At 72.0% G+C, this 57,671-nt stretch carries 41 protein-coding genes and 1 tRNA gene (1 of these 42 only partly in view); 21 read left to right on the forward strand and 21 right to left on the reverse strand.

Going from position 1 to position 57,671, the window contains the following annotated elements; genetic code table 11:
* Nucleotides 1–104 precede the first annotated feature (104 nt).
* Nucleotides 105–1,244 carry an acyl-CoA dehydrogenase family protein gene (locus tag ACIQMX_RS37270; RefSeq protein ID WP_402484882.1) on the reverse strand — a complete coding sequence of 380 codons (1,140 nt, stop codon included), beginning with the start codon at nucleotides 1,242–1,244 and terminating at the stop codon, nucleotides 105–107.
* A gap of 90 nt (nucleotides 1,245–1,334) precedes the next feature.
* On the opposite strand from ACIQMX_RS37270, the gene ACIQMX_RS37275 reads away from it, so the two are divergent.
* Nucleotides 1,335–1,961: a TetR/AcrR family transcriptional regulator gene (locus ACIQMX_RS37275; protein ID WP_363076576.1), complete on the forward strand. Its 627-nt coding sequence runs from the start codon at nucleotides 1,335–1,337 to the stop codon at nucleotides 1,959–1,961.
* A 35-nt stretch (nucleotides 1,962–1,996) separates the two neighbouring features.
* Here ACIQMX_RS37275 and ACIQMX_RS37280 read toward each other — a convergent pair whose 3' ends face one another.
* From ACIQMX_RS37280 to ACIQMX_RS37300, 5 genes are all read right to left on the reverse strand, one after another.
* Nucleotides 1,997–3,502, reverse strand: coding sequence for an aldehyde dehydrogenase family protein (locus ACIQMX_RS37280; protein ID WP_402484885.1), 1,506 nt, complete (start codon nucleotides 3,500–3,502; stop codon nucleotides 1,997–1,999).
* A gap of 235 nt (nucleotides 3,503–3,737) precedes the next feature.
* Entirely contained in the window at nucleotides 3,738–7,097 is a 3,360-nt protein-coding gene (locus tag ACIQMX_RS37285) for a S8 family serine peptidase (protein ID WP_363076580.1), read from the reverse strand.
* Nucleotides 7,094–7,240, reverse strand: a complete 147-nt coding sequence (locus ACIQMX_RS37290) for a hypothetical protein (protein ID WP_363076582.1) — start codon at nucleotides 7,238–7,240, stop codon at nucleotides 7,094–7,096. Before ACIQMX_RS37290 ends, ACIQMX_RS37285 begins: the two co-directional genes overlap by 4 nt.
* A 92-nt stretch (nucleotides 7,241–7,332) precedes the next feature.
* A complete protein-coding gene (locus ACIQMX_RS37295) occupies nucleotides 7,333–10,320 on the reverse strand; it encodes an ATP-binding protein (protein WP_402484889.1) in 2,988 nt (995 codons plus the stop codon).
* Between the two features lie 242 nt (nucleotides 10,321–10,562).
* On the reverse strand, nucleotides 10,563–11,501 hold the full coding sequence (locus tag ACIQMX_RS37300; RefSeq protein WP_402484892.1) for an LLM class F420-dependent oxidoreductase: 939 nt from the start codon (nucleotides 11,499–11,501) through the stop codon (nucleotides 10,563–10,565).
* 194 nt (nucleotides 11,502–11,695) lie between these two features.
* On the opposite strand from ACIQMX_RS37300, the gene ACIQMX_RS37305 reads away from it, so the two are divergent.
* Complete coding sequence (locus tag ACIQMX_RS37305) at nucleotides 11,696–13,141, forward strand: glyceraldehyde-3-phosphate dehydrogenase (protein WP_363076588.1); 1,446 nt, start codon at nucleotides 11,696–11,698, stop codon at nucleotides 13,139–13,141.
* A 71-nt stretch (nucleotides 13,142–13,212) separates the two neighbouring features.
* Here the strand turns inward: ACIQMX_RS37305 and fusA are convergent, their stop codons facing one another.
* The gene (gene fusA / locus ACIQMX_RS37310) at nucleotides 13,213–15,291 is read right to left on the reverse strand and encodes an elongation factor G (RefSeq protein WP_402484895.1); all 2,079 of its coding nucleotides are present in this window, start codon (nucleotides 15,289–15,291) and stop codon (nucleotides 13,213–13,215) included.
* A gap of 462 nt (nucleotides 15,292–15,753) precedes the next feature.
* Between fusA and ACIQMX_RS37315 the strand changes: the two genes are divergently transcribed.
* Nucleotides 15,754–17,466 carry a hypothetical protein gene (locus tag ACIQMX_RS37315; protein ID WP_402484898.1) on the forward strand — a complete coding sequence of 571 codons (1,713 nt, stop codon included), beginning with the start codon at nucleotides 15,754–15,756 and terminating at the stop codon, nucleotides 17,464–17,466.
* 393 nt (nucleotides 17,467–17,859) lie between these two features.
* On the opposite strand, the gene ACIQMX_RS37320 is transcribed toward ACIQMX_RS37315, so the two are convergent.
* Entirely contained in the window at nucleotides 17,860–18,750 is an 891-nt protein-coding gene (locus tag ACIQMX_RS37320; RefSeq protein WP_402484901.1) for a DUF2510 domain-containing protein, read from the reverse strand.
* Nucleotides 18,751–19,241: 491 nt separating this feature from the next.
* Here ACIQMX_RS37320 and ACIQMX_RS37325 point away from each other — a divergent pair, with 491 nt between their 5' ends.
* The 9 genes from ACIQMX_RS37325 (at nucleotide 19,242) to ACIQMX_RS37365 (ending at nucleotide 27,161) form a co-directional block, all read left to right on the forward strand.
* On the forward strand, nucleotides 19,242–20,603 hold the full coding sequence (locus ACIQMX_RS37325; protein WP_402484903.1) for an ATP-binding protein: 1,362 nt from the start codon (nucleotides 19,242–19,244) through the stop codon (nucleotides 20,601–20,603).
* Entirely contained in the window at nucleotides 20,600–21,004 is a 405-nt protein-coding gene (locus ACIQMX_RS37330) for a roadblock/LC7 domain-containing protein (RefSeq protein WP_363076600.1), read from the forward strand. The genes ACIQMX_RS37325 and ACIQMX_RS37330 overlap by 4 nt, the downstream gene beginning before the upstream one ends.
* Nucleotides 21,001–21,384, forward strand: a complete 384-nt coding sequence (locus tag ACIQMX_RS37335) for a DUF742 domain-containing protein (RefSeq protein WP_363076602.1) — start codon at nucleotides 21,001–21,003, stop codon at nucleotides 21,382–21,384. The genes ACIQMX_RS37330 and ACIQMX_RS37335 overlap by 4 nt, the downstream gene beginning before the upstream one ends.
* Nucleotides 21,365–21,958 carry a GTP-binding protein gene (locus ACIQMX_RS37340; RefSeq protein WP_402484907.1) on the forward strand — a complete coding sequence of 198 codons (594 nt, stop codon included), beginning with the start codon at nucleotides 21,365–21,367 and terminating at the stop codon, nucleotides 21,956–21,958. The genes ACIQMX_RS37335 and ACIQMX_RS37340 overlap by 20 nt, the downstream gene beginning before the upstream one ends.
* Nucleotides 21,955–23,415 (forward strand): cytochrome P450, encoded by a 1,461-nt coding sequence (locus ACIQMX_RS37345; RefSeq protein ID WP_402484910.1) that lies wholly within the window; start codon nucleotides 21,955–21,957, stop codon nucleotides 23,413–23,415. Before ACIQMX_RS37340 ends, ACIQMX_RS37345 begins: the two co-directional genes overlap by 4 nt.
* Complete coding sequence (locus tag ACIQMX_RS37350) at nucleotides 23,412–24,521, forward strand: cytochrome P450 (RefSeq protein WP_363076695.1); 1,110 nt, start codon at nucleotides 23,412–23,414, stop codon at nucleotides 24,519–24,521. The genes ACIQMX_RS37345 and ACIQMX_RS37350 overlap by 4 nt, the downstream gene beginning before the upstream one ends.
* A 250-nt stretch (nucleotides 24,522–24,771) precedes the next feature.
* On the forward strand, nucleotides 24,772–25,146 hold the full coding sequence (locus ACIQMX_RS37355) for a DUF4440 domain-containing protein (RefSeq protein WP_402484913.1): 375 nt from the start codon (nucleotides 24,772–24,774) through the stop codon (nucleotides 25,144–25,146).
* Between the two features lie 58 nt (nucleotides 25,147–25,204).
* Nucleotides 25,205–26,248 (forward strand): S66 peptidase family protein, encoded by a 1,044-nt coding sequence (locus tag ACIQMX_RS37360; RefSeq protein WP_402484916.1) that lies wholly within the window; start codon nucleotides 25,205–25,207, stop codon nucleotides 26,246–26,248.
* A 154-nt stretch (nucleotides 26,249–26,402) separates the two neighbouring features.
* Nucleotides 26,403–27,161, forward strand: a complete 759-nt coding sequence (locus ACIQMX_RS37365; protein WP_363076612.1) for a GntR family transcriptional regulator — start codon at nucleotides 26,403–26,405, stop codon at nucleotides 27,159–27,161.
* 9 nt (nucleotides 27,162–27,170) lie between these two features.
* Here the strand turns inward: ACIQMX_RS37365 and ACIQMX_RS37370 are convergent, their stop codons facing one another.
* A complete protein-coding gene (locus ACIQMX_RS37370; protein WP_402484919.1) occupies nucleotides 27,171–28,847 on the reverse strand; it encodes an L-lactate permease in 1,677 nt (558 codons plus the stop codon).
* 284 nt (nucleotides 28,848–29,131) lie between these two features.
* Between ACIQMX_RS37370 and ACIQMX_RS37375 the strand changes: the two genes are divergently transcribed.
* The 3 genes from ACIQMX_RS37375 to ACIQMX_RS37385 are packed head-to-tail and all read left to right on the forward strand — an operon-like array spanning nucleotide 29,132 to nucleotide 32,066.
* Nucleotides 29,132–29,899 (forward strand): (Fe-S)-binding protein, encoded by a 768-nt coding sequence (locus ACIQMX_RS37375; RefSeq protein ID WP_363076616.1) that lies wholly within the window; start codon nucleotides 29,132–29,134, stop codon nucleotides 29,897–29,899.
* Nucleotides 29,896–31,437: a lactate utilization protein B gene (locus ACIQMX_RS37380; protein ID WP_402484922.1), complete on the forward strand. Its 1,542-nt coding sequence runs from the start codon at nucleotides 29,896–29,898 to the stop codon at nucleotides 31,435–31,437. Before ACIQMX_RS37375 ends, ACIQMX_RS37380 begins: the two co-directional genes overlap by 4 nt.
* Nucleotides 31,434–32,066 carry a lactate utilization protein C gene (locus ACIQMX_RS37385; RefSeq protein ID WP_402484925.1) on the forward strand — a complete coding sequence of 211 codons (633 nt, stop codon included), beginning with the start codon at nucleotides 31,434–31,436 and terminating at the stop codon, nucleotides 32,064–32,066. Before ACIQMX_RS37380 ends, ACIQMX_RS37385 begins: the two co-directional genes overlap by 4 nt.
* Before the next feature lie 67 nt (nucleotides 32,067–32,133).
* Here the strand turns inward: ACIQMX_RS37385 and ACIQMX_RS37390 are convergent, their stop codons facing one another.
* From ACIQMX_RS37390 to ACIQMX_RS37415, 6 genes are all read right to left on the reverse strand, one after another.
* Nucleotides 32,134–34,035, reverse strand: coding sequence for a DUF2264 domain-containing protein (locus ACIQMX_RS37390; protein ID WP_402484927.1), 1,902 nt, complete (start codon nucleotides 34,033–34,035; stop codon nucleotides 32,134–32,136).
* Nucleotides 34,032–35,069: a hydroxyacid dehydrogenase gene (locus ACIQMX_RS37395; protein WP_402484929.1), complete on the reverse strand. Its 1,038-nt coding sequence runs from the start codon at nucleotides 35,067–35,069 to the stop codon at nucleotides 34,032–34,034. Before ACIQMX_RS37395 ends, ACIQMX_RS37390 begins: the two co-directional genes overlap by 4 nt.
* A 36-nt stretch (nucleotides 35,070–35,105) precedes the next feature.
* The gene (locus ACIQMX_RS37400) at nucleotides 35,106–35,981 is read right to left on the reverse strand and encodes a carbohydrate ABC transporter permease (protein ID WP_363076626.1); all 876 of its coding nucleotides are present in this window, start codon (nucleotides 35,979–35,981) and stop codon (nucleotides 35,106–35,108) included.
* Complete coding sequence (locus ACIQMX_RS37405; RefSeq protein WP_402484932.1) at nucleotides 35,978–36,970, reverse strand: carbohydrate ABC transporter permease; 993 nt, start codon at nucleotides 36,968–36,970, stop codon at nucleotides 35,978–35,980. Before ACIQMX_RS37405 ends, ACIQMX_RS37400 begins: the two co-directional genes overlap by 4 nt.
* 46 nt (nucleotides 36,971–37,016) lie before the next feature.
* On the reverse strand, nucleotides 37,017–38,378 hold the full coding sequence (locus tag ACIQMX_RS37410) for a sugar ABC transporter substrate-binding protein (protein ID WP_363076630.1): 1,362 nt from the start codon (nucleotides 38,376–38,378) through the stop codon (nucleotides 37,017–37,019).
* 102 nt (nucleotides 38,379–38,480) lie between these two features.
* Nucleotides 38,481–39,644 carry a substrate-binding domain-containing protein gene (locus ACIQMX_RS37415; RefSeq protein WP_402484934.1) on the reverse strand — a complete coding sequence of 388 codons (1,164 nt, stop codon included), beginning with the start codon at nucleotides 39,642–39,644 and terminating at the stop codon, nucleotides 38,481–38,483.
* A gap of 126 nt (nucleotides 39,645–39,770) precedes the next feature.
* Here ACIQMX_RS37415 and ACIQMX_RS37420 point away from each other — a divergent pair, with 126 nt between their 5' ends.
* Nucleotides 39,771–40,541: a sulfite exporter TauE/SafE family protein gene (locus ACIQMX_RS37420; protein ID WP_363076634.1), complete on the forward strand. Its 771-nt coding sequence runs from the start codon at nucleotides 39,771–39,773 to the stop codon at nucleotides 40,539–40,541.
* Nucleotides 40,542–40,601: 60 nt separating this feature from the next.
* Here ACIQMX_RS37420 and ACIQMX_RS37425 read toward each other — a convergent pair whose 3' ends face one another.
* Nucleotides 40,602–42,131 (reverse strand): amino acid permease, encoded by a 1,530-nt coding sequence (locus ACIQMX_RS37425; RefSeq protein WP_363076636.1) that lies wholly within the window; start codon nucleotides 42,129–42,131, stop codon nucleotides 40,602–40,604.
* Between the two features lie 67 nt (nucleotides 42,132–42,198).
* Nucleotides 42,199–43,206 carry a hypothetical protein gene (locus tag ACIQMX_RS37430; protein ID WP_402484937.1) on the reverse strand — a complete coding sequence of 336 codons (1,008 nt, stop codon included), beginning with the start codon at nucleotides 43,204–43,206 and terminating at the stop codon, nucleotides 42,199–42,201.
* Between the two features lie 318 nt (nucleotides 43,207–43,524).
* Between ACIQMX_RS37430 and ACIQMX_RS37435 the strand changes: the two genes are divergently transcribed.
* From ACIQMX_RS37435 to ACIQMX_RS37445, 3 genes are all read left to right on the forward strand, one after another.
* Complete coding sequence (locus ACIQMX_RS37435; protein WP_402484940.1) at nucleotides 43,525–44,958, forward strand: FGGY family carbohydrate kinase; 1,434 nt, start codon at nucleotides 43,525–43,527, stop codon at nucleotides 44,956–44,958.
* Between the two features lie 90 nt (nucleotides 44,959–45,048).
* A complete protein-coding gene (locus tag ACIQMX_RS37440) occupies nucleotides 45,049–46,470 on the forward strand; it encodes an NAD(P)/FAD-dependent oxidoreductase (protein WP_402484943.1) in 1,422 nt (473 codons plus the stop codon).
* Entirely contained in the window at nucleotides 46,467–47,708 is a 1,242-nt protein-coding gene (locus ACIQMX_RS37445; protein ID WP_402484945.1) for an FAD-dependent oxidoreductase, read from the forward strand. Before ACIQMX_RS37440 ends, ACIQMX_RS37445 begins: the two co-directional genes overlap by 4 nt.
* A gap of 28 nt (nucleotides 47,709–47,736) precedes the next feature.
* Here ACIQMX_RS37445 and ACIQMX_RS37450 read toward each other — a convergent pair whose 3' ends face one another.
* Nucleotides 47,737–48,126: a hypothetical protein gene (locus tag ACIQMX_RS37450; RefSeq protein ID WP_402484948.1), complete on the reverse strand. Its 390-nt coding sequence runs from the start codon at nucleotides 48,124–48,126 to the stop codon at nucleotides 47,737–47,739.
* A gap of 58 nt (nucleotides 48,127–48,184) precedes the next feature.
* Entirely contained in the window at nucleotides 48,185–48,709 is a 525-nt protein-coding gene (locus ACIQMX_RS37455; protein ID WP_363076648.1) for a DUF309 domain-containing protein, read from the reverse strand.
* A gap of 110 nt (nucleotides 48,710–48,819) precedes the next feature.
* Here ACIQMX_RS37455 and ACIQMX_RS37460 point away from each other — a divergent pair, with 110 nt between their 5' ends.
* Complete coding sequence (locus ACIQMX_RS37460) at nucleotides 48,820–51,453, forward strand: ATP-binding protein (protein ID WP_402484950.1); 2,634 nt, start codon at nucleotides 48,820–48,822, stop codon at nucleotides 51,451–51,453.
* A gap of 49 nt (nucleotides 51,454–51,502) precedes the next feature.
* Nucleotides 51,503–51,576 (forward strand) — tRNA-Pro (locus ACIQMX_RS37465).
* 96 nt (nucleotides 51,577–51,672) lie between these two features.
* Here ACIQMX_RS37465 and ACIQMX_RS37470 read toward each other — a convergent pair.
* Nucleotides 51,673–56,754, reverse strand: coding sequence for an SAV_2336 N-terminal domain-related protein (locus ACIQMX_RS37470; protein ID WP_402484953.1), 5,082 nt, complete (start codon nucleotides 56,752–56,754; stop codon nucleotides 51,673–51,675).
* Nucleotides 56,747–57,671: the 3' portion of a MoxR family ATPase gene (locus ACIQMX_RS37475; protein WP_363076697.1), read on the reverse strand. 32 nt of this gene lie beyond the right edge of the window; 925 of the gene's 957 nt are visible here — the last part of the coding sequence; its start codon lies beyond the right edge, outside the window; the stop codon is at nucleotides 56,747–56,749. Before ACIQMX_RS37475 ends, ACIQMX_RS37470 begins: the two co-directional genes overlap by 8 nt.

Here is a 57,671-nt window from a genome sequence, read left to right on the forward strand (position 1 = left end):
GGGGCGGTGGAGCGTGGGGGGGGGGGGGAGGACGCCGACACTTGCGCCTCGGTCGCGCCCCCCCCCGGGGGGGGGGGCCCCCCCCGCCCCGCGTCCGTGCCGCCTCAGAGGCCGAAGCTCTTGCCGATGACGTCCCGCTGGATCTCACTGGTCCCGCCGTAGACCGTGGAGACCACCGCCGCCCTCAGATGGCGCTCCATGTCGAACTCCTTGGTGTAGCCGTAGCCGCCCATCATCTGCATGCCCTCCAGAGCGGCCCGCTTGGCGAGCTCCGTCGCCTTCAGTTTGGCCATCGACGCCTCGCGCGGGAACAGCTTGTCCGGCTGCGCGTCGCAGTCCAGGGCCACCTCGCGCACCAGCAGCCGGGTGCACTCGATCTCGGTGGCGAGGTCCGCGATCCGGTGGCGCAGCGCCTGGAAGGACCCGACGGGCCGGCCGAACTGCTCACGCTCGCGTACGTAGGAGACCGTGTCGTCGAAGGCGCGGCGCGCCAGGCCCAGCATGTTCGCGGCCAGGAAGAGCCGCTCGTGGTTCAGCCCGGCCATCAACTGCCGCCAGCCGTTGTCCACCCGGCCGACCACCGCGTCCGCGGGCAGCCGCACGTCGGTGAGGAAGACGTCGTTGACCTCCCGCCCGCCCATGGTGTCGATGCGCCGTATCTCCACGCCCGCTGTGTCCGCGGGCAGATGGAACATGGTGAGGCCGCCGTGCTTCTCCTCGCCGGTGCGGGCCACCAGCAGGATGTGCTTCGCGCAGTGCGCGTTGGAGATCCAGGTCTTCTGACCGTCGATCACCCACGAATCGTCCGCCTCCCGGCGGGCCTGGCAGCGCAGCGCTCCGACATCCGAACCGGCCCCCGGCTCCGACATCGCGATGGCCAGCACCTCGCCGGCCACGACGCCGGTCAGTACCTCCCGCCGCTGCCGCTCCGTGCCGAACTTCTCGTACGCCTTCGCGGCGATCACGGTGGTGACGAAACCCCCGGCCGGGACCATCCCGTAGGAGGTCTCCTCCAGGAAGAGACAGGAGTCGGCCAGCCCGCCGCCGGAACCCCCGTACTCCTCGGGCAGGCACACCCCGAGCCAGCCCAGGCCGGCGAGCCTGCCGTACAGCCCCGGGTGGTGGGCCTCTCGGCCTCCCGAGGTCAGCGCGTCGCGCTGCTCCCGGGTGCCGCACTCCCGTTTGGCGAAATCTCGGACGGCCGCGACGAAATCGGCCTGCTCTTCGGTGAGGCGACTGCCCATCAGGTCCTCCGGAGTCCGTTTCAATGTTACGGAGATATGCTATGCGTTTCATCATCTCTCCGGGAGGGGTTCGCCGGTATCGTGGGCGCCATGAGAACCGACACCAACGACCCGGGGCTCGACCGGGCCCTCGCGCGGCCGGAGACGGAGGACCGTACGGCGCTGCGGATCCTCGACGCCGCACTGGAGCAGTTCACCCTCCTGGGTCTGCGCCGCTCCTCCGTGGACGATGTCGCCAAACGGGCCGGAGTCTCCCGTGTCACCGTCTTCCGGCGCTTCCAGACCAAGGACAAGCTGGTCGAGGCCACCCTGCTGCGCGAGCTCAGCCGCTTCTTCCAGCGGCTGGACACCGCGGTGGCGGCGCTGCCGACCATGGAGGAGCGCGTCGTCGAGGGCTTCGTGGTCGCCCTGCGGCACACGCGGGCCCATCCGCTCTTCGGCGGCCTGCTGCGTCTCGAACCCGAGGTCGTGCTGCCCTATCTGACCGTGCAGGGCGGCTTCTCGCTCTCCGCCACCGTGACGTACCTGACGGGCCATCTGCGCCGTGCCCAGCAGGCCGAGGGCCGTCCCGACCAGGACCCTCAGCCCGTCGCCGAGCTCATGGTGCGGGTGGCGGTCTCCTTCCTGCTCAACCCCGCAAGCTGCATCGAGATGGACGACGAGGACCAGGCCCGGGCCTTCGCCCGCCGCTACCTGGCGCCGCTGCTGAACGCCTGAACGCCTGACCGGCGGTTCGGGCGGGGCGCGGTCGTTCAGCGGCGCCTGTGCAGCGCCCGGGCCAGCCGCACCGCGCGCTCCCGGGTGGCGGCCGGAACCCCGAAGGAGGTCAGCGCGATCGGCGGGGTGAACCGCTGCACCGTGGTCGACTGTACGGAGGTGAAGGAACGCAGCCCCTCCTCGCCGTGGATCCGTCCGAAGCCGGAGTCCTGCGAACCGCCGAACGGCAGCGCCGGGACCGCCGCGAAACCCAGCACCGAGTTCACCGACACCGCCCCCGCGCGCAGCCGCGCCGCGATGGCCGCACCGGCACGCCCCTTGCGGCAGAACACCGCGGCGCCCAGCGCGTATCGCGACGCGTTCGCCAAGGCCACCGCCTCGTCCACGTCGGCCACCGCGTTGATCGCCACCACCGGCCCGAAGGTCTCCTCCGTCATCGCCGCCGCGTCCTCCGGAACCCCGGTCAGCACGACCGGCGCGACATACGGGGCGCGCACCGACTCGGGCCCGCCCAGCAGGGCTCGCGCGCCTCCTGCGACCGCGCCGGCCACATGCCGCTCGACGATGCCGACCTGGCCCGGCAGCGTCATGGGGCCGTACGCGGCGCCCGCCTCGGGCCCCGTGCGCAGCGCTCCGGCCCGTTCGACCACCCGCTCGCACAGCTGCGCATGGATCTCGCGCACCGCGTAGACCCGCTCGACCCCCGCACAGGTCTGCCCCGCGTTGCTCAGCGCGCCCCATACGATCGCGTCCGCGGCCGCGTCCAGGTCCGCGTCCGCGGTGACGATCACCGCGTCCTTGCCGCCGCATTCGGCGAGGAACGGCGTCAGCGTCTCGGCGCAGACGCCCATCACCTTGCGGGCCGTCCCCGGCGATCCGGTGAACGCCAGCTTGTCGACCCCGGACCGGGCCAGGGTGTCGCCCGTGGACGCCGCGCCGGTGACGGTGGTGAGCAGCCCCGCGTACGCGGGCACGGCCGCGTCGAAGAGCCCGGCCAGCAGGACCCCGGTGCCCGGGGTCAGTTCGGACGGCTTGAAGACCACGGCGTTGCCCGCGGCCAGGGCGTACCCGATGGAGCCCATCGGGGTGTACAGGGGGTAGTTCCAGGGGCCGATCACGCCGATCACGCCCAGCGGCCGGTGCACCAGCGAGGCCCGCTGGTGGACGGTGAACAGTCCGGTGCCCGCCTTCCTCCGGCGCAGTACGCGCCCGGCGTTGCGGGCGGCCCAGCTCAGGTGTTCCAGGGTCAGGACGACCTCCAGCGCGGCGTCACCGGCCGGCTTGCCCGTCTCCTCGGCGATGGTGCGGGCCACCGTGTCCAGTTCCGTGGCGATGGCCTTCTTCCAGCGCAGCAGGTGGTCACGGCGCCGGGACGCGGGCAGCGCCGCCCACCCGGACTGGGCGGCGCGGGCCCGGGCGATGGCCCGGGAGACCTCTTCCGGTCCGTGCACCGGGTGTTCGGCGACCGGGTCTCCGGTGGCCGGGGAACGCGTGGTGAACGTCGCGGTGGTTGGTGCGGCGGCCGGGGTGGTGTCGGTCATCGGGTCTCCTGAGGGGAACGCGAGGGGCGGCGGGCCTCTGCGGCCCTGTCAGGTACGGGACGTGGTGGTGCCGACTGTTCCGGATCTCATGGGGAACATCCCTGTGAGTCGAAGATACTGAAACTATTGAACTGTTTCATCGGGCGTCAATACTCCGGACGTCACGCAGACGCGGAACGGCCACGCGCGAGCCCGGAAAACCGGACTCGCGCGTGGTACGTCCTGCGAGGAGCGGTCAGCCGGCGGCCGGGGTCTCCGGCCCCGTGAAGTCGACCTTCGCTTCGGTGGAGCAGTGCCGGGTGCCGGTGTCGCACAGCCGGTAGGTGAAGGCCGGGCGGCCCCGGACGACGATCCGGTCGGTGTACCGGCCGGTGTTGGGCACGGTCGCGACCACCTTGCCGTCACGGACCACGTCGACCTTGTCCGTGGTCGCGCCGTTCCAGGTCAGCGCGGCGGAACGGAGGCCCAGCCAGCGGCTGCCCGTGGCCTTCATCTCGTACCGCGCACCGGTCCGGACCTTGACCACCTGTCCCGGGCCGGTCATCGTGCCGAAGTAGGAGTAGTCGCCGCGAGGGTCGATGACCCCCGAGATGAGGGCGTCCTCGCCCGCGTTCAGGGTGGTGTAGCCATCACCCTCGAACTTCTCCAGGTCAACGGTGACGACGCGCCCCGGAAGGGACAGGGTGCCGAAGGACGCGTACCTGCCCGCCGGGTCCATCACGGCGGAGAAGAAGGCCCCGCCGCCCGAAGGCCTGATCGTTCCGGCGTGCTCGAAGGAGGCGAGGTCCACCCGGGCCACCTGCCCGCTGCCGCTTCCCTCACCGGTGCCGAAGTAGGCGTACGCGCCGCCCGGATCGATCACTGCCGTCCGCAGGTAGGCCTGCCCCTCCGGCAGCGCGATCGAGCCGGTCTCCTTCATGGTGGCGAGGTCGATCCTCACCACGCGTCCCTGCGGATAGGTCAGCGTGCCGAAGTAGGCGAACGTTCCCTCGGGGTCGATCACCCCGCTGCTGACGTAGTCCTCGCCCGCGCCGAAGGTGACCGCGTCGACGCGTGTGAAGGTCTCCAGGTCGACCTTCACCACCCGGCCCGGGTTGGTGCCGGTACCGAAGTAGGCGTACCTGCCCGCCGGGTCGATCACCGCCGAGCGCAGGTTGCCCTCGCTCTCGCCGAGCACGAGGATCTTGTCCATGGTGAACGTCGCGAGATCGATCCGTACCACCCGGCCCGGAGTGGCCGCGATGGCGAAGTAGGCGTACTTGCCCGCCGGGTCCATCACTGCCGCCTGGAGCAGTTTCTGACCGACGCCCACCGAAACCGTGCCGACTCGCTTGAAGGTCTTCAGATCGACCTTGGCGATGTGGCCGGGCAGCGGATCCATCGCGTTGGACGTTCCGAAGTAGCCGTACCGCCCTTCGGGGTCGGCGACCGCGACGTCCATGTTGCGCTCCGTACCGTTCATCCGCAGCGTGTCGGTCCGCGCGGGGATCACGGCGCCGGTACCGCTCACGGCCACCTTGCGGCGCTCGTACGTCGCGGTGTCGCGGAGGGAGATCGTGCCCTGCTGGTCCCCGGTGGCGGTGGGCCGGAAGGAGATCTCGACGGTGCAGTGCTCCTTGCGGGCCAGTGTGAACGGGGCGAAGCCGCAGGTGCCGGCCTCGTGGACGAACGCGCCGTCGTGGTCGGTGACCGACCACACGGTGACGGAACGGCTGCCGTTGCTGGTCAGCGTGACGGTCACCGGCCCGCCGGTCGTGCCGATCGGCACCGTGCCGAACGACGCCCGGTCCACCGCCAGGTCGAGGACCCTGCCCTTGCGGGCGGCGAGAGCCAGGCCGGCCGTCGCCGTGTTTCCCTCGGTGACCTCGACGGCCGTCGTCTTCGTCTCGTACGCGGGCGCCGAGGCCGACAGGGTGTAGCCGCCCACCGACGCCGGCATGGTGTAGCGCCCGTCGGCGCCGGTCGTGCGCGCCAGGCCCACCGGGTGGCCCTCGCCGTCCCGGAGGCCGACGGTGACGTCCGCGAGGGGTTCACCGTTCTCCGCGTCCGTCACCACGCCCGTGACGGTCCCGGTCGCGCCCCGCGGGGCCTTCGTCACGGCGGCGTAGGCGTCCAGGCGGCCCTGCCCGTACACGTTGTTGTTGCCCGCCGTGCCGCCGCAGGAGACGTCGTCGACATCGACCGCCGTCTCGTCGAGCAGCCGGCGGGTCTCGTCGATGTTGCGCGCGATCGACGGAGCGGCGGACCACAGGAGCGCGATGGCGCCGGCCACGTGCGGGGCGGCCATCGAGGTGCCGCTCCCCACGGCGTACTTGCCGCCGGGGTACGTGGAGCGGACCGCGACACCGGGCGCCGACACGTTCGGCTTGATCAGGTCGTCGCCGAACGACGACGGGCCGCGGCTGGAGAACGAGGCGACGTTCCCGTCCGGGTCGAAGGCGCCCACACCGTAACTCTCCGGCAGATTGCCCGGGTTGCCGTCCGTGGCACAGGACGGGCCTTCGTTGCCGTTGGAGAAGACCGGGAAGATGCCGGCCGCCACCCACGCCTTGACCGTGTCCTTGAACCAGGGGTCGGCCTCGGCGTCCGCGCTGCCCCACGAGTTGTTGACGACATGCGGGCGCAGTTCGGGGCGGGGGTTCTTGCCGTTCACATCGGTCGGGGCCAGCATGAACTGCCCGGCAGCGAGCAGCGATCGCTGTGAACAGCTGCTGACCTCGCACCCCTTGGCGGAGATCCACTGGGCCTTCGGGGCGACGCCGACGTGGTTGCCGGGGCCGCCGTCGCCGACCATCGTGCCGATCGTGTGGGTGCCGTGCCCGATGTTGTCGCAGGGTATGCGGTCGATGATGCCGCAGACCCGGGCCGGGTCGAACCAGTTGTAGTTGTGGGTGAAGGTTCCGTCTCCGTTGTTGCCGCGGTACTGCTTCACCAGCGCCGGGTGGTCGAACTGGGCGCCCGAGTCGATGCTGCCGACCACGATCCCCTGCCCGGCGGCGCCGTACTCGCTCCACACCTTCGGAGCGCCGATCCGGTCCACGCCCCACTCCACGTCCTCCACGGCGGGCTCGGCGGAGGCGGTGGTGAGTTTCGGCAGTGCGTAAGTGCGGTCGGCGGTGACCCGCTCGACCCCCGGCAGCTTCTCGATCTCGGCGAGAAGGGCCGAGTCGCCGGTCACCTGGACGGTGTTGGCGAGCCAGTACGGCGTGTAGCTGTACGCCTTCGTGCGCGCCGACCGGTTCGCCTCGGCCTTGTGGAGTACGTCGATCAGGCCGGACTGACTGGTGGCCGCGGTCTTCACCAGGCGGCTGCGTACCTCCCGCCCCTGACGGGCCCGGTCCTTGATCTTCGCGGCGCCGGCCAGGTCGGCCTTGTCCTTGAAGTAGACCCAGAACGTCGATGTGCCCTTGTCGGTCAGGTCCTGCGTGACCTTGCGCTCGACGGAAGGGCCGGGGTCCTGGGCGGGAGCGGCCGGAGCGGCCGTGGCGATGGCCGGGAGGCCGGCAGCCGCGAGCCCGGCGGCCAGGAGGAGTGCCCAGGCGCGCGGCACAGCGGTGCGCCGGGCACTCGTTCTCGTGCGTGACGTGGACTTCACAGCGGTTCGAACCCTTCCTCGTACGACTCGTGGTCGCGGTCCTGGCCCTCGTGCTGATCAGCTGAGGGCGACAACGGGATCTCCACCGAAGGCGGTTGGGCCTCGGGGCCGGTGTCGGGGTCGACGGGGTGCGGACTGTTCATGAACGCTCAGCCTCATGGCGCCACGCGCGGCGTGCGAGTGTGCAGATGACCCAATCAATGGGTGCGAGGGGCGGCTGCCGCGCGTACGTCGCTCAGTGGGTCGTTCCGTCGGAAGCGCTGTCGCTCCCCGTGGCGAGGAGCCCGGCCTCCATCGCGGTCGTGGCCGCGGCCGTCCGCGTCGTGACGCGCAGCTTCCTCATGGCCGACTCCAGATGGCGGCCCACGGTCCGGGGCGACAGGAACAGCTCCTCGGCGGCCTCACGGTTCGTCAGGCCCCGTGCCACCAGGGCCAGTACCTCGCGCTCCCGCGGTGAGAGCGCGTCGCCGTAACCGCGCCGGCCGCGCCGCCAGGTGCGGACGACGTCCTCGCCCTGTCCGCGCAGGACACGGGCGATCCGGTCGCCGTCACGGGCCGCGCCCAGCGCCGTCAGCCTCGTCCGGACCTCGCGCAGAACGCCGATCCCGTCACCGCGCCGCCCCTCCGCGAGAAGGCACCGGCCGACGCCTTCGAGGGCGAGCAGTTCGTCGTACGGGCGTGGGATGCCGGCCCAGACCGAGGCCGCCGCACGGTAGAGCTCCGCCGCCCCGGCAAGGTCCTCGCCGTGCTCGGCCAGCACCGCCCCGCAGAGGTGGACCGCCCCGGCGGCCACGGGCGCGAGAGACGGCTCGACGGCCCGGGTGAACACGGCGACGAGCGCCTCGGCGTCCGCGCGGCGGCCCGAGCGCGCCAACGCCTCGGCGTGCACCGGCGCGAGGTCGGCGAACCACAGCCACACCCCTTTGGCGGCAACGGCCTCCGCGGCCGGCCCGGTGACGTCGAGCGCCCGCTGCGCGTCGCCGTCCTGGAGCGCCCGCCGGCCGAGGAACGCCCACGGCAGCAGGGCGACCGGTTCGGCGATGCCGAGGACGTTCAGCTGCCGGGCCACCGTCCGCAGTTCCGTCTCCTCGTCCGGACCCGGTTCGCTCGCCCCGCGGACGAGGCCGGCGAGGAGCCGGGCCACCAGCGCGTCGTGCACCTCGGTCGTCTCCGCGTCCGCCAGCCGGCGCATCGCCGGGGCGAGCCCGTCCCAGGCGCCGGTGTGCCAGTCGAGCGTGGCCTCGATGAGCCGCGACCCCTCGGCGACCCGGTGATGCTCGGCGTCGGGGATCAGCGCGGCTGCCGCGCGCAGCAGGTCCCGGGTCTCCTCGTACCGGCCCCAGGGCAGCGCGGCGGCCGCCACGTTGAGCAGGCCCGTGGCGAGCACGCTCATGTCGCGCGGCCCCGTACGTCCCGGGCGGTGCAGCGCACGCGTCGAGGCCCACGCCGACGGGTCTCCCAGCAGCAGGAGCGTCGCGGCCCGGGCCGTGCCGACCGCGATGCGCAGGTGCGTCGAGTCGGCACGGGCCGCGTGCTCCTCGGCGCGACGCAGCCACCCGAGGTGACGGACCGCCGGCCAGTCGGGCACGACCGGCATGGCGAGGCTGCACATGGTGATCCCGGCGAGGTCCGGACGATGGCCGAGATCGGGGACGGTGGCCTCGAACTCGGCGAACGCGGCCCTTCGCCGCCCCGCGCGCCACAGCACCCGACCCAGCAGCAGGCGCAGTTCGCCCCCGTCGGCCCGGCCCACCCGCGGGTCGGCGATGACCCGGTGGATCGCCTCGACCGCCGTGTCGACGATGTCCCCGAGCGCGGCACCGCCGTAGAACACCGCCTCGCCGAGCTTCGTGGCGAGCCGTCTGCGTCGCTCGGCGGCTCCGTGCACGGCATCGGTGCCGGGATCGGAATCGGAATCGGGATCGGGATCGGAGCCAACGTCGGTGTCGAGGAGCTGGAGCAGCAGCGTCACCGCGTTGCGGTCGTCGCCGGACTCCAGGGCGAGGTCCGCGCCCGCTTCCGCGTACCGGCACCAGGCTCCCAGGTCACCGGCCTCACGGCTGTGGTGCGCGAGGCGTTCGAGCGCGTCCGGGGCCCGCCGAGCCCAGACGTCCGTCGCGCGGGCGTGCAGCAGGCGGCGCCGGGAGACGGGCATCGACTCGCCGACCGCCTGGGCGTCGAGACCGTGCCGGAAGACGAACCGCCCGGCCCCGCTCTCCTGAAGCAGACCGGCCGAGAGCGCCACCGCGAGCCCCTCGCCGGCCTCGGCACGCGATATACCGGAGACCTCGGCGAGCAGCGCCGTGTCGGCCGGTACGCCGAGCACGGCGGCGGCCTCCAGCAGACGGCGGCCCACGTCAGGGATCCTGGTGAGCCGTTCGAGCACCGAGTCGCGCACGGTGGCCGGCACTTCGAGGTCGCCGAGGACCCGGCGGATCCAGCGGCCCCCGCGGCGGACCACGTCGCGCCGGTCCGCCAGCAGCCGGACGCATTCCTCGACCGCGAGCGGGACCCCGTCCGTACGCTCCCGCAGGAACGTGGCGAAGTCCGCCGAGACCTGCTCACCGTCGAACATCGATCCGACGAGCTGACCGGTCTCCCGTACGGAGAGCGGGCCGAGAGCGATCCGCACCAGGCGCATGCCCACCGGGGAGCGCGAGGTGAGCCGCAGCAGGGGTGGCGCCTCGGCGACCTCGGCCGGCCGGTAGGTGACGACGAGCGACCGGTTGTTCCCGCCGGACGCCACCAGGGTGAGGAGCAGCTCCAGGGTGGTGGTGTCCGCCCAGTGGGCGTCCTCGAGGACCAGTACGTCCACGGCGAGCCGGTCGAGCAGTTCGCCGAGTGCGCGGAACAGCCGGTGCCGCGTCGCCCCCGCCGCCTCCAGCGGATCGAGCGGTGGCGGGAGCAGCTGCGCCCACTCGGGGAACAGCGGCCTCAGGGCGCCGGCCATCGGACTGAGCCCGTCCGGAACCCGGTCCGGGCTGAGCCTGCGGATGCCGTCGACGACCGGCCCCAGCGGGAACGGTTCGGACAGCGCCGGCGCGGTGCACCAGAGCACGGTCCGGCCGGCGGCCGCCCCAAGGACCTGGCGCACCAGACGGCTCTTCCCGATGCCCGGTTCGCCCTCCACGACGACGAGCGCCGAGCCGTCACCGACCGCACCGCCGAGGGCGGCCACCTCCGCCTCGCGGCCGACGAATCGCGGACCGACACCGACCGTCACGCGGCTTCCCCCTCACTGCCTCGCCCCGAGCCCGACGACCTCAGCGGTGATCATGACAGAGGTTCCGGACGGCGGAACAGTGCGTCGGACGGCCGCGTCCCGGGCGTACGGAGCGGGACGGGCGAATCGGACACCGGCCGCTGGGCGGCTGCCGGGCAAGAGCGCCTCGGTGTCCTGCGCTGTCTCGCGCACGGTTGAGGCCGGTCGGTGTCCTGCGCTGTCTCGCGCACGGTTGAGGCCGGTCAGTGTCCTGCGCCGTCTCCCGCCAGCTCCCCGAGGAGTTCCCATGTGCGGCGCCGGTCCGCCTCCCCGGCCAGATCAGTCCCCGCGAAGACCACCTCGGTCGCCCCGGCGTCCCGGTAGCGCCGGACCTCGGCGGCCACCGTCTTCTCGTCGCCGATCACAGCCACGTCACCGGCCCGTTTGGCGCCCGAGAGCGCAACGGCCCGGGCGTACGAAGGGAACTGTTCATAGAACGCCAGCTGCTCGGTGGCGGTCCTGCGCGCGGCGTCGGGGGAGCCGGTGACGACGCCGTGCACCAGGGCCACGATCCGGGGCGCGGGGCGCCCCGCGGCCTCGGCGGCGGCGGTGACCGCCGGAACGATGTGCTCGGCCAGGGCCCGGGGCCCCGCGAGGTACGGCAGGATGCCGTCGGCGAGCGCGCCGCTGACCCGGAGCGCCTGCGGGCCCATCGCGGCCACGAGCAGGGGGACGCCGCCCTCCGCCCCGGGCACGCGCGCCGGAAGCGGGGTGTGGGCGGTGATCAGCTCGCCGTGGAAGTCGGCGCTGCCGGTCTCGGTGAGCTGTCGCAGCGCGGTGAGGAACTCGCGCAGCCGGGCGATGGGGCGCTCGTAGGGGATGCCGAAGGCCGACTCGGTCAGCGGCTTCGTACCGAGTGCGAGCCCGAGGTGGTAGCGGCCGTGCGTGGCGGCCTGCGCGGTCTGGGCCTGGCTGGACACGAGCAGCGGGTGGCGTCCGAAGACGGGAATCGCGGAGGTGCCGACCTGCAGATCCGGCACCTCGCGGCCGACGATCGCCGCGAGCTGCGGGGAATCGGCACCGAAGGTCTGGCCGAACCAGGCGGAGCGCAGCCCCGCGGCGGCGGCCTCCCGGGCGAGGCGCACGGTGGCGTCGATCTGGTTGTCGGGTCCGGTCGCGCTGAGCGCTACTCCCACAGTCATGTCAGGGAGAACCAGGGGTAGTTGGCCGCGCATTCCGGTTCCTGTGCGACGACTTCGTGTCTGCTGTGTGAACGCGTTCGAGTACGCGCCGGTTGCCGGGTGGCGCTGCTCCTCGGTGCCGGGCGGCACCGTTTGGAAGATCAAAAGAGCGACGGGTTACCATATGAGCGCCGCCTAGCTCGAAAGATAATCCTGTGACTGTCAATGACGACTCGTTCACCAATTGGATGCACCGCGAGGAGATCGCGGAGTCGATGATCCCGATCATCGGGAAGCTGCACCGCGAGAGGGACGTCACCGTCCTTCTGCACAGCCGCTCCCTGGTGAACAAGTCGGTGGTGAGCATTCTCAAGACCCACCGCTTCGCCCGGCAGATCGACGGCGAGGAGCTCTCGGTCACCGAGACCCTGCCGTTCCTCCAGGCGCTCACCACCCTCGATCTCGGCCCTTCCCAGATCGACATCGGCATGCTCGCCGCCACGTACAAGACCGATGACCGCGGCCTTTCCGAGGCGGAGTTCACCGCCGGTGCCGTCGCGGGTGCCATCGGTGCCAACAAGATCGAGCGCCGCGAGTCCCGCGACGTCGTGCTGTACGGCTTCGGCCGCATCGGCCGCCTGCTGGCCCGGCTGCTCATCGAGAAGGCCGGTTCCGGCAACGGTCTGCGGCTGCGTGCCATCGTCGTCCGCAAGGGAGCGGGCCAGGACATCGTGAAGCGCGCCTCGCTGCTGCGCCGTGACTCCATCCACGGTCAGTTCCAGGGCACGATCACCGTCGACGAGGCGAACAACAAGATCATCGCCAATGGCAACGAGATCCAGGTGATCTACTCCGACGACCCGACGTCGGTGGACTACACGGCGTACGGCATCAACGACGCCATCCTGATCGACAACACCGGCAAGTGGCGCGACCGCGAGGGTCTCTCGAACCACCTGCGCCCGGGCATCGACAAGGTCGTCCTGACCGCGCCGGGCAAGGGTGACGTCCTCAACGTCGTGCACGGCGTGAACCACGACATGATCAAGCCCGATGAGCAGATCATCTCGTGTGCCTCCTGCACGACCAACGCGATCGTCCCGCCGCTCAAGGCGATGGCGGACGAGTACGGCGTCCTGCGCGGACACGTGGAGACCATCCACTCGTTCACCAACGACCAGAACCTGTTGGACAATTACCACAACTCCGACCGCCGGGGCCGCTCCGCGCCGCTCAACATGGTGATCACCGAGACCGGCGCCGCTTCCGCCGTCGCCAAGGCGCTCCCCGACCTCGAAGCGACGATCACGGGCAGCTCCATCCGCGTGCCGGTGCCGGACGTCTCCATCGCCATCCTCAGCCTGAAGCTCGGCCGTGAGACCACCCGCGAGGAGGTCCTCGACCACCTCCGCGACGTGTCGCTGACCTCGCCGCTCAAGCGGCAGATCGACTTCACGACCGCCCCCGACGCGGTGTCGAGCGACTTCATCGGCTCACGCCACGCCTCCATCGTCGACGCCGGCCCCACCCAGGTCGACGGCGACAACGCGATCCTCTACCTCTGGTACGACAACGAGTTCGGCTACTCCTGCCAGGTCATCCGGGTCGTGCAGTACGTCTCCGGGGTGGAGTACCCGACGTACCCCGAACCGGTCCACTGATCCCGGTGCTTCCCTGACGCCACGAGGGCCGGTCCCACCCGCAACGGCGGGTGGGACCGGCCCCGTGCGCGTCAGCCGGACACCGCGGCCGGCGCCGGGGCGTAGCCGGTGGCCCGGGTGGTGAACGTGCCCCGGCCCTGCGTACGGCTGCGCAGCCGCGTCGCGTAGCCGAACAGCTCGGCCAGCGGCACCGTCGCCGTGATCACCACCGCACCGGCCCGGGCCGTGGAGCCGGACACCCGGCCGCGCCGCGCCGCCAGATCGCCGAGCACCCCGCCGACGGCCTCGTCGGGCACCGTCGCCGTGAGCTCGACCACCGGCTCCAGCAGCACCATCGCACTGGAGCGCAGCGCCTCGCGCAGCGCGAACCGTCCGGCGGTACGGAACGCCATCTCCGAGGAATCCTTCGGGTGGGTGGCGCCGTCCGTCAGCGTCACCCGTACCCCGGTCACCGGATGCCCGCCGACGGGCCCCTCCAGCAGGGCGTCCCGGCAGCCGGCCTCGACCGCCCGCACGTACTCCTGCGGAACCCGTCCACCGACGACCGCCGAACGGAACGCGAACTCCACCGCGCCCGGGTCACCGCCGGCCTCCTCCCACGGCTCGACGTCGATGACCACATGGGCGAACTGCCCGGCCCCGCCGTCCTGTTTGACGTGCCGGTACACCAGGCCGGACACGCCGCGGGCGACGGTCTCCCGGTAGGCGACCTGCGGCCGGCCGACCCGGAGCTCCAGCCCGTGGGCTCGGCGGATCTTCTCCGCAGCCACTTCCAGATGCAGTTCGCCCATGCCCGAGAGCACCGTCTGGCCCGTCTCGGAGTCCGTCCGGACCGCGAGCGACGGATCTTCCTCGACCAGCCGTACGAGCGCCGCCATCAGCCGTTCCGTGTCCGTGCTCCGACGCGCCTCCACGGCCACCGACACGACCGGATCGGCCACCGTCGGTGGTTCCAGGACCAGCGGCGCGTCCGGTGCGCACAGGGTGGCACCGGCCCGTGCGGCCTTGGGGCCGATGACCGCGACGATGTCCCCGGCCACCGCCGTGTCGACGTCGACATGGCGGTCCGCCCGGACCCGCAGGATCCGGCCGATGCGCTCTGTGCGCCGCGCACCGACGTCCAGCACCGCCTCCCCCTTCCGGATCGTTCCCGAGTACACCCGCAGATAGGTCAGCCGGCCCGTCGCGGTCGCGTTGACCTTGAACGCGAGCGCGGCGAACGGAGCCGCCGGATCGGCGGCCCGCTCCTGCACCGCCTCGCCGAGCGTGCCCCGTACGGGCGGCACGTCCAGCGGAGAGGGCAGATACGCCACGACGGCGTCCAGCAGCGGTTCGACACCGCGGTTGCGGTAGGCCGAACCGCACAGCACCACGACACCCTCGCCGGTACGGGTCAGCTCACGCAGCGCACCGGTCAGCGTCCGCCGGGAGAGCTCCGACCGTGCGCAGAACTCCTCCAGCGCGCCCGGGTGGAGCTCCGCCACCGTCTCGTCGAGGAGCCGCCGACGGCGCTGTGCCTCGTCCCGGAGACCATCGGGCACCTCCCCTTCCTCGTACGAACCGCTGCCGTCCGCCCAGACGAGCGCCCGCATGCGGAGCAGATCCACCACGCCGGTGAACCCGTCCTCGTGCCCGATCGGCAACTGGACCACGAGCGGAGTCACGTGCAGCCGCTCCCGGATCGAGGTGACCGCCGTGTCGAGGTCGGCGCCGGCCCGGTCGAGCTTGTTGACGAACGCGATGCGCGGCACGCCGTGCCGGTCGGCCTGGCGCCACACGGACTCGCTCTGCGGCTCCACCCCCGCGACCGCGTCGAACACGGCGATCGCACCATCCAGCACCCGCAGCGAACGCTCGACCTCGTCGGCGAAGTCGACGTGCCCCGGGGTGTCGATCAGGTTGATCCGGTGGCCCGCCCAGGTGCAGCTCGCGGCGGCGGCGAAGATGGTGATGCCGCGGTCGCGTTCCTGGGAGTCGAAGTCGGTGATGGTCGTGCCGTCGTGAACCTCACCGCGTTTGTGGGTGGTTCCCGTCGCGTAGAGGATCCGCTCGGTGACGGTGGTCTTGCCGGCGTCTACGTGGGCGAGGATGCCCAGATTGCGAACGTCGTCGAGCGCGCTGGTGTGTTGACGGTGCAGTTCGGTACGCACGGTCCGTGGCCTTTCGGGTGATCCGGAAGAAGACGGCGCGATGCCCGGACGAAGCGGCCCGCACAGGGTGCCGCTGAACCCCTCCCGTCCACGGCGCGATGCGCGGAGACGGTCAGTCAGGAAGCAGGCAGAGTGCGGGTGTTCGTCACGGTGTCCGGGGCCGGCCGCGCAGCCGGCGCCGGACGGAGACAGACACCAGGATCACCTCGTACCGCGACAGGGGAACGACGGCAGCGGTGCGGTAGCGCACGGCAGGTCTCCCCTCGATGGTCACGGCGCGCCGCGGCGGAGCGCCGGGGCGATGGTGTGGTGAGTCTAGGGAACGGGGCGCGGGTGGGGGTACCGGTTTTCGGGCTGTGGCGACGCCGTGACCGAGGGAGGACGGGTCCGTGGCGTCTCGCGTGCAACCATCCGGCATCGCCTGCCGTCACCCCTGACACGCCGAGTGCGAGGGGGAGTGTCATGAGAGCTGTCCGGGTGCTTCTGCCGGTACTCCGGCCGATGGCAGGGCGGGACGGGCACCGGCGAGGCGGGATGCTGCTCGCGGCCGCGCTGCTCCGGTGCTCCTCGCCCCACTGGGCGCCCCGCCGGCCGCAGCCGCTGGAGCGACGGCTGGCCTGGGGCGCGGAGGCCGTTGCCCTGTCCCGGGCCGCCGTGTTCCGTATGCGGTCCGGCGCTCCCGGCCTGCTCGCCCGCTCACTGGCTCTGCACGCCCAACTGCTGCTCCAGGCAGGCAGATACGAGGAAGCGCTTGCCGCGGCCGAGGATTCTCTGACGGCCCCGGACGCCCACGTTCCCTCGCAGCGGACCGCGTTCGGCCACCTCATGAAGGCCCACGCGCTGGCCCGGCTGGACCGGGCCGACGAGGCGCTCGTGGCCGCCCGCCACAGCGTGGCCGACTACCGGTCGGCGGTGCCCCGGCGGGCCGGCCGGCCCCTGGGCAGCGCGGCCGCCGCTCTGCGCGCGCAGGCATGGGTCCTGGGCCGGACCGGGCGTACGGCAGAATCCGTCACGGTCTACTTCGAGTGTGCCGGACTGCTGCGGGGACTGTCCGTGTGGCGGCAGGCGCGGCTGGTCGTGCTCCAGGCCCGGGTGCTGGCCGAACTGATCGGCGGGCTGCGCGAACTCGGCCGTTTCGGGGAGGCGGCAGCCGTGGGCGACGACTTCAGGGAGCGCGTCCCTCCCTTCGTCCCGTGGCTCAACCCGGAAGCCCGGCTGCTGCGTGCCGCGTCGCTCATCGACCTGGCCTGGTGCCTCGGCGCGGGCGGCGACCTTCCGGGTGCCCGCGCCGCGGCCGAGGAGTCCGTGGCCTGTTGCCGGGCATTGCGCGTCAGTGACCCGGCAGTGGGCGATTCGGTGCTCGTGCTTGCCCTGGACGCTCTGGCCCACCACCTCGACCGACTGGACGCCCACGCCGAGGAGAGGGTGGTGCGCGAGGAACTTGTCGCAGCCTATGAGCAGTTGGCCGTGACGGATCCGGGCGAGCACGGGCCCGGACTCGCCGCCGCCCTCGACTCGCTCGCACGGTGCCACACCCGCGACGGCGAGGGCGCCGAGTCCGTTGCCGTCACCGAACGGGGTGTCGAGCTCTACCGCCGAGCCGTCGCGCGTGATCCCCGTCTGTACGAGGGCGAGCTGGCCCGGACGCTGTGCAACCTCAGTGTCCGGCGGCGCGTGGCGGACGATGCGACCGGCGCGACGGCCGCAGCGCACGAGGGGCTGGCGATCACCCGTCGCCTTGCCGAGTCCGGCGGGGACGAGGTCCGCCCGCTGGTCGCCGACCGGCTGCGGATCCTCGGCCGGGCCCGCTACCGGGCGGCGGACGGCGAAGGGGCCGCGGCCTGTTTCGAGGAGGCCGAGACGGTCCTGCGGGAACTCATGGAGTCGGGAGACCCGGGAACGCACGAGGCCGGGCTTGCCGCCGCTCAGTCCGCGCTCGCCAAGGCGCTGGGTGCGGCGGCGGACGGCCACCTGGACGCCGGCCGTACCGACGATGCGGTGGCTGCCCTGCGCCGGCTCAGGGAACTCACCGGGCGCACCGCGCTGACCGATGTGCACGCGGGATGCGTCAGCGCCTTCGCGCGGTCGCGCGACCGGGATGCCGAAGGGACGGGCGAGGCCTGGCGGCGGACGACCGGGGAGCCGTGGCCGTCCTTCGTCTACCGGCTGGGCTGAGCGAGACCGCGGACCGCGCCCGCCGCCCGTGCGCACCGCGCCGGGCCCGGGGAGTCAGCGTCCTGCACCGGCGCAGCGCGCTCCGGCCGCAGCCGCGCCACTCGGCGGGGGAGGCACCCGGGCCGTGCCCGGTGCGGGTGATCAGCGCGTTCACGGGGCCCATCGGGTCCATCGCCATGGTGCGGGCCAGCAGGACGCCGATCACCAGCGGGGCGAAGGTGACGGCCAGTGCGGTGCCGGTGCTGGTCACCTGCTGGATGCGGGGGCGCGGTGCGTCGGGAGCCATGACCCCATTCCAGCAACGGCCGGGCGGTGCGGGATCGGGTGACGTACTCAGGGCGCACGGCCCGGGTACTCACCCGGGCCGTGCGGAAGCGGCCGGCGAAGCGTGCTCTACGCGTTGGTGCCCGGGCCGGAACCCGTGCCCGAGGCGGCCTTGATGCCCTTGGTGATGGTGTCCAGCACGGAGAGACCGGGTGCCTTGGGGTTGATGTCGAAGCCGGAGCGCACGACGATCAGCAGGTCCGGGGAGTGGGGGGAGGGGAACGCCAGGGATTCGACGTAGCCGTCGTCGCCGTCCTTGGTGACTACCTTCCAGCGCACCCGGTAGCCCTGCTGGCCGGCCACCGTGACCGCCTCGGACTTCAGCTGCTCGTGCGAGGTGATGCCGCCGTAGATCTTCTCGCCGTAGGATTCCTCGGCGTTGGCCGCGATGTCCTTCTCGGCCGTGGCCTTCGCGGTCTTGGTGGTCAGCTTCAGAGCGGCGGCCGGTACGGAGAACACGCCGCCGCGCACGCACTTCTCCCCGGTGTCGCCGGGGCATGCGTACGAACCGGTGGTCACGCCGGCCCCCATGCCCGACTCGCCCGTCCAGCCGTCGGGGACCGGGATGCTGATGCCGCTGGCCATGTCCGTCGCGTAGCCGTCCTCGGCCTGCGGCTGCTGCTGACCGGGCGTCTCGCCGCCGCCGTTGCCGCCGCTGCCGCCCGGCGCGCCGGGCTGACGGCTGGGGGCCGGGGACGGGGAGGCGGACGGGGCCGCCGCGGAGTTGGAGGTGTCGCCGGAATCGTCCGACAACAGGTACACGCCTCCGCCGATGGCGGCGAGGACCACCACGGCCGCCGTGACACCGGCGCCGATGCGTATCCTCCGGCTGCGGAGGGAGGCCGGCGGCACCCGGAGCTGATCGGTCCACTGGGTGCCGTCCCACCAGCGTTCCTGGATGGGGCCAAATCCTGTGTACCCGGGGTCTGGATGCCAGCCGGGCGGGCTCGTCTGCGTCACGTCGGCCACCGTAGTCGGACTGCGTGAGAATCCTATGAACCGGACGGGGTCATGCCGTCCGACATGTGGGGCATGGGCGGGCTTGGGACGCTTCCCGTGATCGATATCTTCAGCATTTTGCTCGTTCATATTGCTATCAATGCCTGATCATGAGCATGCTTGTGAGTAGTCACCACGCGTGTGCGCATCTTGCTCAGCGTGGCCGGTGACCCCGAAGCGCCGATCCGCCCGCCCCGCGTGCTGCCCAGGAAGATGTCGCGATGTCCCGCCCCGAGGTGTTCCGACCGTCCCTGCCGGGGACTCGGTGAACCACCCGACGGGAATCCTCTCCCGGCCGCGAGGCGCCGCTCTTCGCTCCAGCGAACTCCCGCACCCGTACGCCGTTTCGGCGTTCCGCCGGGTGGGTGGCCGGTGCTGCCGCCGATGTGCGGCCGAACGCGTCCTCGTGGACGCCCTGTTACCCCGTCCCTCTGCTCCCGTTCGAGGAACCGATGACCCCATATCTGCCGGACGTGGCCGCCTGGCTGCTGTTCGCGGCCCTCTTAGCGGTCGGGGCCCTGGCGCTCCGTTACCGCGCCGCCGCCGCCCGTCGCGCCGCACGAGTCGCCTCCCTCGAACAAGCCCTGCGCGCACAGGACGAGGAGGCCCGGCACCTGCTTGAGCGCCGGCTCCCGGCCCTCCAGGACGTGCTCTCCCAGGGCAGGCCCGGCGACATCCCCGGACCGCTGCACCCGGAACTGACCGGGACACCTTTCGTACAGGCCCAGGACGGCGTGCTCGACCTCTTCAGGCAGGTCGCGGAGGAAGCCGAACAGGCCTCCCAGGGACTGCTGCTGGCCGTGGCCCGCAAGCTCCAGGGGCTGGCGAACAACCAGCAGATGAAGATCACCGAGATGAACCAGCGCCATGACGCGCCGGAGTTCCTCCAGGATCTGATGGACATCGACCACACCAACGCCCAGATCCTGCGCCGGGCCGTCGGCATGGCCGTCATCTGCAAGGCGTGGCCGGGACGCCAGCACAACGACACCCCGCTGTACGACGTCGTACGCGGCGCCGTCGGCCGGATCCTCGACTACAGACGGGTACAGATCGTCCGCATCGAGGACTCCCGGGCCGTTTCGGGCCGGGCGGTGGAAGCCCTCGTGGTGACCCTCGCCGAACTCCTGGAGAACGCCACGCGTTCGTCCAGCCCGAGCACCCCCGTCCAGGTGCACGTCCAGCTCACGCACGGCGGTGTCGCCGTCGTCATCGAGGACGCGGGAGTGGGCCTGAACGCCGCCGAACGCGAGAAGGCGTCCAGACTGCTGCACGACGAGGCGCTCGGCGTCGCCGGCCTCGGCAGCCCGCCGAGGTTCGGACTCGCCGCCTGCGGCGCGCTCGCCCGGCGCTACGGCTTCAAGGTCTCGGTGGACTCCGCCTCCGCCTTCGGCGGCATGCGGGCCGTCGTCAACATCCCCAGCGCGCTGCTCACCGACGCGACCAGAGCCCCGAGGACGCCCGTCGTGACCACTGCTCCGGCCGGGATCGCATCGGTGAGCACACCCGAGGCGCCGACGGCTGCCGCCGAGCCCTCCGGGATCACCATCGACCCGGCCACGCCCGCGGTCGCCGCCCCGGCCGCAGCCGAGGACGGCCCGGCCAGGCCGACCACCGTCGGCGGACTGCCCAAGCGGGTACGGCAGAAGGCCGCCGCGCAGCCCGACGCGCCGACGACGCCGGCCGGCCCCACGGCGCCCGTCGCCGCACGCCGCACCCCGCGCGAGGCCGCCGCCCCGCTCGACGCATTCCTGCGCGGCAGCCAGGCCGCCGCCCACCACCGACCGACCACCGAGGGGACCCCCGAGGCATGACCCAGAACCGCGACGCCTGGATGCTCAACCAGGTGATCGACCAGCCCGAGGTCTACGACGCGATCCTGGTCGCGGCGGACGGTCTGGTGATGGCCTTCTCGCCAGGGCTCGACCGCGACCAGGCCGACCGCATCGCGGCAGCCCTGTCCGGGGTGCAGGCCACCAGCAGCGCCACCGCGATGTTCTGCCGGGCCCCCGCCGATTCCTGGCGCCAGAGCCTGGTGGAGTTCGAAGGCGGCTTCGTGATCACCATCCACGCCGGCGACTCGACCTACCTGTCCGTCGCCACTTCGGGCGCCGCCGACGTCGGCCAGGTCGCGTACCGCATGCACGAGGTGGTCGACCAGCTCGGCCGGGAGATGGGCAGCGCACCCCGCCAGGACGCCGGCAGTCCGAGGTGACCCCGCGGCGCAGGCGCGACCTGGTGCGCTCGTTCGTCCTCACCGGCGGACGGGCGCGGCCCACCCGCAACACCCACGTCCTGGACGTGATCACGATGGTGACCAGCGTGCCGGACCGGTCCGTGGCCGGACTGCTGCCCGAGCAGCTGGCCGTGGTCGAACTGTGCCGCGGCGGCTATCTGTCGGTCATCGAGGTCGCGGGCCACCTCGGCCAGCCCCTCACCATCACCCGCGTCCTGCTCGGCGACCTGCTCGACACCGGACACATCGTCACCCGGGTCCCCGCGCCCACCGTGCCCGCCGCGGACTCCGCGGCGGGGGAACGGGCCGCCACCGCACACATCTTGGAGAAGTTGCTGCATGGCCTCCAGGCTCTTTGACGGGATCTACGTCCGCGACACGGTGCAGCTGACCGCCAAACTCATGGTGGTCGGACCGTTCGGCGTGGGCAAGACCACCTTGATCGGCGCCGTCAGCGAGATCGAGCCGCTGCGCACCGAGGAGGTCATGACCCAGGCCGGCGCGGCGGTCGACGACATCAGCGGCGTACCCGGCAAGACCACCACCACGGTCGCCATGGACTTCGGCCGCGTCACGCTCGCCGACGACCTGGCCCTGTACCTCTTCGGCACCCCGGGCCAGCAGCGGTTCGCCCCGATCTGGCGGGATCTGGCCCGCGGGGCGTACGGCGCCCTCGTCATCGGTGACTCCCGCAGCCTCGACCAGTCCTTCGAGGCGCTCGCCATGGTCGAGAGCTACGGGCTGCCGTACATCGTCGCCCTCAACCGCTTCCCCGACACCCCGCGGTACCCGGAGGCCGAGCTGCGCGAAGCCCTGGACCTCGACCCCGGTACACCGCTGATCATGTGCGACGCCCGGGACCGCGAGTCCGCGAAGAACGCGCTGATCGAGCTCGTCAGGTATCTGTTCGCCCGCCACCAGGAGATGTCGTGACCTCGCTGCCCACCGATACCGGTACCGGCTCCGCCCCGCCGCCGGGCTGCCCCGCCCATCGGCCCACCGGGGAGGCGACGGCGTCGGGTCTTCCCGCCCTGTACGGGGCGGAGTTCGCCGCCGACCCGCACGCCACCTACGACCGGCTGCGGGCCGACGGGGTCGCCCACCGGGTCGAGCTCGCCCCCGGCGTCGAGGCCGTCCTGGTGACCGGCTACGACGCGGCCCTGGAGGTGCTGCGCAGCCCGTACTTCAGCAAGGACGCCCGGCGCTGGACCGCGCTGACCGAGGGCAGGGTCCCGGCCGACAACCAGGTCGTCCCCATGATGGGCTGGCGGCCCAGCCTCTGGTTCGCCGACGGCGAGCGTCACCTGCGGCTCCGTGCCTCGGTCGACGACGCGCTCGGCCGCGTCAACCCGCACCAGTTGCGTACGTACGTCCAGCGCAGCGCCGCCCAGCTCATCGACCGGTTCGCCGGCGACGGCGAGGCCGATCTGGTCGCCCAGTACGCCGACCCGATCCCGGCCCTCGTCTTCGCCCAGCTCTTCGGCTGCCCGGACGGACTCACCGCGCGGATGGCCTCGGCCTGCAGCCGGATGATGGACGCGGAACCGGCCGTCGCCCATGCCGGTGGCGGAGAACTCGCCGCTTGTCTCGGTGAATTGATCGGGATGAAGCGGCAGCAGCCGGGCGCCGACCTGACCACCTGGCTGCTGAACCACTCATCCGCGCTGTCCGACGAGGAGATGATCCACCAGCTCGTCGTGCTGATCGGCGCCGGTACGGTGCCGCAGACCGCCTGGATCTCCACCGGCACGATGATGCTGCTCGCCGACGAGCGCTTCGCCAGCGACCTGACCGGCGGCAGCCTCACCGTGGCCGACGCGCTGAACGAAGTGCTGTGGCTGCACTCGCCGTTGTCGAACTTCTCGTTCGTCTACGCGGTCCACGACCACACGCTCCGCGACCAGCGCACCGGCGCCGAGACCCACATCCCGGCGGGCGTCCCCGTTCTGATCAGCCACGCGGCGGCGAACACCGACCCGACGCTGGACGTGGACTCCGGGCAGCGCGCGGCGAACACCTCGCACCTGGCCTTCGGGGCGGGCCCGCACGCCTGCCCGGCCCGGGACACCGCCGGCGTCATCGCCGAGGTCGCCATCGAGATGCTGCTCGACCGCCTCCCCGACATGGCGCTCGCCGTCGACGCGGCCGAACTCGCCTGGCGCCCGGGCCCGTTCCACCGCGCGCTCACCGCCCTCCCGGTGACGTTCGCCCCCGCCCGTACGTCGTCCACCGAACCGTCCGACGCCTCCGTAGGAGAATCATGGAAACCAGCCGATGCCCCGTCCTCGACTCGTCCGGCGCCGATCTCCACGCCGAGGCCGCCCGGCTCCGCGCCGAAGGCTCCGCGACGCTGGTGGAGCTTCCTGGTGAGGTCACGGCCTGGTCGGTGACCCGGCACGACGTCATCCGGGAACTCGCAGCCGACCGCCGTGTCTCCCGCGACCCCCGGCAGCACTGGCCCGCCCTCGCCTCCGTGCCGCAGGACTGGTCGCTGAACGTCTGGGTCCGGGTGGTGAGCGCCTTCACCTCCTACGGCGCCGACCACCGCCGGCTGCGCAACCTGATCTCCACGGCGTTCACCCCGCGCCGCACCGAGGCGCTGCGCCCGCTGGTCCAGGCGCTCGTCGACCGGCTGATCGCCGAGCTGAAGGAGACCGCGCCCGGCGAGAGCGTCGACCTGCGCGCCCGGTTCGCCTACGTCATCCCCACCGAGGTCATCTGCGACCTGTTCGGGGTTCCCGCGGACATGCGGTCCTGGATGAGGCGGGTCATCGACGCGGCGCTGAACACGGGGGCGAGCCCGGAGCAGGCTGCGGCCGACTACGGGGACCTGTTCGGATGCATGGCCGCCCTGATCGCGGCGAAACGCGCCGAGCCCGGTGAGGACATGACCAGCGACCTCATCGCGGCCCGTGACGGCGAGGCCAAGCTGGACGAGGAACAGCTCGTGTCCACGCTGATCCTCATGATCGGGGCCGGGTCGGAGACCGCGGTGAACCTCATCTCCCACGCCGCCATCGCCCTGGTCGCCCACCCGGAGCAGCTGGCGCTGGTGCGGGCGGGCGAGATCGGCTGGGACGCCGTGATCGAGGAGACCCTCCGCCGCGACGCGCCCATCATGCACATGCCCCTGCGCTACGCGGTCGAGGACATCGACCTCGGTGACGTCGTGATCAAGAAGGGCGACGCGATCCTCCTCGCCTTCGGCGCCGCGGGCCGCGACCCCGCCGTCCACGGCGACAGCGCCTGCGAGTTCGACGCGACCCGGGAGTCCACGGACCACCTGGCCTTCGGACACGGCGTCCACTTCTGCCTGGGCGCGCCGCTGGGCCGGATGGAGGCCGACATCGCGCTCCGGGCGCTGTTCGGCGCCTTCCCGGACCTCGCCCTCGCCGTGCCCGAGAGCGAACTCGTGCCGCAGGCCTCCTTCATAGCCAACGGCTACCAGCAGCTGCCGGTGATCCTGCGGCCGGCCGCGGTCGCCTCCGCCGTCTGACCCGCCCGGGCCCGGCGCGGGCGGTGCCCCAGGGGCGTGCCTCCGCGGGCGGTGCCCGGGGAGGGGCGTGCCTTGTCCACCGTGCCGGAGGGGGCGACCGGCGCCGGCCGCGCCCCCTCCCGTACGGTTCGCGCCGGCGGGAGCGGGGCGCGGCGCTTCTCCGGGCCCGACCGGGCCCCGTGAAGAGGCGATGGGCGATCGGCTCCCCGTCGTCCGTGCACGGCCCACGGTCTTCGCCTAGGGTCCACGCATGAACGGAAGCGCTGAGGAAGACCAGTCCGTACGGGCCGCCGTCGCGGGCGAACTGCGGCTGCTCGATCCGGGGGTACGCGCCTCGCCCGACGAGGTGACCGCGCTCCTCGACCCGGAGTTCACCGAGTTCGGCGCCTCCGGGCGGCGCTACGACAGGACGTCGATCCTGGCCGTGACGTCCGCCGCAGACGAGAACGTCCCCGAGCCGACAGCCGTCACCGGGATGTCCGGTGTGCTCCTGGCGCCGGGCCTGGTCCACCTCACGTACACATCCGAGAGCAACGACCGTCGCGTCAGGCGCAGTTCGCTGTGGCGCCGGTCGGATTCCGGCTGGCGCATGTACTTCCACCAGGGCACGCCCGCCGGTCCGTGACAGCCTGACGGCGAAATATCCGGCGGAAACCCCGGGGGCGGCTCATTAGGCTCTGCGGATGACGGATTCCCGCTATCCCTCCAAGCCCCGGCCCGGCGACCGCGTCGCCGTGGTGTCTCCCTCGGCCGGTCTCCCCGGCATCCTCCCGCTGCCGTACGAACTGGGCCTGCGCAGGCTCCGCGACGACTTCGGGCTTGAGCCCGTGGAGTACCCGGCCACCCGGAAGATGGGCTCCACTCCGCAGGAGCGCGCCGCCGACCTCCACGCGGCGTTCGCCGACCCGGCCGTCAAGGCGGTCATCGCCAGCATCGGCGGGGACGACCAGATCACCGTGCTTCCGCATCTGGACCGTGAACTGCTGCGCGCCCATCCCAAGCCGTTCTTCGGCTACAGCGACAACACCAACCTGCTGGTGTTCCTCGACCGACTCGGCATCGTCGGCTACCACGGCGGATCCGTGATGGTCGAGCTCGGACGCCCGGGTGCGCTGAACCCCCTGACCGCGGCGTCGCTGCGGGCGGCCCTGTTCACCCACGACGACCACGAGCTGACCGCCGCGAAGGAGACCGGCAGCGTCAACGGCCGGTGGGAGGACCCACGGACCTTCGACCGCGAACCCGGCATGCTGCCCGCCGACGCCTGGATCTGGCACCACGCCGACCGGGTGGTCGAGGGGGCGGGCTGGGGCGGCAACCTGGAGATCCTGTCCTGGCTGCTCATGGCCGACCGGGAGATCCGTCCGGCGGCCGAGTACGAGGGCCGGGTGCTGTTCCTGGAAACCTCCGAGGAGATGATCAGCGCCGACGAGGTGTACCGGATCCTGCGGAACATGGGGGAGCGCGGACTCCTGCGCCGGTTCCCCGCACTGCTGATGGCCCGGGCCAAGAACTGGTCCTTCGAGCAGCCCCTCGACGCCGCCGGTGGGGAGCGGTATCGCGAACAGCAGCGCGAGGCCGTGCTGCGGGCGCTGAACGAGTACGCCCCCGACACGATGGCCGTCCTCGACGTCGACTTCGGCCACACGGACCCGCAGCTGGTCATCCCGTACGGCGGCCGGATCCGGGTGGACGGTGTGGCCCGCAGGATCGTGGTGACGTACTGACCGGCGTGACATGACGTACTGGTCGTCGTGACGTGACGGAGGCACCCCTCTGTCCTTTTTCTGGTCCGACCACATGCTATGTGTGACATAGTGGGAGATTCGGAGAATGACGAGGCCGGCAGCGGAACGGCTCCGGCCGGGCAGGGGGTGGCGGATGCCCGTCGAATGGCAGCCCGTGCGGCAGTCGCGGACGCATGAACTCGTGCTCCAGAGCATCGAGGAGCAGGTCTTCGCCGGAAAGCTCAGGGCCGGCGACCGGCTGCCGCCCGAACGTGAACTCGCCCCGGTCTTCGGGGTGAGCCGCTCCGCCCTGCGCGAGGCGCTGCGCGTGCTGGAGACCATCGGCGTACTGGTCGCACAGCCCGGCCGGGGACCCGACTCGGGAGCCCGGATCGTGCGCAACCCGGACGACGCGCTCGGGCGGCTGCTGCGCCTGCACTTCGCCCTCGGCAGTTACAGCCTGCACGACGTGATGGAGGCCCGGGTCGCCCTGGAGCGCGCCAGCTTCGCCGCCGCCGCGACGCACGCCTCCGAGGAGGACCTGGACGAGGCGGGGGCGGTGGTCCACCGGATGTCGCAGCCGGGCATCCTGCCGGAGGAGTTCAACGAACTCGACACACAGTTCCACGTCAAGGTGGCCAGCAGCTCCGGCAACGCGCTCACCTCGACCCTGACCGCGGCGGTACGGGAGTCGGTACGCCCTCTCATCCTGCGGGCCCTCGAAGAGGTGGACGACTGGCCGGCCACCCGGGCGCACCTCAACCATCAGCACGCCGAGATGCTGAGGCTGGTCCGTCTCGACCGGGGTGACGACGCGGCCGACCTCGCCGAGCTCCACATCCGCGGCTTCCACGGCACGCTGGTCGAGGCGGACCTGACCGGCGACGACGAAGCGGACGGCGCCACCGCGTAGGGACAGCCCTCAGGGCAGCATCCAGGAGAGCGCCGGCGTGGACTGGAGGTAGACCAGGACACACAGGATCGCCAGCATGCCCACGCTGTAGCCGGCCACCTTGCGCAGCAGGATGCGTTCCGAGCCCGGCATCTTCACGGCGGTGGCGGCGATGGTCAGGTTCTGCGGACTCACCAGCTTGGCCACCACGCCGCCGGAGGTGTTCGCGGCGACCAGCAGCGTCGGGTCGATGCCGGCGGTCTGGCCGGCGGTCTGCTGGAGGTTGGCGAAGAGCGCGTTGGCCGAGGTGTCGGAGCCGGTCACCGCGGTGCCCAGCCAGCCGAGGATCGGCGAGAGCAGGGCGAACAGCCCGCCTGCCGTCGCCAGCCAGGTGCCGATGGCCACGGTCTGGCCCGACTGGTTCATCACGTAGCTCAGCGCGAGCACGGTGGCGACCGTCATGATGGCGACCCGCATGTTCTTCACGGTGCGCCCTGCCGCGGAGAGTGCCATGGACCCGGTCATCGGGTAGGCGTCGCGGTCCTTGGCGCAGCGGTAGATCAGCGTCACCAGGATGCCCGAGATGATCAGCAGGGTGCCCGGGTTGCCCAGCACCTCCAGCTTGTAGATCGCGCTGGACGAGGGCTCACCGGTGGGCGTGAGCAGCTCGCCGTACAGGCCCGGCCACTCGATGGTGAGATTCAGGTGTCCGAGCAGCTCGGGCACGTCGAACGCTCCGATGTTCAGCTTGGCCAGGGCGAAGACGGCGATCACCAGGATGTAGGGGAGTACCGCGTAGGTGACCCGGCGCGGCGTGAGCGCCTCGTTCTCGACCCGGGAGTGCTGGTCCTCGGGGGTGCGGGGCTTCCAGAAGCGCAGCATCAGTACGGCGGCGCCGAAGCCGGCGAGCGAGGCGACCACATCGGTGAGTTCGTACGCGAAGTGGCTGGAGCACCAGTACTGGGCGGCGGCGAATACGCCCCCGGTGACCAGCGCGATCGGCCACAGCTGGCGGATGCTACGGGCGCCGTCCACGACGAACAGCAGCAGCAGGGGCACGAAGAGCGCGAGCAGCGGGGACTGCCGGCCGATGACCGCGGCGATGTCCTCGGCCGGGATGCCGGTCAGGTTGCCCGCCGTGGTGACCGGGATGGCCATGGCACCGAACGCGACGGGTGCGGTGTTGGCGAGCAGGACCGTCACGGCCGCCTTGACCGGCGGCAGGCCGAGGGCCATCAGCATCACGGCCGTGATGGCGACGGGCGCGCCGAAGCCCGCGAGCGCCTCCAGCAGACCGCCGAAGCAGAACGCGATGAGCATCGCCTGGACCCGCAGGTCACCCCGGCCGACGGCGCTGAACGAGCGGCGCAGGTCCTCGAACCTGCCGCTGACGACCGTGAGTTCGTAGAACCAGATGGCCGCCACGACGATCAGCATCACCGGGAACAGGCCGAACACCAGCCCCTGGGACGCCGAGAGCAGGCCGAGCTCGACGGGCATCCGGAACCCGATCACGGCCACGAGCAGGGCTGTGAGGACCGATCCCAGCGCGGACACCAGCGCCGAGCGCTTCGCCACCATCAGGAGCAGGAAGAACACGGCGAGCGGAATGAGGCTCACCAGGGCAGTGGCCAGGAGGCTGTCGCCGATGGCACGCACATCCGGTGTGTACGAAGCGAGCGCGGTGGCGAGTGGGGCGGAGGCCACGAAGTTACTCCTCGTCGAGTGGTACGGGGCAGATCGAACCGCCTGCGCCGGCAGCTGGTCCGGCGATCAGTAGGACACCGCATATGTCGTATGTCAATAAGGTCCGACCAAATGCTGGGTAGCTCACTTGCCCGGGTGGTCCGGGTGGATTTGAGGGGGTAAGCGCTTTCTCCGTGTGCTCCGAGGGTCCGCCCGTGCGAACACCCTGTCCTTCGGTGCAGACATCTCCCCAAACCGGACCGAGGGTAGTATGGTCGGACCACAAATTCGATCGGGGAGGCCCCATGCGTATCGGACTCTTCGCCACCTGCCTGGGAGACACGCTCTTCCCGGAGGCGGTGAAATCCACGGCGGTGCTGCTGGCGCGCCTGGGGCACGACGTGGTGTTCCCGCCGGGGCAGACCTGCTGCGGACAGATGCACGTCAACACCGGCTACCAGCGTGAACCCGTCCCGCTGGTGCGCAACTTCGCCGAGCAGTTCGGCGACGCCTCCATCGAGGCGGTCGTCATGCCGTCCGGATCGTGTGCCGGTTCCGTACGGCACCAGCACGAGATCGTCGCCGAGCGCTACGGCGACGCGGCGCTGCGCTCGGGCGTCGCCACGGTGAAGGCCAAGACGTACGAGCTGTCGGAGTTCCTGGTCGACGTGCTGGACGCCACCGACGTCGGCGCGTACTTCCCGCACCGCGTCACGTACCACCCCACCTGCCACTCCCTGCGCATGCTGCGGGTCGGTGACAAGCCGCTGCGGCTGCTGCGGGCCGTCGACTCGATCGACCTGGTCGAGCTGCCCGAGGCCGATGCCTGCTGCGGTTTCGGCGGCACCTTCGCCGTGAAGAACGCCGACACGTCGACCGCGATGCTCCAGGACAAGATGCGCAACGTCGCCACCACCGGCGCCGCCGTGTGCACCGCCGGCGACTCGTCCTGTCTGATGCACATCGGCGGCGGGCTCTCCCGGATCAAGTCCGGCACCCGCACCCTGCACCTCGCCCAGATCCTCTCCTCCACCCGCACCGCGCCGCACGTCCTGACGGAGGCCGCCCGATGAGCAGCACCTTTCTCGGCATGCCCGCGACCCCGCCCCGCTCCCCGTACGGCACGGGCAATCTGCGTGGCGACCGGAAGTTCCCCGCGGCGGCGCACGACGACCTGGGCAACGAACAGCTGCGCCGCAACCTCGGCAGGGCCACCCACACGATCCGCGCCAAACGCCTCGCCGTCACCGGCGAGCTGCCCGACTGGGAAGCGCTGCGCGACGCCGGTTCGGCCATCAAGACCGACACCATGAACCGGCTGCCCGAACTCCTGGAGGAGCTGGAGCGCAAGGTCACCGAGCGCGGTGGCACCGTCCACTGGGCCAGGGACGGCGTCGAGGCCAACGAGATCGTCGCGCGGCTGATCGAGGAGACCGGCAGCAAGGAGGTCATCAAGGTCAAGTCGATGGCCACGCAGGAGATCGGGCTCAACGAGCACCTCGAATCGATCGGCATCACCCCGTACGAGACGGACCTCGCCGAGCTCATCGTGCAGCTCGCGCACGACAAGCCCTCGCACATCCTGGTGCCCGCCATCCACCGCAACCGCGACGAGATCAGGGAGATCTTCCTCAAGGAGATCCCGGGCGTGGACCCGTCCCTGGACAACGTCCCCGCACACCTGGCCGCCGCGGCCCGCGCGTACCTGCGCGAGAAGTTCATGACGACGAAGGTCGCCGTATCGGGCGCGAACTTCGGCATCGCCGAGACCGGCACCCTCTCCGTCGTCGAGTCGGAGGGCAACGGCCGCATGTGCCTGACCCTGCCCGACACGCTGATCAGCGTCATGGGCATCGAGAAGGTGCTGCCGCGCTACCAGGACCTGGAGGTCTTCCTCCAGCTGCTGCCGCGCTCCTCCACCGGCGAGCGGATGAACCCGTACACGTCGATGTGGACCGGAGTCACCCCAGGCGACGGGCCGCGCGCCTTCCACCTGGTGCTGCTCGACAACGGACGTACCGCCGCGCTCGCCGACCGGATCGGCCGCGAGGCACTCAACTGCATCCGCTGCTCGGCCTGTCTCAACGTCTGCCCGGTCTACGAACGCGCCGGCGGCCACGCCTACGGATCGACGTACCCCGGACCCATCGGCGCCGTACTCACCCCGCAGCTCGCCGGCATGCACGCGGCCAAGGACGATCCCAACAGCTCGCTGCCCTTCGCCTCCAGTCTCTGCGGTGCCTGCTTCGACGCCTGCCCGGTCAAGATCGACATTCCGTCTCTGCTGGTCGAGCTGCGCCATCAGCACACCGAGCAGTCCGGCACCACGGCCGAGAAGCTCGCGATGACGGCGGCGGCCGGAGTGATGAAGAGCCCGAAGCTGTTCACGGCCGCGCAGACGGCGTCCGGGCTCGGCCGTGTCATCGCCGGACGGAGCGGGAAGATCTCGCATCTGCCCCCGCCCTTCAACGGCTGGAGCGACAGCCGCGACACGCCCGCCCCGCCGAAGGAGACGTTCCGCTCCTGGCTGGCATCGGCCGAGGGCGCGGCGGCCATGCGGGCCGCCGCCGACGACCACGCGCAGAACAACCAGCAGGAGGAGGAGAAGTGACGACCGCTCGCGAAACGGTGCTCGGCCGCGTCCGGGACGCCCTGGCCCTGGCGCCCGCCGCTGGCACCCCGGTCCCGCGCGCCTACCGGACCGGGCGCACCCTTCCGGACGAGGAACGCCTGGCGCTGTTCACCGACCGGCTCGTCGACTACAAGGCCCAGGTCCACCCCTGCACCGCCGACCGCACGGCCGAGGCCGTCGCCGAGGTGCTGCGGGAGCGCGGAGCCGGCCGGATCGGCGTGCCCGCAGGCCTCGACCGGCAGTGGCTCACCGCCTACGACGGTGAGGTCGAGGAGGACTCCGCCGACATCCCCGCACCGCGGCTGGACTCCCTGGACGGGGTCGTGACGGCCTCGGCCGTCAGCTGTGCCGAGACCGGCACGATCTTCCTGGACGGATCGGCCGACCAGGGGCGGCGGGCGTTGTCCCTCGTACCCGACCTGCACGTCTGCGTCGTCGATCTGTCGACCGTGGAAGTGGGGGTACCCGAGGCGGTGGCCCGTTTGGTGCCGGAGCGGCCGACCACACTGATCAGCGGCCCTTCGGCCACGTCCGACATCGAACTCGAACGGGTCGAGGGCGTGCACGGGCCGCGCACCCTGGCGGTCGTGATCCGTACGGACATGTGATCCGCACGGACATGTACGGGGACGGGGGTGCGGCGCCGGGAAGCGCGCACCCCCGTCCGTCACCGGCTCACCCGTGTGTGACCGTCACCGCGCCGAAGGTGATCCGGGTCGTCGCCGAGTCCTCGGCCCAGCACACCTCGACGGTGTCCCCGTCGACGTTCACCCCGCTCACCACCGCCTCCAGCGCGTCCGCCCCCGGCTCCGCGCTGAGCGAGGCGAGTGCCACGAGGACCACCGTGCCCTCCGCGTCCGCGCCCAGCCGGGGCAGCTCCGCCCACGGTGTGTACGCCGTGCCCTGCGGGGCGCGTACCTCGTCGCGCGCCTCCCAGCCGTGCAGACCGTGCAGCGCGGAGGTCACCGTGGACCCGGGGCCCGTCGCCCAGCCCGTCTGCTCCACCCGGGCACCGTGCGGTGCACCGAGCACCCGGTGCACCCGGAGCTCGTACCGGCCGCGGACCACCGTCACGCTGTCCACCCGGAGCCCCGGCACCATCGGCGCCCCGCCCGCGAACACCGGACGGTGCCAGGACGCCGCCCAGCCCCAGCCGTCGCCGCCCCCGGCGCCCAGCGGACGGATGGCCCGGCGGCTGCTGCGGCTTCCGGCGACCACCACGGACAGGTGGTTGTCGGCCACGTTCGCGCGCGCCGTCGGACCGGTGACCGTCGAGTACGCCTGACGGCTGTACAGCGGGTCGTCGGCCATCGCCGACTCGCCCTCGTGCGGCCGGACATGGTCGCTGCCGTGGTTGTGCAGCCGTACGATCCCGTCCGCCCGCGTCGACTGGACGAGGAGCCCCGGGGCGGGCAGCGCCAGCACCCGGTCGGGTCCCTCGCTCGGCGCCGGTTCCTCGGCCGCCGTCCACAGCGGGTGGCCGGCGGGGGCCAGCAGGCAGACGAAGGCCTTGGACGCCCAGTAGGGGGAGGCGGGGCCCGAGTACGGCTGGAGCGTCGCCTCGTGCGGACCGTGCCAGCCCAGGCTCAGCAGGCCGTCGTCTCCCGTCGCGCCGCGGTCCAGGAAGTAGCGCAGCGACCCGCTGATCACCCGGCGCGACGCACCCGGCGTGAGCGGGGTGTCTCCGGTGAGCGCGCCCAGCCCGACCGCCGCACCGGCCGCGAACCGGTAGGTCAGCGACCGCCCGAAGTGGATCGGCGCCCCGTCCCCGCCGAACAGCAGCGCGAAGCTCTCCAGGTGCTCGCGCAGCCGCGCCCCGTAGTGCGCGGAGAGCTCGGCGTCACCGGAGAGATGGGCGTCGAGGACGGGGTAGAGGTGCAGCGCCCAGCCGTTGTAGTGGTCGAAGGCGCGGCCGTCGCCGTCCGCGTACCAGCCCTGACCGCGGTACCAGCTCTCCATGAGGTCCTGCGCCCGCTCGCGTGCCCGCGCGGTCTCCGCGTCGCCGCGACCCACTGATTCGAGGAATCCGGCCACCGAGTAGGGGAACAGGTACCAGTTGTTCGGTGCGGGGCTGTGGCGCAGCGCGCCGCGCAGCCACTCCTCCGCGCGGTCCTGGACGGCCGGGTCCAGCCGGTCCCAGAGCCATGGCCGGGTGAGCCGAAGCCCGATGGCGACCGAGGCGGACTCCACCATGGGCTGGCCGAAGACGGTGTGATCGAGGATCAGCGGCCAGGACTCGGCGTCGTCGCGGCCCGGCGTACGGGTACCGGCCGCGAGCCCGTCCGCGTACCGGTCGAGCCAGCCGTGCGGGTCCTTGCCGTCCGCGCCGGCGACCCGGAACGCCGCGGCGAGGAACGTGCGCGCGTAGCCCTCCAGGCCGTCGGACCGGACCCCGGACGCGGACGGGCGTCCGGGCAGGTCGAGGAGTGAGCCGCCGGGGGTGGCCCACTGCCAGGCGGCCCGCAGGAGACCGTCGGCCGCCGCCTCCCAGTGTGCGCGCGTGTAGCCGGTGAACGGGCTCGCGGTCCGGTCGTCGGCGGGAAGCTCCAGCGGGGAGTTCGGGTACGGACGGTTCATGCGAGGAAGGCCAGCCTTTCGCGTCGTACGGGATGGGCGAATCCGTCGCCCGCGGCCCAGCGTTCGGCCTCGCTCACCGCGAGGTCGACGAGCCGCTGCCACTCGTTGCCCTGGGAGCCCGCCAGATGCGGGGTGATCAGGGCGTTCTCGCATTCCCACAGGGGGTGGCCGGGCGGCAGCCGGTCGGGGTCGGTGACGTCGAGGACCGCCCGGATGCGACCGAGACGCAGGACGTCGACGAGTGCGTCCTGGTCGACGACGGCGCCCCGCGCGGTGTTGAGGAGCACGCCGTCGGGGCGCATCGACATGAGCAGGCCCCTGCTGACGAGCCCGCGCGTCGCGGGAAGCAGCGGGGTGTGGACGCTCACCACGTCGCTCTGCGCGAACAGTTCACCGAGTCCGACGGGCCGGACGCCGAGCTCGGCCGCCTCCGCTTCGGAGACGTACGGATCGTGCAGCAGCACCCGCAGGTCGTACGGGCGCAGGAGCTCGATGACCCGGCGGCCGATGAGCGAGGCGGACAGGATGCCCACGGTCCGGCCGTAGTTGCCCAGGTCCGACGAGGTGCTCAGCGAGTCCTCGCGGCCGCGCTCCGCGCGGTAGGCGTGGGCCCGTTCCAGGGCCCGTTTGCCGGAGAGCAGGATCATCGCGACGGTGTACTCCGCGACCGGGAGGGCGTTGGCGGCAGCGGCCGACGACACCTCGATGCCGCGCTCCCAGCAGGCGTCGGTGATGTGCCCGCGGACGCTCCCCGCGGCGTGCACCACCGCCCGCAGCCGGGGCGCGGAGGCGAGCGCCGCCGCGTCCAGGGGCGGACAGCCCCAGCCGGTGACCAGGAGTTCCGTGTCCGCGAGCACGGCACGGGCCCGGTCGGTGGTGAAGTCGTCGAGTACGGGCAGCGGCGCGAGGTCGCACACCTGGGAGAGCGCGGCCAGCGACCGGGTGTCCAGCAGCGCGTCCGCGGTGGCCGGCTGCATGGCGACGGCGGCGCGCGGCCGTCGTCCGGTGGGTGCGAGAGGGAGGGTGCCGGTCATTCTTCTCCTGATTCCGGAGGGAGGTGCGCGGTCCGGCTACTTCACGGCGCCCGCGGTGAGCCCCGACTTCCAGAAGCGCTGGAGCAGCGCGAAGGCGAGGATCAACGGCAGGACCGCGAGCAGCGAACCCATGATCACCACGGGGTAGTACTCGGGCGATACGGTGGCGGCGCTGTTCCACGTGTACAGGCCGAGACTGACGGGATAGAGGTCCTGGTCGGAGAGCATGACCATGGGCAGGAAGAAGTTGTTCCAGATCGCTGTGAGCTGGAAGAGGAAGACCGTGACGAGACCGGGCCCCAGCATCCGCAGGGCGACCCGGAAGTACGTCGTGAGCTCGCCGGCCCCGTCCACCCGGGCGGCTTCCAGTACCTCGTTCGGCACGTAGCCCTGGCTGAAGATCCGGCCGAGGTACACGCCGAACGGGTTGAAGAGCACCGGGATGAAGACCGACCAGAACGTGTTCACCAGTCCCGTGCCCGACGCCATCAGATAGAGCGGCAGGGCCAGCACGGTCTGCGGCACCATCACCGCGGCGAGCACCAGGCCGAACAGCTTCTCCTTGTGCGCGAAGCGGTACTTGTCGAAGGCGTAGCCGCAGGCAATGCTGATCAGCGCCCCGAGCCCGGCGCCGAGGACCGCGTACAGCAGGCTGTTGCCGTACCAGCGGGTGTACAGACCGTCGTCCGTCGCGAACAGGTCCTTGAGGTTCTGCGCGAAGGAGAAGTGGTCGAGCGACAGCACGTCGCTGCCGAACAGGGCGTCCCGGTCCTTGGACGCCGCGAGCACCAGCCACAGCACCGGCAGCAGCGTGTACAGCACGGAGATGCCGACGACCAGGTTGACCACGGAACGGCCGAGAAGCCTGGGCCGCAGGACGGCGGCGGTGCGGGTGGGAGCGGTCGCGCTCATCGGGCGTCCTCCTCGGCGGCGTTGGAGCGGTTGGTCCAGCGGGTCACGCCGTACGAGAGCGCGATCGTGCACACCAGCAGGACGACCGAGGCGGCCGCGGCCAGACCGTAGTTGTTGCGGGTGAACGCGGCGTCGTAGATGTACATGCTGGGCGAGAACCGCGAGCTGATCATCGGGGTCGACTGGCTCAGCAGCATCGGCTCGGTGAAGAGCTGGAGCGCGAAGATCAGGGTGAACATCGCGACCATCACGACGGAGGAACGCACCAGCGGCGTCTTGATCCGGAGCGCGGTACGGACCGGTCCGGCGCCGTCGACGACGGATGCCTCGATGACTTCGCGCGGCACGGCCTGCAGAGCGGCGTAGAAGACCACCATGTTGTAGCCGAGGTTGCTCCACAGCGCGATGTTCACGATCGAGGGCACCACCGTGTGGACCCCGAGGAAGTCGATCGAGATGTCCGCCTTGCCGAGCAGGTCGATCACCGGGCTCAGCCCCGGCGTGTAGAGGTAGAGCCAGATGACCGCGGCGATGATGCCGGGCACGGCATGCGGCAGGAAGAGCCCGAGCTGTGCCCACGAGCGCAGCCGAACCACGCCGGAGTCGAGCAGCAGCGCCAGTGCCAGCGCGCCGACGACCATGAGCGGGATGTAGATCACGCAGTACAGGACGACGGTGCCCAGACCGCTGAGGAACGTCGGGTCGGTCAGTACGGCGGTGTAGCTGCGCAGGCCGACGAAGACCGTGCGCTCCGGGCCGAAGCCGAGCCCCGGCTGGTCGTCGCTGAAGAAGCTGAGCCAGACGGCGGTGACGACCGGGATCAGGAAGACCGTCACCAGAAGGATGAAGAAGGGGGTCATCAGGGCGCCGGCCGCGCCGAGTTCACGGCGGCGGGCCGACTTTCGGGCGGTGCGCGGGGACGTGGTGGGTGCCGGTGCCGCGGGGACGCTCACGGGGGCGGAAGCCGGCGTGGTGACGGGGCTGGTCATCGGTGTCACCTGCCTCTCTGCTCAGGGAAGGGGGACGGACTGCGGCTCAGCTGCTGTGCTCGGAGGTGGACAGACCCAGCGCCCTGAGGTCGGGCATGGTGCCCTGCTGGGCCGCGCGCACGGAGTCGAGCAACGAGCCCTGGCCGCCGCTCACCCTGGCGAAGCCGTCCTGCATGACCTTCAGCGTCGCCGTCATCCGTGGACCCCAGATCCAGCCGTCCCGGATCTTGTGGGCCTCCTGGTCGAACAGGGTGTAGATGTCCTGGCCGTTGTAGTAGGCACGGTCGAATGCCGCGCGCCCGACGGCGACGAGACCGGGGGCGGCCGGGTACTGGCTGCTGGCGCCGCTGGAGAGCCGGGCCTTCAGCGCGTCGGGGTGCGAGACCTGCCACTCGATGAACTCCAGTGCGGCTTCGGGGTGTTCGCTGTCCTTCGTGACCGCGAAGGTCGAGCCGCCATGGGTGCCGACCGACCCGTCCCCCGCGTTCCACTGGGGGAGCGGTGCGACGGCCCACTGGCCCTTCTGGCCGGGCCGGGCCTTCATCTGCGCCCCGGCGTCCCAGGCGCCGCTGAGCCGGACCAGGAGCTTGCCGCCGCTGAGCAGGGCGTCGTACGCCCTGCTGTCCACGGGGGTCAGGGAGACCAGGTCCTGGTCGATCATCCGCTGCCAGTAGGCCGCCACCCGGCGGCTCGGCTCGTCGGCCAGCGAGACGTTCCAGGCGCCCTTGCGGGTATCGAACCACTGGGCACCGGCCTGCCAGGCGAACGAGGCGAACTGCGCGCCGCCGTCCGTGGCGAAGGCCGACAGCCGCCGGCCGGGTGCCTTGCGGCGCACGGTGCGGGACGCCTCCTCGAACTCGTCCCAGGTCCTGGGGACTTCGATCCCGTACTGCTCGAAGAGGTCGGCGCGGTAGTGCATCACCATCGGCTCGACGTCCAGCGGAAGGCTGAAGACGCGCTTGTCGAAGGTGGTCAGGTCCAGTGCCTGCGGCAGCAGCTTGGACCGGAGCGAGTCGCTCACCAGGTCCGTGAGGTCCCGGGCGACGCCGTCGATGGCGAACCCGGGGAGCTGGGGGTACTCGATCGTCGCGATGTCCGGGCCGTTGCCGGCCCGGGAGGCGTTGCTGAGTTTCGCGTAACCGCCCATGGGCCCCGAGGGGATCTGCTGGAAGTCGACCTGGATCGTGTCGTGCGTCCGGTTGAACGCGTCGACGACTTCCTGGCTGCCGCGCAGGGCGGACCAGAAGGTGATGCGTGTGGCGTTGCGGCCGGCCCTGTTGCCGGTGGTGCTGGTCCTGCTCGTGCTGTCCGCCCCCGATGCGCCACCGCTGCAAGCGCTCAGCGCGCCTGCCAGAGGTAGGGCGGTCATCGTGGCGAGCACGGATCGACGGCTGTGTCGACCGGGCATGTGCGCCTCCCGCGGCTCCTGAATGAAGACACGGGGAATACTGATCGGCTGATCGGTAGCGGTCAATAGATCGATCAGAAGTAAAGTAAAGCGGTCAAACGATCAGGCCGTGGTGGGAATGATCCGGGTGATCGCCTGCGCCGATCCCCGTACCTTCAACGCGGGCAGCACCTGCGTCCGGCGCACCGGGCCGAGCGCCCCGGCCGCTCCGGAGAGCCGGTGGAGCAGGAGTTCGGCGGCGGCCCTGCCGATCTCCGCCCTCGGCGGCGCCACCGCGGTCAGCGGCGTGCTGCCCAGCGCGGCGACCACATCGTCGTACGCCACCACCGAGCAGTCGCGGGGCACCTGCACCCCGCTCTCGGCCAGGCGTTGCACGAGCATCAGCGCGTCCACGTCGCCATGGAGCACCGCGGCCGTGGCCCCGCGCCCGCGCAGCAGCGCCGCGAGATCGAGGGCGGGCACGTCGTCCCTGTTCCCGGACGGCGCGCCGGGCGCCGGGCCCGCTCCGGACGAGCCCGGCCCGGGCACCGCGTCCGGCGAACTCAGCACCACCGTCCAGTCGTCGACGTCGGGGTGGGCGGCCGCGATCTCGGCGAACGCGGCGCGAACCGTGCGTGCCGTCGGGCTGTCGTCCCGGGCGGCCAGCACGATCCGCCGGTGGCCCAGCGACACCAGATGCTCCACGGCGAGATGCGTCCCGTACCAGTGGTCGGAACAGACCGAGTCCAGTGCGTGCAAAGTGCTGCCCGGCCGGGGCCGCCGCTCCATCAGCACGGTCGGCACACCCGCGTCCGCCAGCCAGTCGTAGTCCAGCTCCTCGGAATGCACGCTGCGCCATCGCGGGGCGATCAGCAGTCCGCGCGCTCCGTCCGCCAACGCCCGCTCCACCAGAGGGCGTTCGGCGTCCGCCGACTGCGGCGCCAGGTACAGCGCGATACGGATCCCGGATTCCTCCAGCACGGTCCGGGCGCCGTGCAGCGTCTCGTACAGATACGAATGCCGCTCCGGTACGACCAGGGCGACCGCGCCCCCGTCGCCGACCGGATCACCGCCCCTGGGAGCGGGCACCGCGGCCGGATCGCGCACCGGCCGCGCCACGCCGTGTCCGCGCCGCAGCCGCCCCGCCCGCGCCAGCTCCTCCACGTCCCGCCGCACCGTGACCACGGAGACGGTCAGTTCGTCCGCGAGCGCGCTGACCTTGACGGCGCCGCGCGACTCCACCACCGCAAGGATTCGCTGACGCCTGAGTTCAACCGGCTCCCGCATGCTGCTCGCCCCCTGTGCGTTGTGCGTTTGAACGCTTTGTGCGATCGCTTGGAGCGCAGCATAGCCATGCGGCAGTGAGGGCTCCTTCAAGGTCGGACATCAGGGGGATTACGATCTGTCCCTGGCATGGACACCCTCACACTCTGGCAACTGGCGGCACTGGCCGCGGCAACCGCACTCGTCGGCTTCTCCAAGACGGCCGTCAGCGGTGCCAACACGATCAGTCTCGCGGTCTTCGCGGCGGTGCTGCCCGCCCGCGAGTCCACCGGAGTGCTGCTCCCGATCCTCATCGCCGGTGATGTGCTCGCCGTGCTCACCTACCGGCGCCATGCGCACTGGCCGACCCTGCTCCGGCTCTTCCCCGCCGTCGCCGCGGGCGTGGTGGCGGGCACGCTGTTCATGATGTGGGCCGGCGACGCCGCCGTACGGACCTCCATCGGGGCGATCCTGATCTTCATGGCGGGCGTCACGGTCTGGCGGCGCCGCACCGCGGACGCGGCCGGGGAACCGGCCGGAGAAGCCGGGCCTCCCACGCCCGCCGAGCGGCTGAAGGCGCGTTCGTACGGGGTACTCGGCGGCTTCACCACCATGGTCGCCAACGCGGGCGGCCCGGTCATGTCGCTCTACCTGCTCTCCGCGGGGTTCCGCAAGCTCGGCTTCCTCGGCACGTCGGCGTGGTTCTTCCTCATCGTCAACACGTCGAAGGTGCCGTTCAGCGTGGGCCTCGGGCTGATCGACGCGCGGTCCCTGCTGCTGGACGCCTGCCTGCTGCTCTTCGTCCTCCCGGGCGCGTGGATCGGCCGGAAGTGCGTGGACCGCATCAACCAGCGGCTGTTCGAACGCCTGGTCATCGCCGCCACCGTGCTGGGCGGCCTCCAGCTCCTGCTGAACCCGTAGCGAGGCCCTCCCGGATCGCGGTGATCCGGAAGGGCCGGCGGACGAGCGGGACACCGTCCGTCAGACGATGCCCTCCTCGATCTCCGCCTGCTCGCGCGCGTTTCCGTACGCCGACGGCGTGCCGTACGAACCACGGGCGACGAACCACCACACGGTGGCCAGGACCAGCACGGCGACCAGGGCGACCGACGCGTAGTTCATCGAGTCGATCGTCACGGGAGACCGCTGGGGCAGCAGGAACAGCACGGTCACGATGACGACCCACACCACGGCGATCCAGCCGACCGCCTTCGACCACCGCCCCAGGTGCCACGGCCCGCGCTCGAAGCGGTCGCCCGCGCGCAGCCTCAGATAGATCGGGATGGCGTAGGCGGGCGTGATCCCGATGACGTTGATCGCGGTCACCGCCCCGTACGCGGTCGCCGAGTACAGCGACGGAAGGGCGAGGACTCCGGCGACGACGACCGACAGCCACACGGCGTTGACCGGTGTCTGCGTGCGCGCGCTCACCTTGCGCCACACCGAGGATCCCGGCAGCGCGTTGTCCCGGCTGAACGCGAACACCATCCGGCTGGTGGCGGCGACCTCGGCGTTGCCGCAGAACAGCTGCGCGGCGATCACGATCAGCAGCATCGCGGTGGCGCCCGAGGTTCCCAGCGCGTCGATCAGGATCTGGGCCGGCGGTACTCCGGTGGCGCTGCCCTGGGTGCCCGCATAGTCCTGGATGGCGAACGTCAGCCCCGCGAGCAGCACGAACCCGGCCAGCCACGAGACCCAGATCGAACGGACGATGCCACGCGGTGCCGAGACCGAGGCGTCCGAGGTCTCCTCCGACAGATGGGCGGAGGCGTCGTAGCCGCAGAACGTGTACTGCGCCAGCAGCAGACCGATCGCCGCCACGTAGAGCGGATTCTCCCAGCCGGTGTCATTGACGAACTCGGTGAAGACGAACGACGGCGACTGGTGATGGTCGGGCACGATGGCCAGCACGGACACGATCACGGCTACACCGGCCAGATGCCACCACACGCTGATCGAGTTGAGCACGCTGACGAGCCGGACACCGAAGAGGTTCAGCACGGCGTGCAGCAGCAGGATGCAGACGAATATGATCATCGTCTTGCCAGGTGTGGGGGTGAACCCCCACTGCAGGTTCATCAGCGCGCCGGTGAACAGCGCGGCGCCGTAGTCGATGCCGGCGATCGCACCGAGCAGCCCGAGCAGGTTCAGCCACCCGGTGTACCAGCCCCACTTGCGACCGCCGAGCCGGTCCGCCATGTAGTACAGGGCGCCGGACGTGGGGTAGGCGCTGGTGACCTCGGCGAGTGCCATGCCGACGCAGAGCACGAACAGCCCGACCCCGGCCCAGCCCCACAGCATCACCGACGGCCCGCCCGTGGACATGCCGAAGCCGTACAGGGTCATGCAGCCGGACAGGATCGAGATGACGGAGAAGCTGATGGCGAAGTTGCCGAAGCCGCCCATGCGGCGGGCCAGCACCGGCTGGTAGCCGAGTTCGCGCAGTCGCTGCTCCTCGTCCTTGGGCGGGGCGGCGTCGGCGCCCTTCCGGTTCGAGGTGGACAAGGACATGGCAGACCTCCGTGAGCAGGAAAAAGGGAGTGAACGGGACACAGGTGCGGGAGGAGCGATCGCGCGCTCAGCCGTGCGGCCCCCGGCCGGGATCGCGGACGGCGGACAGCGCGCGGCTGCGGGCCCGCAGGAAGACCTCCTCGGCGCCGCCCGGGTCCTTGGGCGTACGCGTGCGGTACGCCCAGGGCAGCGACGTGAAGTACGGGCCGAGCTCCCGGAACACGGGAGCCGCGTCGGCGAACTGGAGCGCACCCCACAGCGCGTGGGCCAGATGGTTGAGATCCAGCAGCGTGTGCGCGGCCCGCGGGGTGCGGTGGAACCAGATCTCCAGGGCGCGCAGGGCCTCGCGCTCCGCGTCCTCGGTGACCCAGTGCAGGTCGAGCGCCTTCTCGTGGCCGTGCTCGCGGCGATAGCGCTCCACCCGCACATACAGCGGCAGCACATGGAGCGCCGATCCGTCGGGCGCCGAGGACGCCGCCCACTGGACGAAGTTGACCGCCTCGGAGAGGGAACCGCCGGCCCGGCGCGCATAGACGAACTGGAGCATGCGGTGGTAGGCCTCGCGGTTGTACGGGTCGCGCTTGTCCGCCTCCGCCAGCAGGCCCCACGGCCCGGGGAAGAGCATGGGCCCCGGAGGGTGCAGCCGGTGCTCCTCCAGCCGCTGCCGCTCGTCCAGTTGGGACAGGGCAAGCAGGCAGACCCAGGGCACCGGGTCCGCGGGTGAGGCGTGGGCGGCCGAGCGGCACGCCTCCCAGGCCACCTGCCACAGTTCCTGGCCGCTGGGATGGTCCGAGCGGCGGGCGCGGACCGCCCGCTCCACGGCGACCCGGGCGTGCATGACCGTGGCCGCGACGCTGCGCGGCTCCTCGGTCAGCCAGGCCTGTACCGCGTCCGATCCCGCGGCGACCGCACCGAGTACCTGGGTCCGCTGGGTCCACAGGGCCCAGTCAGGGGTGCTCTCCAGCAGGTCGCGCATGGAGAGCCAGCGTCCGGTGCGCAAGTCCTGTAACGCGGAGCGCAGTTCGTTGTCGTGGCCGGCCGGATGGTAGACCGGCCGGAAGTCACTGTTGGCCATGGATGTGCTCGGCGCATGGTGTCGTTCTCATCGATCCTCGGGACGTGGGGGGTGAAGCAGCAGTTGAAAAATGAACTGCTGTAAAGCGTCCGGTTGTTGCTCGGCGGTGAGTGTAGAGCCCTGCGTGCCCAACTCCGGAGCGAATCGTGGATCTTCCTCAAGTCACGTGTGCAAACAGGAGGTTGAGTTCCGGGGCCGGGTTCCGGGCGCACGCCTTGCGGGCGCTTGACGTAGTCCCCGGGCTGCACCACTCTGGGTTCCGCGACCGAAGATCACGATTCCGTTCAAGCCCCGTGCTTGCGTCCCGCTGGAGACCCGATGGCAGGCCCGGTACTCGCCGTGGACCAGGGCACCTCCGGGACCAAGGCGCTGGTGATCTGTCCCGAGCGGGGCGTGATCGGTTCCGGTTCTGCCCCGGTGCGCCCGCGGTACGGGGCGGGGGGAGCCGTCGAGGCGGACCCCGCCGAGCTCCTCGGTTCGGTCCTGGACGCCGGGGCCGAGGCGCTGGCCGCCGCCGCCGAACCCGTGGCCGCCGTCGGCCTGGCCAATCAGGGCGAGACCGTGCTCGCCTGGAACCCGGACACCGGGGAACCGCTGACCGACGCGATCGTCTGGCAGGATCGCCGGTCCGAGCGGATCTGCGGTGAACTGGCCTCGCACGAAGAAGAGTTGAAACTGCTCACCGGCCTGCCGCTGGACCCGTACTTCGCCGCGCCCAAGATGGCCTGGATCCGCCGTGAACGGACCAGGGAGGGCGTCGTGACGACCAGCGACTCCTGGCTGGTCCACCGGCTCACCGGCGCGTTCGTGACGGACGCCGCCACGGCCGGCCGCACCCAGTTGCTCGACCTCGACGACGTCGGCTGGTCGCCCGCCGCCCTGGACGTCTTCGGGCTGGGCGGTGAACGGCTGCCGGCCGTGGTCGACGCCGCCGGCATGTTCGGCACGACCACCGCGTTCGGCGGCGAACTCCCGCTCACCGGACTCCTCGTCGACCAGCAGGCCGCCCTGCTGGCCCAGGGCGCCCTGGAGCCGGGAACCGCCAAGTGCACCTACGGCACAGGTGCGTTCCTGCTCGCCCAGACCGGGCCCGTGCCGCGCCGGGGCTCCACCGGGCTCGTCAGCTGCGTGGCGTGGCGCCTGGGCGGGCGTACCAGCTACTGCCTGGACGGACAGGTCTACACAGCCGCCTCCGCGGTCCGCTGGCTGACCGACCTCAACGTGATCTCCGGCGCCGCCGACCTCGACCCCGTGGGCGGCGGTGTTCCCGACTCCGGTGGCGTCACCTTCGTGCCGGCGCTCGCCGGACTCGCCGCCCCCTGGTGGCGCGGCGACCTGCGCGGCTCGGTGACCGGCCTGAGCCTGGACACGACCGCCGGCCACCTGGTGCGTGCGCTGTGCGAGGGTATCGCCGCGCAGGTGGTCGAGCTCGCCGACGCGGTGGCCGCCGACCTCGGCTCGCCGCTGACCGCGCTCCGCGTCGACGGCGGCCTCACCCGCTCCGCACTCCTCATGCAGACCCAGGCCGATCTGCTGCAACGGCCCGTCGAGGTCTCCGCACTGCCCGACGTCACCGCACTCGGCGCCGGCGCCCTGGCGCGGATCGGTCTCGATCCCGGGCTGAGTCTCGCCGAAGCCGTCCCCGCCTGGCAGCCGGCAGCGGTCTACGAACCACGGATCGGCCCCGCGGAGGCGGCCGAGCGCCTCGCCGGATTCCGCGCGGCCGTCGCCACGCTCCTGGAACGGTCATGAGCCCTGCCGGAGTGGCTCGATGGGAACGGTCATGGGCCCCTGCCGGAGTGGCCCGATGGGAACGGTCATGAGCCCTGCCGGAGCCACCCGATGACGCACACCGTCACGACCGCCGGTGATCCGCTGCCCACGCTGCCCGGCGGAGCCCCGTACGACGTCACCGTCATCGGAGCGGGCGTCGTCGGCACCGCCATCGCCCGCGAGCTGTCCCGCTACCCGCTGCGCACCGCCCTCGTCGAGGCCTCGGACGACATCGCCGAAGGCACGTCCAAGGCCAACACCGCGATCCTGCACACCGGTTTCGACGCCGTCCCCGGCTCACTGGAAGCCCGTCTCGTACGCGAGGGAGGGCGCAGGCTCTCCGCGTACGCCGCACGGACCGGCATCCCCGTCGAACGCGTCGGCGCCCTCCTCGTCGCCTGGGACGCGGAACAACTCGCCGCACTGCCCGCCCTGCTGGCCAAGGCCGAGGCCAACGGCTACCACGCGGCCCGGCTGCTGACCGCCGACGAAGTAGCCGGGCGGGAACCCCACCTCGGTCCGGGAGCACTCGGCGGGCTGGAGGTGCCCGACGAATCCGTCATCTGTCCCTGGACCACCCCCCTCGCCTTCGCCACCCAGGCGGTCCGCGCGGGCGTCCACCTGCACCTGGACTGCCCGGTCCTCGACATCGGGACCGGCGACGCGGTCCACACCCTGACCACCGGCCGCGGGCCGCTGCGCACCCGCTTCCTGGTCAACGCCGCCGGACTGCACGCCGACGAGATCGACCGTCTGCTCGGCCACGACGTCTTCACCGTCACCCCGCGCCGCGGCCAGCTGATCGTGTTCGACAAACTCGCCCGCGACCTCGTCCGCCACATCCTGCTCCCCGTCCCCACCGCCGCGGGCAAGGGCGTGCTGGTCGCACCGACGGTCTTCGGCAACGTCCTCCTCGGCCCCACCGCCGAGGAACTGGACGACAAGACCGCCACCGGGTCGACGCAGGAGGGCATCGCCCTGCTGCGGGAGAAGGGCCGCAGGATCCTGCCCCGGCTCCTCGACGAGGAGGTCACCGCCGTCTACGCGGGACTGCGGGCGGCCACCGGCCAGGAGGACTACCGGATCCAGGAGTACCCCGGCCTCCGCTACGTCGCCGTCGGCGGCATCCGCTCCACCGGCCTGACCGCGTCCATGGCCATCGCCGACCACGTCACCACCCTCCTCGCCCGCACCGGACTGGACCCGGGCGAGCCCGTCGAACCGGCCCCGCTCACGATGCCCGGCCTCGGCGAGGCGGGCCGGCGCCCCTACCTGGACGCGGAACTCATCGCCCGGGACCCGGCGTACGGCACCCTGGTCTGCCACTGCGAACGCGTCACCGCGGGCGAACTCCGCGACGCACTGGCCTCGACTCTCCCGCCGCGCTCCGTGGCGGGTCTGGCCCGCAGGACCAGGGCCGGGAACGGGCGCTGCCAGGGCTTCCACTGCGGAGCCGGGCTCCGCGCACTGATCGAGAGGACCCGGCCATGACCCGACACGAGCGGACCGTCGACGTGCTGATCGTCGGAGCGGGACCCGCCGGACTGGGCGCCGCCGCCGAGCTCGCCGCATCCGGCGTACGACGCGTCGAGGTCCTGGAACGCGAACAGACCGCCGGCGGCATCCCACGCCACTGCCACCACGCCGGATTCGGCAGCAGCCGTTCGAGCCGCGGGACGGACGGCCCGGAATACGCCCGCCGTTGCACGGCCGCGGCCACCCGGGCCGGCGCCACCCTGCGCACCGGCATCACCGTCACCGGCTGGTCCGGCCCCCTCACCCTCGACGCCACCGGACCGGGCGGACTCGAACGGATCACCGCACACGCCGTCGTCCTCGCCACCGGAGCGCGCGAACGCCCGCGCGGCGCCCGGCTCGTCCCCGGCACCCGCCCGGCGGGCGTCTACACCACCGGAGAACTCCAGCAGGCCGTCCACGTCCACCACCAGCACATCGGCACCCGCGCCGTGATCATCGGCGACGAACCGGTCAGCATCGCCGCGGCGGGCACCCTGCACGCCGCCGGGGTCGACGTCGTCGCCCGGGTCACCGACCGCCCGCCGGCCATCCCCGCTGCCCTGGGACCGCGCCACGGAGCCCCGCTGCTCACCCGCACCACCGTCACGGCCCTGACAGGCCGCGGCCGGCTCACCGGGGTCACGGTGCGCCACCAGGACGGCCGCACGACGACCCTGCCGTGCGACACCGTCGTGTTCACCGGCGACTGGATCCCCGACCACGAACTCGCGCGGCGCGGCGACGTGCCCCTGGACCCCGGTACCCGTGGCCCCGCCCACGACGCCGCGTTCCGCACCGGGTCCCCCGGCGTCTTCGCCGCGGGGAACCTGCTCCACGCGGTGGAGAGCGCCGGCACCGCCGCGGCGGAGGGCCGGGCCCTCGCCGCTCCCGTACGACGCCACCTGACCACCGGCCCGGCCACCGGCAGCTGGCCGTCGGGGCGGCTCGCGCTGACTGTCGCGGCGCCACTGGAATGGATCGCGCCCAACCTGCTCTGCCCCGAAGGCGCCCGGCCTGCGCACAACCGCTTCACCCTGCGCACCGTCCGGCCGCTGACGGCCCCGCTGCTCGTGGTCCGTCAGGACGGACGGGTGCTGTACCGCCGGCGGCTGCTGCGTCCCGTCCGGCCGGGACGGCCCTTCCCGCTGGCCGCCGACTGGATCGACCGGGCCGATCCGCTCGGTGGCACGGTGTGCGTCTCGGCCGGCTGACCGGTCCGGCAGCGGATCGGCCGGGTCCTCAGGGGATCAGCAGCCAGTCCGAACCGATCGCCGCCACCAGGCCGATGCCCAGCAGCCAGCTGCCGAGCCGGGTCCGGCCGTTCCTGCTGAGCTCGATCACGATCCCGCAGAGGATCAGCGCGAGCCCGTACACCCCGACGACCAGGACCGAGGACCGGCTCGCGATCCGCAGTCCGAGCACGACGGCCATCGCCGCCATCCCGGCCGAGGAGAGGACGATCCGCAGCTGTCTCGCCTGCCGGGGCGTCAGTCTCCGGTCCTCGGCGGCGCCGCCGTCCCCCGGTGCGGCTATCGGTGCGTCCACGGCCTGGTCCTGGTCCTGGTCAGAAGTGCTCATGAAGCCGGATGGTAATGGTTTCGCACGGCACTGTTCGCCGCTCTTGGTCAAGGGGAGGGAAAGCAGGCCGAGTTCGGCGATGCGAGGGCCGGGCGGTGCGGTTCGGCCGTCAGCCGTGCGCCCGCAGCCGCGGTGCCTCCGCGGCCGCGTCTACGGCCGGGGCGCCCGCCTCCTCCACCCGCCCGGCGAGTTCCGTGGCCCAGCCTGTGAGCGGGCCGATGCCGATCCCGTACACCGCGACAGCAGAGGTACCGGCCACCCCGTTATCGCCGGACGCGGCGAACTCCGTCAGTGCCGCCGCCCCGCGCCGCAGCAGCCGTGCCCCGCCCGTCGCGTTCCCCCGCGCCGCATGCGTCAGCCCGACGGCCAGCTGGGCCAGCCCCCGCCACAACTCCCGCTCCGCGCCGGGGCCCGACTTCCACGCGTCCTCGAAGACCTCGTGCGCATGGAACGGCATGCCCGCGTCCAGCAGTCGCTGTGCCTCCAGAACCGTCTCCTGCGGGGTGCGGACCACACCCTCGGGCTGCCGCTCGACCCCTGCCGCGCCGTACGGCAGAGGGCGCCCCAGCCCGTCCCGGGGGCGCGCATTGTGCGCCCGGCCCTCGATGTCACGGTCCCTGCGAGTCTCGTCCACTCCTCGATTGTGCCTCGCACCTGCGACGAACTGCCCGAACTACTGTCGGTGGGCCCCCGCGCACGACTAGTCTCGACTGTCACCGAAAACGATTTTGGGGGAGGGTAGGCATGAAGCCGTCCCGGCCGCTGTACGAGCGCGAACCGGAAATCGCCGCCGCCGCACACGCCGTTGACGCACTGTGCGGCGCGCAGGCGGCCGGCGGGCTGCTGATCTTCAGCGGCGAAGCAGGCATCGGCAAGACAGCGCTACTGGCCGAGATCCGGGCCATGGCGGCCGACCGTTGCACGGTCTGGTCCGCCCGCGGCGGAGAGACGGTCACCTCGGTGCCGTTCCACGTCGTACGCCAACTGCTGCAGCCCGCGCTGGACCAGTTGCCCGCCGACGACGTGAAGGCGTTGTTCGGGTCCTGGTACGAGATCGCCGCACCCGCCCTCGGCCTCTCCGAGCCGACCGGGCCGCAGCCCGACCCGCAGGGCGTGCGCGACGGCCTCGACTGGGTCGTCTCCCGGCTCGCGACCCGGCTCAGCCACCGTCCGCTGTTGCTGATCATCGACGACGCACACTGGGCGGACGGCGAATCCCTCGCGTGGCTCGCCTCGTTCACCGCCCGGCTCGGCGAAGTGAAGGTCCTCGTCGTCCAGGCGCACCGCCCCGAGGAGCTCGCGGCCCGCGAGGCCGAGCGCACCGCCGCCGGCAGCCACCCGGCGCAGGTCCGGGTCGCCCTGCGCGCGCTCACCCCCGACGCCACGGCCGAACTGGTCCGGGCAGCCCTCGGGGAGCACGCGGACGACCCGTTCTGCCGCGAGGTATGGGCCGTCACGGGCGGCAACCCCTACGAGGCGGTCGAACTCGTCGCGAAGGTCCAGGACCGCGAGCTGCCCCCGCTGGAGGAGTCCGCCGGGCTGCTGCGCGAACTCGGCGCGTCCGCCCGGGGCAGCGGCCTCGTCGCCCGGCTCGAACGGCTCGGCACCAACGCCAACCGGTTCGCCTGGGCGGCCGCCGTCCTCGGAACGGACATCTCCCAGGACCTCGCCGCCACCCTGGCCGGCATGAGCCCCGCCGAAGCGGCGGACTGCACGGCCCGGCTCCGCGAGGCCCGTATCGTCAGCGGCTTCGACCCGCTGGAGTTCGTGCACCCGCTGATCGCAACCGCCGTGTACCGCTCCATCCCGCCGGCCACCCGCACCGCCATGCACGGCAGGGCCGCCTGGGCGATCACCAGGGCCGGACTCGGCCCGGCCGCCGCCTCCCGCCACCTGCTCGAAGTCCACCCCGACGACGACCAGGAACTGGTCGAACAGCTGCGTGCGGCGGCCAATCAGCACCTCGCGGTCGGCGCCCCCGAGGCCGCCAGGCGCTGCCTGGAGCGAGCCCTCCAGGAACCTCCGCGCCCCGACGTGCGCGCCACCCTGCTCTACGAACTGGGCTGCGCCACGCTCCTCAGCTCCCCGCCCACCACGGTGCAGCACCTGCGGGCCGCCCTCGACATGCCGGGCCTCGCGGACGACCTGAGGGTCGACGCCACGTTCCGGCTCGCAGCCGCGCTGTCGCACAACAACCAGCTGAAGGAGGCGGCACTCGCGCTGGCGGCCGAGGCCGAACGCACGGCGCCCGGCCCGGGCCTGATGCGTCTGCAGGCCGCCCACTTCCTCTGGGAGGGCATGCAGGCCACCGAGCAGGACGGCCACGGCCGTTCCCGCAGGCTCGCCGCCAACGCCGACCACCTCACCGGCCGGGACAACGCCGAACGGGCACTGCTCACGCTGCGCGCCTTCGACGCCATGCTGCGCGGCGAGAACGCCCAGCTGATCGTCGACCTGTGCGAACGCGCCCTGGTCAACGGCCACCCGGCCCGCGGCCTTGGCTGGACCGACACCGAGTGGGGCTTCGAACTCCCGACTCTGCTCGGCATCACCTACGCCTTCACCGACCAACTCGACCGGGCCGAGGAACTCTTCGGCGAGGCCGTGCGCGCCTTCGAGATCTCCGGCTGGAGCGGCGCCCACCTGGCCTTCGCCCACACCCTGCTGGGCCTGGTCCACCGCCGTCGCGGCCGTCTTGCCGAGGCGGAGGGCTTCCTGCGCGAGGGGCTCAGGCTCGCCGACCGTGTGGGCAGCGGGCTGCCCGTCCACTGGGACGCCGCCTGTCTGCTCATCGACACCCTGCTGGCCCGTGGCCGGATCACCGAGGCCCGCAAGATCGCCGACCAGTACGACTTCGGGCCTCCTTATCCCAGCGCCACGGTCCTGCCCGACGCCCCGTGCGTCCGCGGCCGCCTGCTGCTCGCCGAAGGCCGTACGAAGGAAGCCGTCACGGAACTGGAGGCGGCCGGCCACGCCCTCGAACCGCGCGGCAGGTTCAACGGCATCTGGGGCCCCTGGGCGGGTGACCTGGCCCGGGCGCTGGCCGACGACGACCCGGGCCGTGCGGCGCAGCTCGCCAACTCCGCCCGGGTGCACGCCGAGCGTTTCGGCACGGAAACGGCGATCGGCGAGGCGCTGCGCTGTGTCGCCCTCTTCGCCCGCCCGGAAGAGGCCGTCGACCTCCTGGGCGAGGCGGTCCGCCACCTGGAGGCATCGCCGTCCGGCTACGAATTCGCGCTCGCCCTGTTCGACCACGGCGTGGCCACCCGCTCGCCGCGCGAGCTCGCCCGGGCGCACAAGCTGGCCACGGCCTGCGGCGCCGAAGGACTGGCAGCCCGCGCCCAGCAGGCACGGGCGTCGATCCGGTCCACGGAGTGAGGTAATGTTTGTCCTGCGCAGCCGCCCGGCAGGACCGGGGGACTGGCAGCGGGACGTGGCGCAGCTTGGTAGCGCACTTGACTGGGGGTCAAGGGGTCGCAGGTTCAAATCCTGTCGTCCCGACTCGAAAGAGTCGTGGACCGAGGGCCGGTATCGGAGAAATCCGGGACCGGCCCTCGGTCGTTGAGGTGTGAGCCGCCCGCGAGGTCACGCTGCGGGCTATCCCTGAGTCCGCAGCGTCCACGCCTCGATGCCGGGCGGTTCCTCGAAACCGGAGACCGAGATCCAGGCCCGTAGGGCATTCTCCTTCGTCGTGATGTAGACCGGGCAAAACGTACTGGCCGGCGGCCCGTCGTCGGCGAAGGCGATGTCGAACAGCTCCGCCGACACCACCGTGGCCACCGGGGAGCGGCCTCCCGCGTCGAGAGCGGCACGCAGCGCCGCGGAGTCCACCAGCCGGGCAGCTGTCGCGAGCGCCTGGCCGCGCAGGCCCTCCTCGTCGCGGCCGGCCTCGGCGGCGTGCAGAGCGACGCGCAGTCTCAGCTCTCCGGTCACTGCGTGTTCGTGCAGAGCGCTTTCCATGGTCCGCAGCAGATCCCGGACGAGACTGGCGCGACGGCTGTCGTGGGGGAAGAAGAGGAGCACCTCGCCGTCTCCCGCGCTGCGGCGTTCGCAGTGCACGTCCGACACGTCTCTCAGCACGGCAGCGAGCACGCCGTGCAGGGCGGTCTGCAGTCCGGCCCGGACGGCCGCCTCGGCATCGGAGCAGCCCGCGATCTCGGCGATGAGCACGACGCAGCTCCGCCCGGGGCCGGGATCACCGCCGAGCTGAGTCAGCAGCTGCTGGACACCTTCGTCCGATTCCCCGCGGTCGAATCGGGCACGGCTCCACTCAGCCGCGACCTCCACGGCCCACGGAGGCAGGTCCCGGCTCAGGTCGGTGCGCTCCAGCAGGGGGCGGAGCACGTAGCGGGCGGAGCTGTGGCGGCCATGGGCCAGCAACCAGTCGAGCGCCACCTCTCCGGCCTCCTGTGCCTCTTCCCGGGCGAGGTCCAGCCTGTACAGCAGGGCATTGAGGACGAACTGGGCGTCGCGGGTGGTGCCGTGACGCCGAAGCCACCGCATCGTCTGCTCCACTGCCGCACGTACCTCGTCGGGGCCGAGGTCGGCGCGTTGCAGCAAGGGGCGCAGGACGAATTTGGCCGACGCGTCCGTGCCGACCGCCCGGAGCCATGCGAGGCCCAGGGCGACGAACCGGGCCGGCAGCCCCGGAGGCAGGTCGTTCCTGCGCAGTGCGGCACTCAGAACGAACTGGTTCGCGCGGTGGCCGCCGTGCAGGTCCAGCCAGTTCAACGCGCGGTACGCCACGCTGTGGATCTGGTCCTGCGACAGTTCGGGGCTCTGGAGAAGGGGGCGCAGCACGAACTGTGCCGACGTACTCTCGCCGTGGACATCGAGCCACCGTACAGCGCGCTCCACGACGCGGCGGCCCTCGCTCGCGTCCAGTCCGGTGACCGTGAGAAGGGGAGCCACCACGAACGTCGCGTCCTGGATGTCTCCGTACACGTCCAGCCAGTTCAGCGCGTGGTGCACGGCCTCCGTCGTCTGCGCCCGGGACAGGCCGGTGCGCGGCAGCAGACCGTTGAGAACGTACTGGGCGCTCTCGGTACCGCTGCCGGCACGCAGCCAGGCCAGGGCCTCGTCGGCGGCGGCCCGTGCCTGCGCCGGTGACAGGTCGGTGCGCTGGAGCAGCTTGCGCAGAGCGGGAGCCGGCTTCTCCTGGCCGGGGGGCCCGCCACGGCCCGCCTGCGCGGAATCGGCGAGAGCGCGGAAGCGTTCGGCATGCTCCACGTCGCCGCGTTCGTCCGCGGCCCGGACGATGGCCTCCAGGTCCGGCGCGGACGCGTGGTCGGCCAGGGCGTTCCACAGACTCTCGGGCGGGACGAGACGGCCGCGGCGCTCACGTCCGAACCGCGCGATGTCGTCCGAGAGCCGGAAGTACAGCTGTGAGCCGGACCCCGGTGGCACGACGGGCAGGCCCAGGCCGGCCAGGGCGGCGACCGGGACATCCCCCGGAATGGACGGGGCCGATGCGGTGCGCAGGTAGTCCCTGGCCGCCTCCGAGAGGAGCGTGCCGGACATCAGCGGGCCGTGTCCGCAGCGGCAGGCGTCGACCGCGGCGTCCACGACGGCCCGCGCGACACCCGTTCCGGAGAGATACCTCTCGATCACGTCATGGGCCTGCGGCGCCCGCACTTCGAGGATCAGGTTCTCCTCGCACAGGGTGCGCGCCTGTGCGTGGGGATCGTCGTCGGCAGCCGGGGGGACGGTCGTCAGGTCGGTCCATTCCTCGGTCCTCAGTGATCCCAGTACGAGTACGGGACCGCGGTCGGCCGCGTGCAGGAGCGTCCTCAATCCGGCCGCGACGCGCTCGCCGCGGCCGCCGTCCGACCGGTCCAGGAGGTAGCGGTCCGCATTGTCCAGCCAGACCACCGTGCGCGGGCGGATCGTGGACGGGCTGTCCAGGCAGGCTTCCAGCTCGGCAACGGAGTCCGGTTCCCACAGCCACCAGTCGCCCGGCAGCAGGCGCGCGGCCTCAACGCTCGACCGGCTCTTGCCGGAGCCGGGCGGCCCCACGAGCAGCGCCATCACGCTCGCCCCGGCGGCGCAGTCCCGCACGACGTCCCGGAACCGCAGGTCGGTGTCGCGCACGTGATACGCGGGCAGATCCAGTCGCTCGGCGCCCGCGACGAGTTCGGCCACGGGACGGCCGAGCCGTGAGCGTCCGCCGGACGACCCGCCGCCCCGCCGCTTCTCCGCCGCGGCGGCGTGATGCCGCAGCGCGGCGAGCCGGAACAGCGAGCGGCCGGCGTCGGCCTCCGGATCCGCCCGTGCGACGAGATGGCGCGTCAGCCAGTCGAACGCCTCCGTGTCCTTGGGAACGCTCTGTCCGGTGAACCACTCGTACAGCGTGGTGGACCGCAGGATCACGGGAGGCGACTCCTGGGCGGCCTGCCTGATCAGCTCCGAGTGTGTCGGGCTGCCGGCCCGGCCGTGCAGTGCCCGCAGGGCGTCCGCGAGCTCGGCCGGGCTGTCGGACGGAGCGGCTCCGTACAGGGTCTGGAGGCGGATCACGATCACCACGCCCGGCCGGGTACCCTCCCGCCCGACCACCGCGACGCACCTCTCCAGAGGCACGAGGCCGTCGGGCTTGTCCGACTCGTCGAGCACCACCACGAACTCGACCGGAGCGAGCGCGGGCGTGCCCGCCAGGGCGGCTTCCACGGCGTGCGCATCCGACTGCGCCGCGGCCAGGGCGACCGTGAGGTAGAGGTGCCCACCGGGGACGTGCCACCGCATGTCCCGGCCGGTCACGTCGTCCGCCGGGAGGACTTCCATGCTGACGGGCCCGGTGGAGACGTACCCCTGGGCCAGGCTTCGCAGGACATCTGCGAGCGTGAGCGGGCTGCCGCGCAGCCCGCGGAGGCGGTCGAAGGCTGTCTCCTGCCCCGGCAGGAGTCCCGGGGGAGCGGGCAGATACGGGCGGGCGTGGTCGAGCAGCTCCCGCAGCACGATTTCGGCGTCGCGGAGCAGGTCGTCGGCCGCAGGGCCCAGCAGAGCCCGCGTGCTCTTCCTGACCTTCTGCACGACGGCCGACCACTCGTCCGCCGGACCGGTCGCCCGGTCTTCGCCCGCGCCAGGACGCACGTCCTCCGCCTCCGCCCGCGCGTCGGCTGCCGCGCCCCCGCCCCCGGCCGGGCGCGAGGAGGACGCGACGGAGTCCGCCAACGACGATTCCTCCACCGGGAGTTCGGTCGTCGCGCGCACGTCGTGCAGAACGGCCGCTATGCCCTGCGGGGAATACGGCCGCGCTGCGGCGTGGCGGCCGAAAGCGGCTCGGGCCTGCCACGCGTCGTGGGTCGTCAGATGTGTCCGCAGATATGTCCGGGCGGACGTGTGCAGGGCCAGCACCGGATCACCGTCCGGGACGCGTCGTACCGCGAACAGGCCGCTGGTCAGGACCTCGGCGAGATCGGCGTACGCGGCCTCGGGCACTGCCTGGTCGCGCAGTACGTGCAGCAGGGGAAGGGGCATTTCCGGCACCACGGAGCAGAGGACGGCCAGTCGTACGGCGGGCGCCGGTGCCGTATGCGCGAATGCTTCCGCCAGCAGAGCGGGATCGGACGGGGCCGGAGCCGGGCCGGTACGCCCCCGGGGAAGGCGGCCGGTGGCGGGCACGAGGACGGCGCCGCAGCCGGTGGGGTCGGCGCGCATCAGTGTGCTCGCCCAGGCACCCAGGGAGTGCGGGGTGCACGACACGACGGGCAGAGCGGCCCACGGCCCCGCCGTCCGCTCCTCGTCCTCACGGGGTCTGAGCCGGGGCGGCACCGTGAAGCGGAGGGAGCCGTTGTGACCGCCGGCCCGGCCGCCGGTCACGCGTACGGCGGGAAGGTTCAGGGCGGAGCGGCGCCACAGACGCGGAGGCAGCGGGTCGAGCAGGGCCACCGGGATCTGCCTGCCCCATTCGCGCAGGAGCAGCCAGGGCGCAGGGTCGTGCCAGCCGCGGGCGGCACAGTCGGAGAGCACCAGGACCAGTCTCCTGCCCTGAGTGCCGCTTCCGTGGTGGGGGACGCGCGCACTCGGGACCTCGCGGCCGTGGTGATCGAGCACGCGAGGCTCGGCGCCCTGCCACTCCAGGCGCCAGGTGTGGACGGCGCGGAAACCTCCCAGAGTGTTCAGGAGCCGGATCACCGCGCGTGAGGTCTCCTCCCACACGCTCATGCTCAGGGAGGAGTCGACCAGGACGACCGCCTCGAACCAGGGCTCCGGAGCAGGGCGGAACAGCGGCACCAGGGGACCACCGCGCGCGTAGTGCTCCACGGTGGCCTCGATGTCCAGCCTGTTGCGCCCGCCACGCCGCCACGGCCGGCGGAACGGCTGGATCGCACGACCGACGGCAAGGGCGTCCGGCAGCGGATCGGCACGTCCCAGGGACAGCGGAACACCCCGCACCGTGGTGTCCGACCCGGACCGGCGCAGGGACAATTCCGTCCTCCCCGGGCCCGGCGCACCGGCGGTCCGTGCGTCCTGCGGGGCCTTCCCGTGAGCAGGCACCGCCTCTCCGGGCGCCGGGTCCGGTGCCGTCCCGCCGGCCACCGCGGCCGCCGACGGTTCGGTTCCTTCTCCGACGACACCGGAGGCCGCCAGCCACACCGCGTCGGCGAGCGTGCTCGCGTCGGCGCCGTCGGGCAGCGGCACCTGGCTCAGCGCCCGGAGAAGGCGGGCCAGGGCGTCAGACACGGGAGAGTTCACGCAGGATCAGCTTGCGCAGCTCCTTGTACTGGTCCGGCCCGGGTGCGTGGCCGCCGCTGAGCAGGGCCACGGCGTTCAGCAGCTGGTCGATGGCCAGGTGCTCGCCGGACCTGACACGACCGGCGAACAGAGTGATGACCTCTTCGGCGCCGCTCGGCAGCTCGTCGAAGTGAGCCCTGACGATGCCCTCGAGCAGTTCGTCGTCCAGCGGACGCATGGTGTAGCGGATGCACCGCCGCAGGAAGGCCGGTGAGAAGTCCCGTTCGTTGTTGCTGGTCAGGAGGATGAACGGGAACTGTGTGCACCGTACCCGACCGCGTTCGACGGAGTGCTCCTCGTCGCTCTGCCACTGACGGACCCGGACCCGGGGGCGGCGGTACCGCACGAGCTCGGGGATCTCGAACTCCCCGCGCTCCAGCACTTCCAGCAGATCGCTGGGCAGATCCAGATCGCTCTTGTCGATCTCGTCGATCAGCAGGGCACGAGGCCGGTCCCCCGGCAGCAGAGCGGTACCCAGAGGGCCCAGTTGGAGGAACGGGGAGATGTCGTCCCTGCTGCGTCCGTGCCCCGCCCGGCCCGTGCGGCCCTGCGGCATGGCCGCACGCAGGCTCTGGGCGTGGATGCGCCCCAGCGCGTCGTAACGGTAGAGGGCTTCCGTCAGCGAGCTGCGGGAGGTGATGTGCCAGCGCAGCACGGGACCGAGGCCCAGCTCGTGAGCCACCTGCTCGATCACGGTGGACTTGCCGGATCCCGCAGGCCCGCTGACGAGGAGCGGTCGTCGCAGGTGCAGGGCGGTGTTGACCGCGTCGGTCAGACCGGGCGGTGGCTGATACTGCCGGTGCTGCGGCGTACGGGGGAACGTGCGCCACGGGGGCGGATCGGCCAGCGGAGTGTCCCGCTGCTCA

It is taken from the genome of Streptomyces sp. NPDC091416 (assembly GCF_044756845.1).
Taxonomy (GTDB): domain Bacteria; phylum Actinomycetota; class Actinomycetes; order Streptomycetales; family Streptomycetaceae; genus Streptomyces.

Bases quoted from the DNA above. Each gene is read 5' to 3' on its own strand.
- ACIQMX_RS37270 (WP_402484882.1), bottom strand. From the start codon at position 1,244: ATGGGCAGTCGCCTCACCGAAGAGCAGGCCGATTTCGTCGCGGCCGTC.
- ACIQMX_RS37275 (WP_363076576.1), top strand. From the start codon at position 1,335: ATGAGAACCGACACCAACGACCCGGGGCTCGACCGGGCCCTCGCGCGG.
- ACIQMX_RS37280 (WP_402484885.1), bottom strand. From the start codon at position 3,502: ATGACCGACACCACCCCGGCCGCCGCACCAACCACCGCGACGTTCACC.
- ACIQMX_RS37290 (WP_363076582.1), bottom strand. From the start codon at position 7,240: ATGAACAGTCCGCACCCCGTCGACCCCGACACCGGCCCCGAGGCCCAA.
- ACIQMX_RS37300 (WP_402484892.1), bottom strand. From the start codon at position 11,501: ATGACTGTGGGAGTAGCGCTCAGCGCGACCGGACCCGACAACCAGATC.
- ACIQMX_RS37315 (WP_402484898.1), top strand. From the start codon at position 15,754: ATGAGAGCTGTCCGGGTGCTTCTGCCGGTACTCCGGCCGATGGCAGGG.
- ACIQMX_RS37325 (WP_402484903.1), top strand. From the start codon at position 19,242: ATGACCCCATATCTGCCGGACGTGGCCGCCTGGCTGCTGTTCGCGGCC.
- ACIQMX_RS37330 (WP_363076600.1), top strand. From the start codon at position 20,600: ATGACCCAGAACCGCGACGCCTGGATGCTCAACCAGGTGATCGACCAG.
- ACIQMX_RS37340 (WP_402484907.1), top strand. From the start codon at position 21,365: ATGGCCTCCAGGCTCTTTGACGGGATCTACGTCCGCGACACGGTGCAG.
- ACIQMX_RS37355 (WP_402484913.1), top strand. From the start codon at position 24,772: ATGAACGGAAGCGCTGAGGAAGACCAGTCCGTACGGGCCGCCGTCGCG.
- ACIQMX_RS37360 (WP_402484916.1), top strand. From the start codon at position 25,205: ATGACGGATTCCCGCTATCCCTCCAAGCCCCGGCCCGGCGACCGCGTC.
- ACIQMX_RS37365 (WP_363076612.1), top strand. From the start codon at position 26,403: ATGCCCGTCGAATGGCAGCCCGTGCGGCAGTCGCGGACGCATGAACTC.
- ACIQMX_RS37375 (WP_363076616.1), top strand. From the start codon at position 29,132: ATGCGTATCGGACTCTTCGCCACCTGCCTGGGAGACACGCTCTTCCCG.
- ACIQMX_RS37380 (WP_402484922.1), top strand. From the start codon at position 29,896: ATGAGCAGCACCTTTCTCGGCATGCCCGCGACCCCGCCCCGCTCCCCG.
- ACIQMX_RS37390 (WP_402484927.1), bottom strand. From the start codon at position 34,035: ATGAACCGTCCGTACCCGAACTCCCCGCTGGAGCTTCCCGCCGACGAC.
- ACIQMX_RS37395 (WP_402484929.1), bottom strand. From the start codon at position 35,069: ATGACCGGCACCCTCCCTCTCGCACCCACCGGACGACGGCCGCGCGCC.
- ACIQMX_RS37400 (WP_363076626.1), bottom strand. From the start codon at position 35,981: ATGAGCGCGACCGCTCCCACCCGCACCGCCGCCGTCCTGCGGCCCAGG.
- ACIQMX_RS37405 (WP_402484932.1), bottom strand. From the start codon at position 36,970: ATGACCAGCCCCGTCACCACGCCGGCTTCCGCCCCCGTGAGCGTCCCC.
- ACIQMX_RS37410 (WP_363076630.1), bottom strand. From the start codon at position 38,378: ATGCCCGGTCGACACAGCCGTCGATCCGTGCTCGCCACGATGACCGCC.
- ACIQMX_RS37415 (WP_402484934.1), bottom strand. From the start codon at position 39,644: ATGCGGGAGCCGGTTGAACTCAGGCGTCAGCGAATCCTTGCGGTGGTG.
- ACIQMX_RS37420 (WP_363076634.1), top strand. From the start codon at position 39,771: ATGGACACCCTCACACTCTGGCAACTGGCGGCACTGGCCGCGGCAACC.
- ACIQMX_RS37425 (WP_363076636.1), bottom strand. From the start codon at position 42,131: ATGTCCTTGTCCACCTCGAACCGGAAGGGCGCCGACGCCGCCCCGCCC.
- ACIQMX_RS37430 (WP_402484937.1), bottom strand. From the start codon at position 43,206: ATGGCCAACAGTGACTTCCGGCCGGTCTACCATCCGGCCGGCCACGAC.
- ACIQMX_RS37435 (WP_402484940.1), top strand. From the start codon at position 43,525: ATGGCAGGCCCGGTACTCGCCGTGGACCAGGGCACCTCCGGGACCAAG.
- ACIQMX_RS37440 (WP_402484943.1), top strand. From the start codon at position 45,049: ATGACGCACACCGTCACGACCGCCGGTGATCCGCTGCCCACGCTGCCC.
- ACIQMX_RS37445 (WP_402484945.1), top strand. From the start codon at position 46,467: ATGACCCGACACGAGCGGACCGTCGACGTGCTGATCGTCGGAGCGGGA.
- ACIQMX_RS37460 (WP_402484950.1), top strand. From the start codon at position 48,820: ATGAAGCCGTCCCGGCCGCTGTACGAGCGCGAACCGGAAATCGCCGCC.